We start from the raw sequence: 53,873 nt of genomic DNA, 5'->3' as shown, positions 1-53,873 counted from the left end.
GGGGGCCGCCCCCTATGAAAAAAATGTGGCGCCGGGGGGGGCGGGGGGGGGGGCCCCCCGCGCCACCGCCAGACCATACAGCGGCGCGATGCAGTAAGGGAGGGTCGCAGCGCGTGCTATCCGTCGCGATACGCCTGCTCCAGCTGCGCGACATCGAGCTTGACCATTTTCATCATCGCCTGCATCACGCGACTCGCTTTCGCGCGGTCCTGATCGCGCAGCATCTCGCCGAGCGCGTCGGGCACGATCTGCCACGACACGCCGAAGCGGTCCTGCAACCAGCCGCATTGCCACGGCGAGCCGCCGCCGTCGATCAGCTTCGACCAGTAGCGGTCGATCTCCTCCTGCGAGCCGCAGTGCACGAACAGCGAGATCGCCGGCGTGAAGGGAAATTGCGGGCCGCCGTTCAAGGCCATGAACTCCTGGCCTTCGATCTCGAACGTGACAGCCAGTACGCCGCCTGCCGGTCCGGGGCCGGCGTCCGTGTAATGCAGCGTGGTCGCGATGCGCGAATCCGCAAACACCGACGTATAGAAGCGGGCCGCTTCTTCCGCATTGCCGTCGAACCACAGGCACGGCGCGATCCTTTGCATGATGGCTCTGCTCCTGCAAGGCGGGCGGGCCTCGCCGTTATTCTCCGTTGCTGGCTATTCGCACTTCATCGTGGCCATCGCCTGCTGGATTTCCTCCGTGCTCAGATCGCGCTTGTGCGTGGCGAGCGACCAGTGATGGCCGAACGGGTCCTTCACCTGGCCGTAGCGGTCGCCCCAGAACATATCGGAGACGGGCAGCAGGACGGTCGCGCCGGCATCGACGGCCTGTTTGAAACTGGCGTCCACGTCCGCTACGTAGTGGTGAATCGTGACCGGCGTGCCCTTTAGCGTATTCGGACCGAACGCCTGATGGTCGGGCCATTCGTCGGTCAGCATCAGCATGGAATCGCCGATCTTCAGGCAGGCGTGCATCACCTTGCCGCCCGGCCCGGGCAGGCGGTACTGCTCGACGGCGTTGAAGGCCTTCGTGTAGAACGCGATGGCCTCCGCGGCGTTGGCGCAGATCAGATACGGAGTGAGCGAGTGCATCCCGTCGGGGATCGGTTTGACGGCGGCGCTAGTCATGTCGGTGACTCCTTGAAGTAACAGGTTCGTGACTTGAAAGACCGGCTGCGTGAGCCAGGCGTTCAACATTACGACGAGTCCGTTACCGTTGGATCGACACTCCCGAAAAAATATTTTTGGAGGGAGTTGCGGAAGTACTGGGGGGCATGAGGGCGTGGCGCGGAACTGCGGGGGGCGAGCGTGTGTGCGCGGAGGGGCAAAAGCGCGAAGTGCACAACGCGAAGTGCGAAGTGTGGGTACAGAGTGCGAAGGGCGAAGGGCGAAGGGCGAGCGGCGATGCGGACGCGAAAACAGCCGCCGCCGCATCCGCCAGCCCCCAGCCCGCTTCAACCCGCCGGGTTGTCCTCGTCCGGCGGCGCGGACGGCGGCGCCGACACCCCGTCCGGCGCGCCCAGAATGCTGATCTGGAACGTCCGAGTAGCCGCCAGCGATTGCAGCGACGCGTCCTCGGGAATGTGCTCGTACAGCGGCAAGATCACCGAGCCGCCGATCACCGCGCGACGGCTGTCGTCGGCGGGCCGCAGGCCCCACACGTCCTGATAGACGACGGGGACCGCGACGCCGTCGCGGGTCGTGTTGCCGATGTACAGCATCACATGGCCGCCGATGTAGATCAGCGTGCGCAGCGGTTCGCCATGCCGCGCGAGATAGTCGAGCCGCTGCGCGGGCGTGGATGTGGACAGGTCGATCAGGCGCCCGGCGCTCATCTGCGTCGACGAATGACGCGGCAGCCACACGCCGAACACCGCGAAAATGCTTTGCAGCTCCGACGAGCAGTCGTTGTAGAGCCCGCTATTGCCCCAGCCATAGGGGCGGCCGATCAGCGCTTTCATCAGCATCGCCAGATGGCGCGGCGTGGCGGCGAGCGGCATCGGCGCGATCTGCGTGTCGCTCAGCGTGGCGGTGCGGATGAGCGCGCGGCCGTCGGGATCGCGGGCGGGGACGAGAACCGTGCGCAGCGCGCGGGTGTCGTCCACGGTGCCCGGCGTGTTTGTGACGGCGACGCCAGCCGATGCCGCTTGCCGCGCGCCGTTTGTCCCTGCGACGGACTGCTGCGGCAACGCGGATGGCGACGCAGGCAACAGCGGCAGCATCGTGCCCACCGGCGCGTCGAAGCGGAACGCGCCACTGCTGTCGCGCACCGGCACCGAGGCCACCGTCACGGCGCCCAGCGATTTGCCAGCAGCCGCGCGCCATGCGTCGACGAAGCGGTCGTCGGCCAGCGCGACGCCATCGCTGCGCACCCAGCCCTGGACGTCGGGCGTCTGCACGTATTGCCATGCGCCGTCGTCGCTGCCGCCGAGCACATACAACGGCGTGCCCGGACGCACGGCCGAGATTTGCAGGTTATCGAACGGATAGCCTTCGCCCGCCAGATGATGGTCGTAGAACGATGGGTCGGTGGTCGGCAGTTCGCGCACCATCAGGTTGCCGGTGGCGATCGCGCGGCGTTCAGGCCGATAGACCGGCGTCCGCGTAAACTGCTCGACGTTCATGTTGCGCGCGATCGCGTCGATCCATGCCTTGTCGTGCGGGCGGAAATTCTCGCCGTAGCCGAGCGCCGCGCCTTGCTTGCCGGTGTTGTCGAACCTGTCGATGCGGCGCTGCTGCAACGCGGCGATATCCGCGCCTTGCTCACGATAAACACGCTGCGTCACGTAGGCGGAATTCCACGGCGACGGCGCTTTTGCGCCGGTGCCGAAGTAGCGCGCGAAGAGCGCGTCGAAGTGTTCACGCTGTTCCTCGGGACTGAGGAACGGCTGGTCGTAAGCGGGGCTGCCGGGTTGGAGCCAGTGATCGACGTTCTGGTCGTAATGTTCGAGCGGGAATAGCGTGACGGTATCGATGAACGCGTGCGCTTGTCTACGCACATCGCGCGCCGGCGGCGGGCCGCTGCAGGCGGCGAGGATTGCCGCGGCGGCGCACAGCGCGGCGGCGCGGCGGGCGCCCGGCCATGAAACGGCAAGGCGGCGGAACAGGACGGCGACAGACATAGAGTTCGGCAGAGTGGTCCAAGGGCACGATGATACGGCGTCCGTGAGCCGTGCGACGCGTCCGGCTGTGTTGTGCCGGCGCCGCATTATGCACGCCGATACACAGCGCTTACATGTTCTCATGCCGGTTCGGATCGTTCATCCCACGCACTGCAAGCGCGTGCGATTGCAACCGGTGGGCGTTTCGATACACTGGTCCGTCACCCCAAACCTCGCTTCGCAACCTTCATGCGCGGCGTCCCAACCAGCAAGGAGCACGACATGCAAACCAGCGCACGCAATCAATTCGCCGGCGAAGTGGCAGACGTCAAACACGGCGCAGTGAACGACGAAGTCACGCTGCGCACCCAGGACGGCCTCGAGATCGTCGCGGTCATCACGCACGGCAGCGCGACATCGCTGGGTCTTGCTGCCGGCAAGAAAGCGTTTGCGCTGGTCAAGGCGTCGTCGGTGATCGTGATGGTCGATGTCGCGCAGAGCCAGGTGTCGGCGCGCAACTGCATCGCCGGTACCGTGTCGGCGGTGACGAAGGGCGCGGTGAATTCGGAAGTGATCATCGGCGCTGGCGGCGCGCAGGTCGCGGCGATCATCACCAATGAGAGCGTCGATCGCCTCGGCCTCGCGAGCGGCAAGGCGGCAACGGCGATCTTCAAGGCGTCGAGCGTGATCATCGGCGTCGATCAGTAACAGAGGGACTGTCCGGTCCGCTGGCTTCAGCCGCGCCGATGGGTCTTCAGCGTGGCTGAAGCCAGCCGGCGCGAAGGGGCAGGCCTGCGCGACCGCGGCCGCGCGCCGTGAAGGAAGCGGGCACTTGCTTTACACTGCACGCCTTGCTGTTCCTCTTTCCGCTCACTTCACGGACGCTGTCATGTTCGAAGTCTCCTCTGCCTCGCAACTGCCCAAAGCCGCGCATTACGAAGAACTGGTCGCCCAGGCGCGCTCGCTCCTCGCCGGCGAAACCGACTGGATCGCCAACGCAGCGAATTTTTCCGCTTTCGTGTTTCATTCGCTGAGCGATCTCAACTGGGCCGGCTTCTACTTTCACGACGGCCGCGAACTGGTCGTCGGACCGTTCCAGGGCAAGCCCGCGTGTGTGCGCATCCCGCTCGGCAAAGGTGTATGCGGGACGGCCGCACAGACCCGGCAGACGCAGGTCGTGCGCGACGTGCATGAGTTCCTCGGTCATATTGCGTGCGATTCGGCGTCCCAATCGGAAATCGTCGTGCCGCTCGTCGCGCCGGACGGCACGCTGATCGGCGTGTGGGATGTCGACAGCCCGGTCGTCGCGCGCTTCGATGCGCAAGACGCGAAGGGGATGGAGGCGTTGTGCGCGGTGTTCATCGAAGCGGCGTTGCCGAGCGGTGCGGTACCTGCGGCTTGACCTTCAGTCGCCGCAGCGCGTCGCCGCGATGAACGGCATGCTTGCCGCTTTTCTCGGACTCCACCTCGTAACGCGACTCGGATTTCGACGCATCGACGGTTCTACGGTCCACGGTCGTATGCGTCGAAATGACACCCACGACCTTACCTTGCGTGACGCCTTGCGGCGTGTTCCAACTGACGCGGTCGTGCGGTTGAAATGCGCAGTCATCTGGTACTCCCTATTCGTCGCGCAAGCGGGGTGTTGCGGGTGCAAGGGAAAGCAAGCCATGTGCCTTCGCATAGAACATGGGGACAGGAACGCATCCTGCTGACTCGCGTCGGGAGAACCCATCCCGCAACGAAACCGAGTCACGATGAACGATCGCCTTTCCCGACTATTGCATCTGCAACCGTCACTGCTCGTCACGCTCACCCATGACGCGCTTCATATCGCGCTAGCCGTATTGATCCTCGTGGTCGGCTGGTGGTTGTCGAATCGTGTCGGCGCGATGTTCGCCAAAACGCTGGCCCGCACGCATGCGGACCCGACGCTCGCGTCGATGCTCGCCGCCATGGGCACGTGGGCGGTGCGCGTGCTCGTCTTCATCGCGGGGCTCGGCGAGGTCGGCATTGCGACCGCCAGTGTGCTCGCGGTGCTTGGCGCTGCCGGCCTCGCGATCGGGCTCGCGTTGCAAGGCACTTTGCAGAATATCGCGGCCGGCATGATGCTATTGCTGCTGCGGCCGTTTCGGCCGTAAAGTCAGACGGGACCGGCTGAACTCAACCGACGCCGGCGAGACAAAGCCCGCCGGGTAGTCGACATCCGTCGCTCAATCCATCCGCGGATGAGCGAGAAAGAATCGCAGCATCTCCGCCGTCGCATCGGGGCCCGCCGGGTCGGTGTACGAGCCGCGCTGACTGCCGCCGGCCCACGCGTGGCCCGCGCCGTGGATCAACCAGTGCTCCGCTTCGACGCCATTGGCCGCGACGCGCCGTTGCAGCGTAGCGCCGCGTCCGTTGCTCGACGCGTGAGCCGCCGTGGCCGGCACGCTGACGGTCGTAGTGCCGGCATCGAAGGACGCGACGAGGCCGGTCGCATTCGACGGATGGACCGTCTTGTCCGCATCGCCATGGAACACGATCAGCGGACGTTGCGGCGCGGCGCGCGCGGGCTTGCGCTGCGGCTTGCCGCCCTTCATCGCGGCGAGGGCCGAGGGCAGGTCCTTCGCGCATCCGTGCGCGAGGCCCGAATGCACGCAAGCGGCCGCGTACAGCTCGGGCGACGTGTTCAGCATCACATCCGCCATCGCGCCGCCCGCCGACAGGCCGGCCACGTAGACGCGCGCGGCATCGATGCGATAGTGCGTCATCACCTCCCGCGTGATGCCCGCAATCATCGACGGTTCGCCAAGGCCGCGCTGCTGATCGCCTGGCTTGAACCAGTTCCAGCATTTCGAATGATTGGCCGTTTGCGGCTGATTCGGGTACACGACGATGAAGCCGTGACGCTCGGCCATCTCGTTCATGCGCGTGCCGGCCGCGAAGTCGTCGGCGTTTTGCGTGCAGCCGTGCAACATCACGATCAGCGGCAACGGCTCGTTGTTGTAAACCGCCGGCACGTATAGCTTGTATTGACGCTGGCCCGCACTGTTGCTGAAGGTGTGCGTGCTGAAGGCGCCGGGTGTCGCGGCGTCGAAGGTGTGTGGGGCAGGGGTGTGCGGCTTCGGGCGCGCGGGGGTCTGCGTTTGTGCGTATGCCTGCGCCTGTGCCTCAGCCTCCGCTTGAACCCGGGACCATGCTTGCGTCCAATTGCTGCCCGCGCGCGGAGTATGCGGCGTGCGCGCATGGCCCGCTTCTGCGTTGACCCCAGCGAGCGCGCGTTGAACCGCGGCGGTCGCTTCGGTGGGGCCCTTCGTGTGCAGCAGATCGAAGGCGTCTTTCATCGACCTCAGAAAATCTTCGTTCATGTTCATGATGGTTTGCGGTGAGTTGCCTGGCGGCATGTGTGGGCGGGTGACGAGCCGCAGGCCGCGTCACGCGATGAGTCGAACGAAACGGCTAGCTGATGCGTCCCGCGAGCGCCGCCTTGACCGCGGGCGAGGCGTGAAACGCGCCGAGCACCACGACCGATGCAATGGTCGCCGCCGCGAGTTCCGGCGGCACGTCGGCGGCGATGCTGGCGAGGCCGAGGACGTGGATGTCGAGTTGTTCGTGCGCGGCTTGGGCGGCTTCGAGATCTTGTCGGGAGAAGTGCTGCAAGCCGAGCACCATCGCGCGGCGTGTCACCGTTTCCGTGACCACCTGCGCGTGCACTGCGAGCTGGTTGCGAATCGCCGTGCGAATCATGTCGGTGCGGTTCGAGTAAAAGCCTTCTTCGACCAGCAGGTCGATCTGGCCGAGGTCGACCGGACCGAGGTTGATAGTGATTTTTTCGGTGTCACCCCCTTTGGGGCGGGAACTGTCGATGAGGCTGAGTTTGGGCATTTGCACTCCGAGAGGGCATCCGGGGAACATCCCATTAACATCCAGTGGGATGGTTAAGCTTTTTACGCGCGTTGGGCAGTGGAGTCAATTGAGAAATTGAGGGTCGGGAGGGGCGTGTGGGGAGTGCCGCAGCTTCGGGCGCCGATATCGCACAACGCCGCGAGCGACCGATTGGCGCGGCGGCGGGCAAACCGACTGCTCCGTTGCGGCGCAGTCGGCATATTCAGGCGAGGTTGGCTTTAATGGACAGCCATCGCGGAACGGGTCAAGCAGTGAGGTTAGTTCCTCAAGGATCAGTCCGGCGATTCCGCATCATCTGACAGAAGGTCTGATAGATCCACTGGTCCCATACGACCGTGAAGAGCGTGACCGGGAGCGATTCTGGGGCTCCCTGCATTTTACTGTCTGCTCAATTTTCCAATTGCACTAACGTCGTTGCTGCCTCGTCAGATCCTCTGGCGTCGCAGTGTGGGAGTATCGTATGTAATCCTCAAGGAAACCTTTCAGGCCTGCCAGTTGTGAGCTCTCACGTGCCATGGCAGTCGGACTGATCGAGTCAACCAGTTTCCTGCCAGCTGCTGCGCCCGCCGCACCTGCAGGAAACCGCGACCGATATTCACTGCGCGAGTAAAGCGTACAGCGCTGACCCGCTCCTGCTGCAAGATCAAACGGCATTGAACCTCTAGCGGTCCGTCGTTGTAACGGCTTAAACCTGGCAGATCGCCGGGAGGCCATGCTTTTGGGATACCCACACGCCAACGAAAAAGCCGACCCTCGCAGGTCGGCTTTTTTCGCTTTTCGCTTTCCGATCAACTCGAAACAAGCGTCAATCAAGCTACATCAAAACAATATCGTACTGCTCCTGACTCAAATTCGACTCCACCTGCAACGACACCGGCTTGCCAATAAAATCAATCAGCATCGCCAGATGCTGCGACTCTTCCTCGAGGAACAGATCGATGACCTGCTGCGACGCCACCACGCGAAACTCGCGCGGATTGAACTGCCGCGACTCGCGCAGAATTTCCCGCAGCACGTCATAGCAAACCGTACGCGGCGTCTTCACTTGCCCCTTGCCCTGGCAAACCGGGCACGGTTCGCACAGCACATGCGCCAACGACTCGCGCGTGCGCTTGCGCGTCATCTCCACCAGCCCGAGCTGCGAGAATCCATTCACGGTTACGCGCGTTCGATCGCGCGACAATGCCTTCTTCAACTCGCCGAGCACCTGGTCGCGATGCTCGGTGTTTTCCATATCGATGAAGTCGATGATGATCACGCCGCCCAGATTGCGCAGCCGCAATTGCCGGGCAATCGTATGCGCGGCTTCGAGGTTGGTCTTGAAGATCGTATCGTCGAAGTTGCGCGCGCCGACATAACCGCCTGTGTTCACGTCGATCGTGGTCATCGCTTCGGTCTGGTCGATCACCAGATAGCCGCCCGACTTCAGGTCCACTCGCCGCGACAACGCGCGTTGAATCTCGCTTTCGATGTTGTACAGATCGAACAACGGCCGCTCGCCGGTGTAGTGATGCAGCTTCGACGACACCGCCGGCGTGAACTCCGCCGCGAAGTCGGCAAGCATCTGATAGGTCTCGCGCGAGTCGACCTGAATGCGCGACGTTTCATCGTTGACGAAGTCGCGCAGCACGCGTTGCGCGAGATTCAGGTCCTGATAGAGCAGGCTGGTGGGCGGCATGCGCTGGCCTTGCGACAGAATCGTCGCCCACGTCTTGCGCAGATACGCGACGTCGCCCGCCAGCTCTTCGCTGGTCGCATCTTCGGCGATCGTGCGCACGATGTAGCCGCCTTTTTCATCGGCGGGCAGCACGGCGGTCAGACGCGCGCGCACCGCTTCGCGCTCGGCCTCGCTCTCGATCTTCTGCGAGATGCCGATGTGCGGTTCCTGCGGCAGATACACGAGCGTGCGCCCGGCAATGCTCACTTGCGTGGACAGCCGCGCGCCCTTGGTGCCGATCGGATCCTTGACGACCTGCACCATCAGCGTCTGACCTTCGAAGACGATCTTTTCGATGGGCTGATGCGGCGTCTGATGTTGCGGCTCGCCGGCAATGCGCGGGTGCCAGATATCGGCTACGTGAAGGAACGCGGCGCGTTCGAGACCGATGTCGATGAAAGCGGATTGCATGCCCGGCAACACACGCACGACCTTGCCGAGATAAACATTCCCGACGCGCCCGCGCGACAGCGTTCGTTCGACGTGAAGTTCCTGGACGGCGCCCTGCTGGACGAGCGCGACGCGCGTTTCCTGCGGCGTGACATTGATCAGGATTTCTTCATTCATGATGTTATTTTAGAAGTCGATGCGCGCTGCACGCAGGAGGGCAGCGGTTTCAAAAAGTGGCAAACCCATGATACCTGAATAGGACCCGTCGATATGTTCGATAAACTCCGCGGCGCGGCCCTGCACGCCATATGCGCCCGCCTTGCCGAGCGGCTCGCCGCTCGCCGCATAACGGCGGATCGCATCTGCGTGCAGCGCAGCAAAACGCACCTTCGACACCGATAGCGCGGCGGGCAGCAGCGCGCCGTCGGCATCGATCACGGCGATGGCCGTCAGCACTTCGTGAGCGCGGCCCGCGAGGCGCGTGAGCATCGCGACGGCGTCGTCGGCATGGACGGGCTTGCCGAGAATCGCGTCGTCGATCGTGACGGTTGTATCCGCAACGAGGATCGGCCGCGCCGCATGACCGCCGGCCACGAGCCGGGCGCGCGCGGCATGCGCCTTGGCGATGCAAACGCGCTGCACGTAATCGCGCGCGTGTTCGCCGGGCAATTCGGCTTCGAGCGCTTCGGCATCTTCGTCGGGGCGCGGCAGCAGCAGTTCGAAACGCACGCCGAGCTGTTGCAGCAACTCCTGGCGACGCGGGCTTTGCGAAGCGAGGTAGACGAACGGATGCAGCGAAGCGGCGAGCGTGGGCATGAACGGGTCTCGGTGAAGCGGATTGCAGGAACGTGAATCCAGGAACGTGACACGGGCGCGCCGATCGGGTGTCGATCGAACGCGTCGCACACGTGCGTTAATCAGGCGCGTTGAAAATGGGATCGATGCAAAAAGGTCGACGTAAAAGTCGACCGGCATCGGCACCGGCGGCAAGACCGGAAACGCGCGGCAAGACGTGCAACAAAAAAGCTCGCGACCGGTCAGCCGCCTCGTCTGCTCACGCGCGGTGATAGGGGTGATTTTGCGTGATGGTCCACGCGCGGTAAAGCTGTTCGGCAAGCAGCACGCGAACCATCGCGTGCGGCAAGGTCAGGCTCGACACGCGCAACAGCATGTCGGCGCGCGCTTTCAGATCGGGATCGAGCCCATCGGCGCCGCCGATCAGAAAGGCCACGTCGCGGCCGTCCTGCTGCCAGCCGGGCAGCGCGCCGGCCAGCTGCATCGTGGTCCAGTCCTTGCCGCGTTCGTCGAGCGCGACGATGCGCGCATGCTTCGGCAACGCGGCTTCGATCTTCTGCCGCTCGGCGGCCATCACGCTTTCCGCCGGACGGCCGGAAGAACGCTGCTCGGGTTTGATCTCGCGCAGCTCGATGCGCAGCTCGGGCGGCATGCGCTTCGCGTATTCGTCGAAGCCGGTGGCGATCCAGTCCGGCATCTTGTGGCCGACGGCGAGGATGTGCAGTTTCATGACGAAGGTGATCGCGGATGCAGTGGCGGACTTCTACGCTATGCCGGCCAAAGCCCGCTTACTTGCGGCGGGCGGCCGTCTTGCGCGCCGGCTTCTTCACAGCCGCCGCTTCTTCGTCTTCGTCCTCGTCTTCAGACTCGCTGGCGCGCGCGCCGCCGAACGGATCAGGCGTGGACAGCTTGATGCGCACCGGCTTCTCACCCCAGATCTCCTCCAGGTTGTAGTACTGGCGCAGCGCCGGTTGCAGGATGTGGACGATCGCGTCGCCGCAATCGACCAGCACCCATTCGCCGATGTCCTCGCCTTCGGTGCTGACGATCTCGCCGCCAGCTTCCTTCACGCCTTCGCGCACGCTCGACGCGAGCGCCTTGGTTTGCCGGTTCGAGGTGCCGCTCGCGACGATCACGCGATCGAACAACGCGGTCAGGTGGCTGGTGTTGAACACCTTGATGTCTTGCGCCTTGACGTCTTCGAGAGCGTCGACGATCACGCGTTGTAGTTTGCGAATATCCATGGGGTTACCGGTGGTACAGATGATGTTGAAGAATATAGTCCCACACCGCAGTGGGGACATGGCTCGCGGCCTCGTCCTGCTGTTCGCCGCCGGTGAGGGCAAGCCGTTGACGCACGTGCTCGCGCAGATGCGCGCGAATGTCGGTGGCCGAAACGTTGAACGCAAGCGTCGTATCGATCAGCAAGTGGCCGCAGGGCGTGGCTTGCAGAACGTCGGCGCGGGCACGGCGCGCGTCGATTTCCTGTGCGACCGCCGGCGGAATCGACGCGAGGTCGAAGCCGGGCCGGGTGGCCGCGCAAATATGTGCGAAGTCGAACAGGCGCCGCCAGTCGCGCCATGTGTCGAGATGCACCAGTTGATCCGCGCCGATCAAAAGCGCGATCGATGCGTCCTCACCTTCGCGAGCACGCCAGTGTTGCAGCGTGTCGATCGTATAGGTGGGGCCGGCGTGATCGATTTCGTCGGTCGCGACGCGCACCGTCACGCCTGGCAGTGTGAGCGTGCTGGCCGCCGCGCGCGTCATCGCGAGCCGGTGCGCGGCCGGCGACACGTCCGCTTTCTGCCACGGCTGGCCCGCCGGCAGCAGCACCAGCTCAGTGAGCCGCAGCACGTCGGCGAAACGCCGCGCGAGCGCGAGGTGGCCGTCGTGGATCGGATCGAAAGTGCCGCCGAGCAGGCCGATCCGGCGAGGCAGGGCGACAAGGTGAGCGTTCGGCTTCAGGTGAAGGTCCTCAGTCGTAGCCACGTGATGGGCGCGTGCAGTGTGGCGCGGGCGAAATGCGCGTCACACCCACTCGCGCGGCACGAGAAAATCGCTGTAAAGACGCGCTTCCGGCGTGCCCGGTTCGGGATGCCAGTCGTAGCGCCAGTTCACCACGGGCGGCATCGATAGCAGGATCGATTCGGTGCGTCCGCCGCTCTGCAGTCCAAACAGTGTGCCACGGTCGAATACCAGATTGAACTCGACATAGCGGCCGCGCCGGTACGCCTGGAAGTCGCGCTCGGCTTCGCCGTACGGAATGTTGCGGCGCTTTTCGATGATCGGCAGGTACGCTTCGAGGAATGCGTCGCCGACGCTCCTGAGCATCGCGAACGATTGATCGAAGCCCGGCGCGCAGAAATCGTCGAAGAAAATCCCGCCGATGCCACGCGGTTCGTTGCGGTGCTTGAGGAAGAAATACTCGTCGCACCAGCGCTTGAAGCTCGGGTAGAGGTCCGCGCCATAAGGCTGCAGCGCGTCGCGGCAGGTGCGATGGAAATGCCGCGCGTCTTCCTCGTAGCCGTAATACGGCGTCAGATCCATGCCGCCCCCGAACCAGAACACCGGCTCTTCGCCCGGCTTGGTCGCGATCAGCAGACGCACGTTCATATGCACGGTCGGACAGTGCGGATTGTGCGGATGCAGCACGAGCGACACGCCCATCGCTTCGAAACCGCGCCCGGCTAGCTGCGGACGTGCCGCGCTCGCCGATCCGGGCAGCGCGTCGCCCGCGACATCCGAGAAGCCGATGCCGGCCCGCTCGAAAAACTTGCCGCCTTCGAGAATCCGCGTGCAACCGCCGCCGCGCAGCTTCTCGCCCGGCGCTCGCTGCCACGTGTCGGTCGCGAACGGCGTGCCGTCGAACGCGCCGAGCGTGTCCGCGATTTGCGTTTGCAGGCCTTGCAGCCAGCTGCGCACGGCTTGTGCGTCGTAGCTCGAATCGGTCATGAATGCGGATGCTGAGGGCGGCACGCTCGTCGTGCCGCGGGTTCTTCGTGAAGGTCACCGGCCGGGCCCTCGTCAGGGAGAAGCCTGGCAAGGCGCGGCCGTGCGATGTTTCGGATCGGGCGCCGGGCTCTCGCCCGCGCCGGCCCACCTGCTGCCGTGGACGCTGAAACTTACAGTGTAGCGCCCGCAGTGTAGCGCCGTGGGCGCCGCACGCGGGCGAGCAGGGTGGTGGCTGATTACTTGCCTTCGGTGCGGGCGTCGTGCTTGCGGTTCAACGCACGGTAGCCGATGTCGCGGCGATACTGCATGCCGTCGAACGAGATCTGGTTGATCGTTCCGTACGCGACCGATTGCGCGGTGCGCACCGAATCCGCCAGGCCGACCACGCACAGCACGCGGCCGCCCGAGGTGGTCAGCTTGCCGTCGGCAAGCGTGGTGCTGGCGTGGAACGTGACCGAATCCGCGGTTTCAGCGGGGATGTCGTTGATGCGGTCGCCCTTTCTCGGCGTGTCCGGATAGTTGTGCGCGGCGATCACCACGCCCAGCGCGGTGCGGCGGTCCCATTCCAGTTCGACCGTATCGAGCGTGCCGGCAATCGCCTGCTCGACCACCTTCGAATAGTCGCCCTTCAGACGCGCCATGATCGGCTGCGTTTCGGGGTCGCCCATGCGGCAGTTGAATTCGAGCGTTTTCGGGTTGCCTTGGGCGTCGATCATCAGACCGGCATACAGGAAGCCGGTATAGCGGATGCCTTCCTTCTCCATGCCGCGCACGGTCGGCAGGATGATTTCGCGCATCACGCGGGCATGCAATTGCGGCGTGACGATCGGCGCGGGCGAATACGCGCCCATGCCGCCGGTGTTCGGGCCCTGGTCGCCGTCGAGCAGACGCTTGTGGTCCTGGCTCGACGCGAGCGGCAACACATGCTTGCCGTCGACCATCACGATGAAGCTCGCTTCTTCGCCGGCGAGGAATTCCTCGATCACGACGCGCGCGCCGGCGTCGCCGAGCTTGTTGTCAGACAGCATCATGTCGACCGCGGCGTGCGCTTCTTCCAGCGTTTGCGCGACCACCACACCCTTGCCGGCGGCAAGGCCGTCGGCCTTGATGACGATCGGCGCACCCTTCGCGTCCAGATAGGCATGCGCGGCGGCGACGTCGGCGAAGGTTTCGTATTCGGCGGTCGGGATCGCGTGGCGCTTCATGAACGCCTTCGCGAAGTCCTTCGAGCTTTCGAGCTGGGCGGCTTCTTTGGTCGGCCCGAAAATCTTCAGGCCGCGCGAGCGGAACAGATTGACGATGCCCGCCGCGAGCGGCGCTTCCGGCCCGACCAGCGTGAAGGCGATCTGTTCCTGCTCGACGAAATCGGCGAGCGCGGCCGGCTCGGTGATGTCGATGTTGCGCAGACGCTCGTCCTGCGCGGTGCCGCCGTTGCCCGGCGCGACGTAGACGAGCTGAACCCGCGGCGATTGCGCGAGCTTCCATGCGAGTGCATGTTCGCGACCGCCGGAACCGACGACGAGTAACTTCATGTGAATCCCCGAGACTTAAAAACCATAAACGGCTGAAGCAGCAAGCTCAGCCGTGCAATAAACAGCGAGATTCGCGCCGGGCATGTTGGCGCCAGCGAAGCTGGCAAGCCGAACGCGCGTGAACCCGAGTGACGGTGGCGTGACGGTGCGCAAACGCGCACCGAAGTCCAGACGCCCGCTTCGCGATGACACAACGACACAGCGACACAGCGACACAACGACGCGAGGGCCAGCCGGCAGCGCGGTGCGGTTCAATGGGAACTCGCGCGCCGCGCGTGGCCGGTGCACGCTCATTCGTCGGCGATCGCGGCGTTTGTATAGACTTCCTGCACGTCGTCCAGATTTTCCAGCGCGTCGAGCAGTTTCTGCATTTTCACGGCGTCGTCGCCGGTGAACTCGACTTCCGTCTGAGGTTTCATCGTCACCTCGGCCACTTCGGCCTTGAAGCCCGCGGCTTCGAGCGCGGCCTTCACCTTCGGGAAATCGTTCGGCGGGCACAGCACTTCGATGCTGCCGTCTTCGTTCGTGACGACGTCGTCGGCGCCGGCTTCGAGCGCGGCTTCCATCAGCTTGTCTTCTGGCGTGCCGGGCGCGAACAGGAACTGGCCGACGTGATCGAACATGAACGACACCGAGCCGTCCGTGCCCATGTTGCCGCCGTTCTTCGAGAACGCGTGACGCACTTCCGCGACCGTGCGGGTGCGGTTGTCGGTCATCGTGTCCACGATCACCGCCGCGCCGCCGATGCCGTAGCCTTCGTAGCGGATTTCTTCGTAGCTCGCGCCGTCCACACCGCCCACGCCGCGCTGGATCGCGCGGTTGACGTTGTCTTTCGGCATGTTGGCGTCGTACGCCTTTTCGACGGCGAGCCGCAAACGCGGGTTCGAGTCGATGTCGCCGCCGCCCATGCGCGCCGCGACCTGAATTTCCTTGATGAGCCGCGTCCAGACCTTGCCGCGCTTGGCATCGGCCGCTGCTTTCTTATGCTTGATGTTGGCCCATTTCGAATGACCCGCCATACCTTTCTCCGTCGCGCGCGCCAGCGGGGCGCACGCATAGTGCAATTGTCGTTGCGATGTCGGGCGCTTGCGTTGCGCGCCTCGATGTCAAACCGTGGTGTGAGACCGCCGGCGGCGGCCCGTCCGAACTAGCCGCCGTGTCGACCGGCTTCAGCCTGCTCACGCTGCGCCGGGCCCGGCGCAGCGGGGCCGGAGGTCGGCGACGCGGTGGGGGCGGGGCGGCTGGCATGCGGCAAACCCGGCGCCGGCTCTGCAAGCTTCGCGTACGGGCGCGATGCGCCAGATGGCGGTACAGACGGTGCAGGCATAGACGCGGATAGGGCCGCTTCTGGAGCGGATTCGGATTTTATCACGCCGCCGGGGTGCGGCAGGGGGCGACGTGGCCGGAAACTACGCGCAAAGCGCGCGGACACGGGGGTGAGGCGGCGTTGCGCAGCCGCCCCGGCATTTTTCCAGGCCGTGCTCAGGCGGCTTGCAGCCCGCCCTCAGTTCTTGGTGCCGAACAGCCGGTCGCCGGCGTCGCCCAGACCCGGCACGATATACGCGTGCTCGTTCAGGTGCGAATCGAGCGACGCGACGTACAGCTTCACGTCCGGATGCGCGTCCTGGAACACCTGCACGCCTTCGGGCGCGGCGACCAGCGCGAGGAACATGATGTTCTCGGCGGCGACGTTGCGGCGCTTGAGCACGTCGACCGCATGCACGGCCGAGTAGCCGGTCGCGACCATCGGATCGCACAGGATGAACACGCGGTCCTCCAGATCCGGCAGCCGCACCAGATATTCGACCGGCCGGTGATCTTCGGCCCGGTACACGCCGATGTGGCCCACCCGCGCCGACGGCACCAGCTCCAGCAGGCCGTCCGACATGCCGATCCCGGCGCGCAGCACCGGCACGATCGCGAGCTTCTTGCCGGCGATCACCGGCGCGTCGATCGCGACGAGCGGCGTGGTGATGCGGCGCGTGGTCATCGGCAGGTTGCGGGTGATCTCGTAGCCCATCAGCAGCGTGATTTCGCGCAGCAGTTCGCGGAACGTGCGTGTCGAGGTGTCCCGATCGCGCATGTGCGACAGCTTGTGCTGGATCAGCGGGTGATCGAGGATGAAAAGATTGGGAAAACGGCTGTCCTGGGTCATGGCGGGGGCGCGGAGGGCGCAAGAGGGATCGGTTCGGAATCGTTCGGCGCGCGCCGCCCGGTCCGCAAAGCGGCGGGCCGGCGGACACGCCACGGCGCAAGTTTACCGAAAGAGTGCCGCCCGAAGATACCGGAGATTGCAGCGGGTGGGCGCAGTCCGGCACCGATTCTTCTAGAATCAGGGGGAACTTTCAACGCCATGGCGCCGACGCGCCACGACTACGTCACGAGGGCATACACATGGACATTGGAATCGCAGGACGCACCGCGCTGGTTTGCGCGGCCAGCAAGGGTTTGGGGCGCGGCTGCGCGGAAGCGCTGGCCGCCGAGGGCGTCAACCTGACGATCGTCGCGCGCACCGCCGAAACGCTCGAGGCGACCGCCGCCGAAATCCGCCAGCAAAGCGGCGTGGAAGTGAAGACCGTGGCGTGCGACATCACCACGCCCGAAGGCCGCGCCGCGGCGCTCGCCGCCTGTCCGCAGCCGGACATCCTGGTCAACAACGCGGGCGGCCCGCCGCCGGGCGACTTCCGCAACTTCACGCACGAGGACTGGATTCGCGCGCTCGAAAGCAACATGCTTACGCCGATCGAGCTGATCCGCGCGACCATCGACTCGATGAGCGCGCGCGGCTATGGCCGTATCGTCAACATCACGAGCTCGGCGGTGAAGGCGCCGATCGACGTGCTGGGCCTGTCGAACGGCGCGCGCTCGGGGCTCACCGGTTTTGTCGCGGGGCTCGCGCGCAAGGTCGCGCCGACCGGCGTGACGATCAACAATCTGCTGCCGGGGCTGTTCGACACCGACCGCATCGCGGTGACGTTCGAGGCGCAGGCCAAGGCGCAGAACATTTCCATCGACGAGGCGCGCAAGCAGCGCATGAAGACGATCCCCGCCGGCCGCTTCGGCAACCGGGACGAATTCGGCCGGGCGTGCGCGTTCCTGTGCAGCGTGCATGCCGGCTACATCACCGGGCAGAACTGGCTGATCGATGGCGGCGCGTATCCCGGCACGTTCTGAGCGGACGGCTGCCGAAGCGCCCAACGCCGCACGAGCAGCCGCCCCGGTTTCGCAATGAAACGATCAGCACGACACAACAACGACAATCACAACGGTTTCAGGAGTCTTACGTCATGACCACCCGCATCGCGCTGATCGCGCACGATCACAAGAAGGACGACATCGTCAAACTGGCCGGCGAATACGTCGATACGCTCAGGCGCTGCGAGATCGTCGCGACCGGCACGACCGGCGGGCGCATCAGCGATGCGCACGGCCTCACGGTCGAGCGGATGCTGTCGGGCCCGCACGGCGGCGACCTGCAGATCGGCGCGCAGCTCGCGGAAGGGCGGGTGGACATGGTGATCTTCCTGCGCGACCCGATGACGCCGCAGCCGCACGAACCGGACATCAACGCGCTGGTGCGCGCGTGCGACGTGCACAACATTCCGTGCGCGACCAACATCTCGACCGCGCGCATGGTGCTCGACGTGCTGACGTTGCGCCTCAATCAACAAGTCTGACGGCGCGCTCGCGGCAACCTGAAAAAATTCGAACAACACCCGCCTCAAGGAGACGTGATGGCCAAAGCAATCCGATTCGAAAAAACCGGCGGCCCGGAGGTGATGAAATGGGTCGACGTCGAAGTGGGCGAGCCCGGCGCGGGCGAGATTCGCATCCGGCAGACGGCGGTCGGGCTGAACTACATCGACGTGTATTTCCGCACGGGCCTCTATCCGCTGCCGTTGCCGGGCGGCCTCGGCATGGAAGCTGCCGGCGAGGTCAGCGCGGTCGGCGCGGGCGTCACGGGGCTGAAGACGGGCGACCGCGTCGCCTACGTCGCGCGCCCGCCTGGCGCGTACGCGCAGGAGCGTGTGCTGCCGGCGGCGCAGGTCGTCAAGCTGCCCGATGCATTGAGCGACGAGCAGGCCGCGTCGGTGATGCTGCAAGGCCTCACCGCGCAGTATCTGCTGCGCCGCACGTATCCGGTGAAGGCCGGCGACACGATCCTGATCCAGGCGGCGGCGGGCGGCGTCGGGCTGCTGGTGTGCCAGTGGGCCAAGGCGCTCGGCGCGACCGTGATCGGCACGGTCGGCTCCGATGAAAAAGCCGCGATCGCGAAAGCGCACGGCTGCGATCACCCGATCGTCTACACGCGCGAGAATTTCACGAAGCGTGTGCGCGAGATCACCAACGGCGCGGGCGTGCCGGTGGTGTACGACTCGATCGGTAAAGACACGTTTACGGGCTCGCTCGATTGCCTCGCGCCGCTCGGCATGTTCGTGAGCTTCGGCAATGCATCGGGGCCGCTGCCGCCGATCGATTCGTCGGAATTCGCCGGACGAGGTTCGCTGTTCTTCACGCGCCCGACGCTGTTCACCTATATCGCGAAGCGCAGCGATTACGATGCGATGTCGGCGGAACTGTTCGACGTGCTGGTGTCGGGCAAGGTCAAGACGAGCATCAATCAGCGTTATGCGCTGGCGGATGTCGGGCAGGCCCACGCGGCGCTACAAGGCCGCCGCACCACGGGCTCGACGGTGCTGCTGCCATGAACGGATAGCAGCGCGCCGCCGCTTTGATGCGGCAGATACGGCCGCGAGCGCCGCGCCACAAATGAAACGGCACGTGCACGACCTGTGCGCGACAAGCAAGGCCGTTCCATCTCTCGATGGAACGGCCTTGTCCGTTTACACGATCTTTATACCCGCGCCCCCACCTTTGACCCGTCCTTTACGCGCCAAGGCATACCGTTGCACCTATCCAAAGTCCGTGAATGGGGAAGAAAAATGGATGTGCTGTATGTCGGGGGGCTGGTGCTGTTTGCCGCGCTGACCTTTGCATTGATTAGCGGCTGCGAGAAGCTGATGCAGTTTCGCCGTGGCCAGGGAGCGCGCTCATGAACTGGATCCTCTGGTTGTCAGGCTCGGCCACCGCGCTGCTGTTTATTTACCTGGTCTATGCGCTGTTGCGCGCGGAGGACATTGAATGAACTCGAACAATGTCCTGCAGGCGGGCCTGTTCATCATCGTGCTGCTGGCTGCCGCCGTGCCGCTGGCGCGCTATCTGGCCGCGGTGATGGACGGCAGCTCGCGCGTCGTCCGTCTGGGCGGCCCGCTCGAACGTCTGCTGTATCGGATCGCGGGCGTCGACCCGTCGACGGAAATGGGCTGGAAGCATTACGCGATCGCGACGATCGCGTTCAACGTGCTCGGCGTGGGTTTTCTTTACGTGCTGTTGCGCGTGCAAGGCTGGCTGCCGGGCAACCCGCAGCAGTTCGCCGCGATGACGGTCGACGGTGCGTTCAATACGGCGGTCAGCTTCGTGACCAACACGAACTGGCAGGACTACACGCCCGAGCAAACTGTTGGCTATCTGACGCAGATGCTCGGCCTGACCGTGCAGAACTTCCTGTCCGCGGCCACCGGCATCGTGGTGGTGATCGCGCTGATGCGCGGCTTCGCGCGCCACACCGCGCAAACCATCGGCAACTTCTGGGTCGACATCACGCGCGTGACACTGTACGTGTTGCTGCCGATGTCGATGATCCTCGCGGCGCTGCTGATGAGCCAGGGCGTGATCCAGAACTTCAAGTCCTATCAGGACGTGCCGACGCTGCAAACCACCACCTACGCCGCACCGAAGCTCGATGCGCAAGGCAATCCGGTGAAGGACGCGAAGGGCAATCCGGTCACGGTCGATACGCCGGTGAAGACGCAAACCATCGCGATGGGTCCGGTTGCGTCGCAGGAAGCGATCAAGATGCTCGGCACCAATGGCGGCGGTTTCTTCAATGGCAACTCGGCGCATCCGTTCGAAAACCCCACGCCGTTCTCGAACTTCGTTCAGGTGTTGTCGATCCTCGTCATTCCGGCGGCGCTCGCGCTGTTGTTCGGGCGGATGATCGGCGACCGCAAGCAGGGCGTGGCCGTGCTCGCGGCGATGACGATCGCGTTCGGCGTCTGCGTGTTCGGCGAGATCAGCGCGGAGCAGGGCGGCAATCCGGCGCTCACCGCATTGCACGTCGATCAGTCGGCGACCGCGTTGCAGTCGGGCGGCAATGCGGAGGGCAAGGAAACGCGCTTCGGCATTGCGCAGTCGGGCATCTTCACGGTCGCGACCACGGCGGCTTCGTGCGGCGCGGTAGCCAATACGCACGACTCGCTGACGCCGCTCGGCGGCCTCTATCCGATGCTGCTGATACAGCTCGGCGAAGTGATCTTCGGCGGCGTGGGTTCCGGCATGTACGGGATGCTCGTATTCGCTTTGCTGGCGGTGTTCGTCGCGGGCCTGATGATCGGCCGCACGCCGGAATACGTCGGCAAGAAGATCGAGGCGTACGAGATGAAGATGGTGTCGATCGTCGTGCTGCTCACGCCGCTGCTGGTGCTGGTCGGCACGTCGATCGCAGTGTTGAGCGACGCGGGCAAGGCCGGCATTCTGAACCCCGGCGCGCACGGCTTCTCCGAAATCCTCTACGCGTTCAGCTCGGCCGCCAACAACAACGGCAGCGCGTTTGCGGGTCTGACGGTCAGCACGCCGTTCTACAACTGGCTCACCGCGATCGCGATGTGGTTCGGCCGCTTCGGCACGATCATTCCGGTGCTGGCGATTGCCGGCTCGCTCGCCGCGAAGAAGCGCATCGGCGTGACCGGCGGCACGCTGCCCACGCACGGCCCGCTGTTCGTCGTGCTGCTGCTCGGCACGGTGCTGCTGGTCGGCGCGCTCACTTATGTGCCTGCGCTCGCGCTCGGCCCTGGTGTCGAACATCTGATGATGATGGGCGCCCATTGAGGCGGCCCATGCGAACCAACGGCTATCAAGCGCAATCGGGATATTCGAGGATTCAATGACTGAACATAATGCAACCCGGTCCATGTTCGACCCGGCGCTGCTGCGCCCGGCGATCGTGGACTCCTTCAAGAAGCTCACGCCGCGCACGCAGTTCCGCAATCCGGTGATGTTCTGCGTGTACGTCGGCAGCATTCTGACGACCATTCTGTGGATCGCCGCGCTCGGCGGCCAGGCCGAGGCGCCCGCGGGCTTCATTCTCGCGGTCACGCTGTGGCTCTGGTTCACGGTGCTGTTCGCGAACTTCGCGGAGGCGCTTGCCGAGGGCCGCTCGAAAGCGCAGGCGGCCTCGCTGCGCAGCGCGAAGCGCGACGTGATGGCCAAGAAGCTCAACGAGCCGCATCCGAAGTCGCCGATCCGCATCACGACGGCGACCGATCTGCGCCGGGGCGACGTCGTGCTGGTCGAAACCGGCGACGTGATTCCGGCCGACGGCGAAGTGATCGACGGCGTCGCGTCGGTCGACGAATCGGCGATCACGGGCGAATCCGCGCCGGTGATCCGCGAGTCGGGCGGCGATTTTTCGTCGGTGACGGGTGGCACGCGCGTGCTGTCGGATTGGATCGTCGTGCGCGTCACGGCGAATCCGGGCGAAGCGTTTCTCGACCGCATGATCGCGATGGTCGAAGGCGCGAAGCGTCAGAAGACGCCGAACGAAATCGCCCTGACCATCCTGCTGGTCGCGTTGACGATCGTGATGCTGCTCGCCACCGCGACGCTGCTGCCATTCTCGATGTTTTCGGTTGAAGCCGCCAAGGCCGGTCACGTGGTGACGATCACCGCGCTGGTCGCGCTGCTGGTGTGCCTGATTCCGACCACCATCGGCGGGCTGCTGTCGGCGATCGGCGTGGCCGGCATGAGCCGCATGATGCAGGCGAACGTGATCGCCACCTCGGGCCGCGCGGTCGAAGCCGCCGGCGATGTCGACGTGCTGCTGCTCGACAAGACCGGCACGATCACGCTCGGCAACCGTCAGGCGTCGCAATTCATGCCCGCGCCGGGCCTGACCGAAGAAGCGCTCGCGGACGCCGCGCAACTGTCGTCGCTCGCCGACGAAACGCCGGAAGGCCGCAGCATCGTCGTGCTCGCGAAGCAGCGTTTCAACATCCGCCAACGCGATATGGCGTCGCTGCATGCGGTGTTCCTCGGCTTCACCGCGCAGACGCGGATGAGCGGTGTCGATCTGCATCCCACGGGGACTTCCTCCGGGGCGCCGGGCCGTGAAATCCGCAAGGGCGCGGCCGATGCGGTGAAGCAATACGTCGAAGCCAACGGCGGCCGTTTCCCGAGCGAAGTCAACAATGCCGTGACGGAAGTTGCGCGGCGCGGCAGCACGCCGCTGGTGGTCGCGGAAAAGGGCGAACACGGCGCGCGCGTGCTCGGCGTGATCGAGTTGAAGGACGTGGTGAAGGGCGGCATCAAGGAACGTTTCGCCGAGCTGCGCAAGATGGGCATCAAGACCATCATGGTGACGGGTGACAACCGTCTGACGGCAGCAGCGATTGCCGCCGAGGCCGGCGTCGACGACTTCCTCGCCGAAGCGACGCCGGAAGCGAAGCTCGCGACCATCCGCGCGCACCAGGCCGAAGGGCGCCTCGTGGCGATGACCGGCGACGGCACCAACGACGCTCCGGCGCTCGCGCAGGCCGACGTCGCGGTGGCGATGAACTCCGGCACGCAGGCCGCGAAAGAGGCGGGCAACATGGTCGACCTCGATTCGAATCCGACCAAGCTGATCGAGATCGTCGAGATCGGCAAGCAGATGCTGATGACGCGCGGCTCGCTCACCACGTTCTCGATCGCCAACGATGTCGCCAAGTACTTCGCGATCGTTCCGGCCGCGTTCGCCACCACCTACCCGGCGCTGAACGCGCTGAACGTGATGCATCTGGCGACGCCCGCGTCGGCGATCATGTCGGCGGTGATCTTCAACGCGCTCGTGATCGTGCTGCTGATTCCGCTCGCGCTCAAGGGCGTGCGTTATCGCGCGCTGGGCGCAGCGATTCTGTTGCGCCGCAATCTGCTGATTTACGGTCTCGGCGGGATCATCGTGCCGTTCATCGGCATCAAGCTGATCGATATGGTGCTGGCCGCGTTCGGCTGGGTTTGAGCCGCATCGGCCTAAGAGGAATCAATCATCATGAAAAATCTGTTCCGTCCGTTGCTCGTGATCTTCGCGGTGCTCACCGCGCTCACGGGCCTCGCTTACCCCGCGGTGATGACCGCTATCGGGCAGGCCGCTTTCGCCGATCAGGCCAACGGCAGCCTGCTTGAGCAGAACGGCAAGCTGGTCGGCTCGCAGCTGATCGGCCAGCAGTTCGATGCGCCGCAGTACTTCTGGGGCCGTCTGTCGGCGACCAGCCCGATGCCGTATAACGCACAGGGTTCGAGCGGCTCGAACCTCGGGCCGACCAATCCGGCGCTGCTCGACGAAGTCAACGGGCGTCTCGCCGCGTTGAAAGCTGCCGGCACCGATATGTCGAAGCCGGTGCCGGTCGATCTGGTGACGTCGTCGGGCAGCGGGCTCGACCCCGAGATCAGTCCGGCGGCGGCCGCCTATCAGATCGCGCGCGTCGCGCAGAAGCGCGGGCTCGCGCCGAACGACGTGCAGGCGCTGGTCGACCGTTTTACGACCGGCCGCCAGTTCGGCATTCTGGGTGAGCCGCGCGTAAACGTGCTGAAGCTGAACCTCGCGCTCGACGAGATGAAGCAGGGCTAGGTAGCGCGGGGCAGCGCAGCCGCGCGCCGCAGCGTGCCCAAGGCGGCGTCCGCGAGACGCCGCCTTTGCCTTTGCTACGCCGCGCCGCCATTTGCAGGCCGGCCGCGGCCGTGCCACCATGCCGACACCGCCGCGCGTACGACGATGACAACCACTACAAGCACCAAGCATGAACCGCCCCGATCCTGACGAACTGCTCGACAAGCTGCAACGCGACGAAGAGAAGCGTCTGCGCGGCAGGCTGAAGATTTTCTTCGGCGCATCGGCCGGCGTGGGCAAGACCTATGCGATGTTGCAGGCCGCCCGCCGCCGCCACGACGAAGGCGCGGACGTGGTGATCGGCATCGCCGAAACGCATGGCCGCGGCGAGACCGCCGCGCTGCTCGAAGGCCTCGAAGTCCTGCCGCTCGCACATATCGAATATCGCGGCCGCAAGCTCGGCGAGTTCGATCTGGATGCCGCGCTCGCGCGCAAGCCGCAACTGATCCTCGTCGACGAGCTCGCGCATTCGAACGTGCAGGGCGCGCGCCATCTGAAGCGCTGGCAGGACGTTCACGAACTGCTCGACGCGGGCATCGACGTGTACACGACGGTCAACGTCCAGCACCTCGAAAGCCTGAACGACGTGGTCGGCCAGATCACCGGGATTCGCGTGTGGGAGACGGTCCCGGATCGCGTGTTCGATCGCGCCGATGAAGTCACGCTGGTCGACCTGCCCGCCGAAGAACTGCTCGACCGGATGCGCGACGGCAAGGTGTACATGCCGCAGCAGGCCGAGCGCGCGGTGCGCAACTTTTTTCGCAAGGGCAACCTGATTGCGCTGCGCGAGCTCGCGCTGCGCCGCACGGCGGATCGCGTCGATGCGCAGATGCGGGAATATCGCGCCGACCGTTCGATTCAGCGTATCTGGCAGGCGCGCGAGCGTTTGCTGGTGTGCGTGGGTCCCGGCCCGGAAGCGCCAGCGCTGGTGCGCGCGGCCGCGCGCCTCGCCGCCAGCCTGAAGGCCGACTGGCTGGCGGTCTACGTGGAAACGCCCGCGCTGCAGCGCTTGCCCGACGCGCGCCGCGAACGCACGCTGAACGCGTTGAAGCTCGCCGCCGAACTCGGCGCCGAAACCGCGACGCTCGCGGGCGCCGATGCGCTCACCGCGCTGATCGGCTATGCGCAGGCCCGCAACGTGTCGAAGCTGGTGGCCGGCGCGCCGTCGCGTACCGGGGTGAGGCGCTGGCTGCGCCGGCCGCTCGGCGAGCGGATCGCGGAGCAGGCGGGCGAGCTCGATCTCACGCTGATTCGCGCGTCGTCCGAACACACGGGCGGCGCAGAGCGGCGCTTGCTCAACACCACCGCGAACGCCTGGCGCGAGGCGCTGAGCGCGGCGCGCGAACGCCGTTCGCCGCCGCGCGCGTATGCGCTCGCGCTGGCGATCTGCGCGGCCATCACGCTGCTGTCGAGCCAACTGATCGACCGCATAGACCTGACCAACCTCGTGATGCTGTATCTGCTCGGCGTGATCTTCACGGCAGTGAAGCTGGGACGCGGGCCGGGCGTGGTGCTGTCGTTCCTCAGCGTGGCCGCGTTCGATTTCTTCTTCGTGCCGCCGCGCATGTCGCTGTCGGTGTCCGATACGCAGTACCTGCTGACCTTCTTCGGCATGCTGCTGACGTCGCTGGTGATCAGCCATCTCACGTCGAGCCTGCGCCGCGAGGCGAGCGTCGCGCGGCGCCGCGAACAGCGCACCGGCGCGATGTACGCGATGGCGCGCGAACTCGCAGCGGCGCTGACCACCGAGCAGATCGTCGGGATCGGCACTCGGCACGTGAGCGAAGTGTTCGGCGCGCGCGTCGCGATCCTGCTGCCGGACAGCGCCGATCAGGTCAAACAGAAGATCGAGGACCCCGACGCGGCGATCACGCTCGAAGGCGAGCTGCTCGACCTCGACGTGGGCCAGTGGGTCTACGATCAGCAGAAGCCCGCTGGCCATGGCACGGATACGTTGCCGGCCGCGGGCGCGCTGTATCTGCCGCTGAAGGCGCCGATGCGCACGCGCGGCGTGCTCGCGGTCGTGCTGCGCGACGAGCGCGAGCTGGACGTGCCCGAACAGCAACGCATGCTCGACGCGTTCGCCGCGCAGATCGCGCTGGCGCTGGAACGGGTGCATTACGTCGACATCGCGCGCGACGCGCTCGTCAACATGGAATCGGAGCGCTTGCGCAACTCGCTGTTGTCGGCGATCTCGCACGATCTGCGCACGCCGTTGACGACGATCGTCGGCTTCTCGTCGATGCTGGCGCAGGGGCGCAAGGCGCACGACGAAGCGCACGCGCAAGCGCAGCCCGGCGACGACCTGGTCGACGCGATTCACGAAGAGGCGCTGCGCATGACGGATATCGTCACGAATCTGCTCGACATGGCGCGCTTGCAGGCGGGCAGCCTGCAACTGAACCGGCAGTGGACGCTGCTCGAAGAAACGGTGGGCGCCGCGCTGCGTGCTTGCCGGCGCGTGCTGGCGAAGCATCCGGTGCGGGTCGCGCTGCCCGCCGACCTGCCGCTGCTGCAACTGGATGCCGTGCTGATGGAGCGGCTCTTCTCGAACCTGTTCGAGAACGCGGCCAAGTACACCGCGCCGGACACGCCGTTGACGATCGGCGCGCAACGCATCGACGCGGACGACAAGCCGCTCGTGCGCGTCACCGTCGACGACGACGGCCCTGGTCTGCCCGCCGGCATGGAAGCGCGCGTGTTCGAGAAGTTCACGCGCGGCGAGAAGGAATCGGCCAAGCCGGGCATCGGCCTGGGCCTCGCGATCTGCCGCGCGATCGTCGAGGCGCACGGCGGTACAATCGGCGCGCTCAATCGCGTGTCTGCGGATGGCCGTGTCGAAGGCGCGCGCTTCTGGTTCACGCTGCCGGTGGACACGCCGCCCGACGCGCCGGATGGTCTGGAACACGAGGAGGCCGATCCGCTGGCGCAGGCGGGGCTCGAAGCCGAACCGCACGCCGGCCTTCCCACCCACCCTCGAGCCGCCCCCGGCGCCGCCGCCACCCTCAACCCGCTGCCCAAGCCCGCCCATGAGTGACCCGAGCCTCACCGTCGTCCTGATTGAAGATGAAAAGCAGATTCGCCGCTTCGTGCGAACCGCGCTGGAAGGCGAGGGCATCGTCGTGCACGACGCCGAAACCGGCAAGCAGGGTCTCGTCGAAGCCGCGACGCGCAAGCCCGACCTGGTGATCGTCGATCTCGGCTTGCCCGACACCGACGGCCTCGACGTCATCCGGGAACTGCGCGGCTGGAGCCAACTGCCGGTGATCGTGTTGTCGGCGCGCACCCAGGAGAGCGAGAAAGTCGCCGCGCTCGACGCCGGCGCTGACGATTACCTGACCAAGCCGTTCGGCGTGTCCGAATTGCTGGCGCGCATCCGCGCGCAGATGCGGCGGCGCAATCACGGCGGCGCGAACGAGTCGCCGCAGGTGCGCTTCGGCGCGGTCATGGTCGATCTGGCATTGCGCCAGGTGACGCGCGACGGCGCCGCGATCCACCTGACGCCCATCGAATACCGGCTGCTCGCGACGCTCGTGCGCCATGCCGGCCGCGTGCTGACGCACCGGCAGTTGCTGCGCGACGTGTGGGGACCGTCGCATGTCGAGAGCCATCACTATCTGCGCATCTACATGGCGCATCTGCGCGGCAAGCTGGAGCGCGATCCGGCGCAACCGGAACACATCATTACGGAAACCGGCGTCGGCTATCGCCTCGTGGGCGCGGTGTGACGCAGCCGCGAAGCAACGAATGAGGCGCTTCGATATAATTACGCTTCGTAAGGACGACCTTGCGCTTTTGCTACGAACGGGGACGGCCCCATTTCATCATGGAGCTGTCTCATGTCCTGGTTTCTTCTATTGATCGCCGGTTTGCTCGAAGTCGCGTGGGCGGCCGGCCTCAAGTCCTCCGAAGGTTTCACTCGCCTGTGGCCGTCCGTGTTCACGGTCGTGACCGCGCTTGGCAGCTTCGCGCTGCTCGCTGTCGCGATGCGCCAGTTGCCGCTCGGCACGGCCTACGCCGTGTGGACCGGGATCGGCGCGGTCGGCGCGTTCATCTTCGGCATCGTCATGATGGGCGAGGCGTTGAGCGTCGCGCGAGTTGCCAGCGCGGCGCTCATCGTGATCGGTTTGATCGGGCTGAAGCTGTCGTCCGGGCATTGAACCGCGCGCGTCGCGCGCTGGCTTCGAGGCCCCATGCAGTTCGATAAGCCCCGCTTAGCCCGAGCCATTGGGCAAGCCAAAGCGGCCTCGCCCCGCGCTTCATCCTGGCCGCCGATTCTTCGCCGCTCTACGTTCTGCGAATTATCGTGGCTATAATGAAACGGAATCCAACCTGACATTGCCCGCGGCCTCTATGGCGCGGCCGGCTTGGCGCGGGTCTGACGACTTCGGTCCGGGACTTCTCCGGGTTCCAGGCTCTATCGGCCGCCGAAGCGCCCGGCACGCGCAGCGCGCCTGGAGGCGGCCATGCTTGAATCACTTTCGCTTGCTGCTGGCCTTTCGTGGGGCAGCGGCCTGCGCCTCTATCTGACGGTCCTGCTGGCCGGCGTGTTCGAGCGTCTCGGCCTGATCCATCTTCCGGATACGCTGTCCGCGCTTTCGTCGTCCTGGGTGATCGGCGCGGCGGCCGTACTGACGGTCACCGAATTCCTCGCGGACAAAATCCCCGCGTTCGATTCGTTGTGGGACGCGATCCATACCTTCATCCGCATTCCGGCCGGCGCCGTGCTGGCGGCCGGCGCGCTCGGCCATGCCGATCCGGCGCTGCTGACCATCGCCGCGCTGGCGGGCGGCACGCTGGCGGGCACCGCGCATCTGGCGAAGGCGGGCACGCGCGCGCTGATCAATCTGTCGCCGGAACCGGTGTCGAATGTCATCACCTCGACCGCGGAAGACGGCCTCGTGTTCGGCGGGATGCTGCTCGCGCTGTTCGTGCCGCTCGTTTTTCTGGTATTGATGGTGGGTTTCCTGATGCTGGCCGGCTGGGCGTTGCCCCGGCTCTGGCGCGGCGTGCAGGGCGGGTTTCGCGGCATGGCCATGCACATGGTGTCGCGTTTTGCCAGGAGCAGGCACGATTGAGCGATACGGTACGGGGTTCCACGGCGCGCGTCAGGTCAACGCCGGCGCGCCGGCTCGGCGGCAGGGATCTGCTGCGTCAGGCTATCCGCATGACGGCGCGCGACTGGCGCGCGGGCGAATTGACGATGCTGTTGCTGGCTCTGGTGCTGGCCGTGGCGGCGTTGTCGAGCGTCGGCTTCCTCGCCGACCGCCTGCATCAGGGGCTCGAGCGCGACGCGCGGCGGATGATCGCCGCCGATTTCATCGTGCGCGCCGATCATCCGGTCAATCCGCAATTCGCCGCGCAGGCCAGGGCACTCGGTTTGAACACGGCCAGCACGGCGATCTTCCCCAGCATGATCAATTCGACCGGCGCGCAACCGGTCTCGCGGCTCGCCGCGATCAAGGCGGTGTCGCCCGGCTATCCGCTGCGCGGCGCGGTGCGGATCGCGCCGGCGCCCGGCGCGCCGGACCATCCCGCGCAGTCGATTCCGGCACCGGGCACGGTCTGGGTCGATCAGGCGCTGCTCGACGCGTTGAAGCTGCACGTGGGCGATACCGTGAAAGTCGGCAATCGCAGCTTCACGGTCGGCGCGCTGATTACGCGTGAACTGGACCGCGGCTTTTCCTTCATCAACTTTTCGCCGCGCTTGATGCTGCGCGCCGACGAAGTCCAATCGACCGGCCTCATCACCTTCGGCAGCCGCGTGACCTATCGGCTGCTGGTGGCGGGCGCGGATGCGTCGGTGGCCCGTTTCGCGCAGTTCGCGCACGACAAGGTGGACGGCGGGAAGATGCGCGGCGTCGCGCTCGAATCGTTGCAGGAGGGCCAGCCGCAAGTGCGCCAGACGCTCGATCGCGCGGGTCATTTCCTCACGCTCGTGTCGCTGCTGACCGCGTTGCTCGCGGCCGTGGCGATTGCGATGGCCGCGCACCGGTACATGCGCCGGCATCTGGACGGCTGCGCGGCGATGCGCTGCCTCGGCGTCAGCCAGGCGGCGCTGCGCGCGCTGTTCACGCTGGAGTTCGCCGGGCTCGGTTTGATCGGCGGCGCGCTCGGTGTCGCGCTCGGTTTTCTCGGGCATCTCGCGTTGCTGACGTGGCTCGGCAGTCTGATCGACGTCGCGCTGCCTTATCCGAGCGCGTGGCCCGCGCTCGAAGGCATCGCGGCCGGCCTCGTGCTGTTGCTGGGTTTCGCGCTGCCGCCGTTGCTGCCGCTCACGCGCGTGCCGCCGGTGCGCGTGCTGCGCCGCGAATGGGGCGAAGCGGGGCGCACCGCCTGGGCTGCCTACGCGCTCGGCATCGTGCTGTTCGCCGCGCTGCTGATCGTCGCGGCGGGCGAGTTGAAGCTCGGCGGGATCGTCGCGGGCGGCTTCGCGGGCGGCTTGCTGGTGTTCGCGTGCATCGCGCGGCTCGCATTGTGGGGCGCGGCGCGTATCGTGCGCAGCGAGCGCGTGAACGCGGGCATCGGCTGGCGTTATGCGCTGGCGTCGCTCGAACGGCGCAGCAGTGCGAGCGCGTTGCAGATCACCGCGCTCGGCATCGGCCTGATGTGTCTGCTGCTGATCGCGATGACGCGCAACGACCTCGTGCAAGGCTGGCGCAAATCGACGCCGCCCGATGCGCCGAACGAATTCATCATCGACATCCAGCCCGACCAGCGTGACGCCGTCACGCACTACCTGGACGCGCACGGCGTGCCCGGCACGGCGCTCTCGCCGATGGTGCGCGGGCGGCTCACGGCGATCAATGGCAAACCGGTCAATCCGGACTCGTTCAAGGGCGACGACGCGAAGCGTCTGGTGGACCGGGAATTCAACCTGTCCTACACGACCGAGCTGCCCGACGACAACCGGATCGCCGCCGGCACGTGGTACGGCGACACGAAGACGCCGCAGATTTCGATCGAGCAGGGACTCGCCAAGCTGATCAACGTGAAGCCCGGCGACGTGCTGCGCTTCGATGTGACCGGCCTGCAGATCGACGCGCCGGTGACGAGCGTGCGCAAGCTCGACTGGGGGACGTTCAAGGTCAACTTCTTCGTGCTGATGCCGCCCGCCGCGTTGCAGGATTTCCCGGCGACGTTCATCACGAGCTTTCATTTGCCGCAGGACAGGCAGTCCGCCATCGACGGCCTGATCGGCGCCTACCCGAACCTCACGGCGATCGACACCGGTCCGATCCTCGCGCAGATTCAGCGCGTGTTGCAGCAGGTGATCGGCGCGGTGCAGTTCCTGTTCGCGTTCACGCTCGCGGCGGGCGTGCTGGTGCTGTACGCGGCGCTCGCCGGCACGCGCGACGAGCGTATGCGAGAATCCGCGCTGCTGCGCGCGCTCGGCGCGTCGCATCGGCAGGTGCGCACGGTGCAGATTGCCGAGTTCGTCGCGGTGGGCGCGTTGGCCGGCTTGATGGCGGCGATCGGCGCGCAGGTGATCGGCTGGGTGCTGGCGACCCGCGTGTTCGAGTTTTATCTGAGCTTCGATCCGTGGCTGCTGCCGGCGGGCGTTGCCGCAGGCATTGCGTGTGCCGGCGTCGGCGGCTGGCTGAGCCTGCGGCATGTGCTGTCGCGGCCCGCGTTGCAATCGCTGCGGGACGCGTGATTTTTATTTCTGGTTGATGAGCAGGTTATGAGCGATTTGAACGACGAAGTGTCCACGGCGCAGCTGACGGCCTTCGAGCTGGTGGGCGGCGAAGCGCGGGTGCGTGAACTGGTCGACCGGTTTTACGACCTGATGGATCTGGAAGCGGATTTCGCCGGGATTCGGGCTTTGCATCCGGCGTCGCTCGACGGCTCACGCGACAAGTTTTTCTGGTTCCTGTGCGGCTGGATGGGCGGCCCCGACCACTACATCAGCCGGTTCGGCCATCCGCGCCTGCGCGCGCGGCACCTGCCGTTTGCGATTGCGTCGAGCGAGCGGGATCAGTGGCTCAGATGCATGGCGTGGGCGATGGAGGATATCGGACTGGCAGAGCCGCTGCGTGAACGTCTGCTCGGTTCGTTCTTCGAAACTGCCGACTGGATGGTAAACCGACATTAGTTAGTAGAAAACGTGTTTTAAATCAATCGGATGTCTTTCATCTGCTTGAACCACGCAGCAGGGAAGAGAGATAGCGCTTGTGGATAACTGGCGGCCGCAGGCGCGACGAAAAACAGCACGCTGGGATTATTCCGTCGCCTTGGTGGCGCACGGCATACCCGACAGAATTTTTGCGAGTTTGGAGACAAGTGGACGCAATGAGTCGCCTTCAACGCTGCTGATTCCGGCTTACGAGTTGTTTGCGGATAGGCCAGCGGGCTACGGCACCTTCCTTGGCAACGGCCGGGGCGGTGACATCGACTTGATGTTGCGTTTGTGAGCGACTCCGTCCACGGAAGCCTTTCCATGTTGGGGTACGCTGAAACGTGAGACTTGTCCTAACCACAAACGACTTCGTTTATGCCGGCCGTCCTCGCCCGGGTTTTCGTTGATACTGGGGGACGACATGGCGCCAGCGCAGCCGTTTCACCATTATCTTCGCTGGCTGCTACTGGAACGCGGCAAGGCGCTCGATCCCAAGACTTGGGAGAACTATGGGCGACACTTGTGGGACTTTGCCAGCTTTCTTCATGCCAATCAGGTCATTGGGAACCGCCCCTTTCGTTCAGCAGGCGAGAGCGTTGTGCGCGTCTATCGAGACTGGCAAGCCCACGATCTGAGGCTTGACCCTGGCACCATTAATCGTCGGCTGAGAATTGTTGCAGGCTTCTATCGCTGGTTCGGAGACTATCTGCTGGATCTCCTACCGTTCCGCCGCTCGATCCGACCATCGATTTCGCATTCAAGTCAGCTGTTCAGACGGAGATATGGCGGATTTCTAACGAATCCCGGGCAAGCCTCATTTAGATTTCTGACGATGAAGGCGTGGTCGACGATGGCATTCGCAAAAGCTTCTGACGAAGCCGGAAATATGAAGGTGGCGACGGTCGGTCACGAGTCGCACTCACCCGCCAGGTGCTGACCGGATACGACACTGCGTTGCAAGGGTACGCTTGCCGCCGAAATCACTCGGAGTAATCGACCGGGATTTCTTGCGTCGAGCCCTGGTAGAGAATCATCACAAGCGGAATGCCTGGCTCGGCCGTCGCATCGGTCCGACGCGCCGCGACCTCGCCAGCGACTTCGCTTGTATACTCCGCGACGATTTCGCCGAAGCTGTTACGCTGGATGGCAACTTTTTGCCCAACCTTGATCTTGTCGTTCAACTTGACCAGAAGCTCCACGAATCCGCCATGTGTCGACAGGATTGCGTGGCCGCTATTGCCGATGAAGATGCCGGTGTCCCGCCCGGTGCGTCCCATCGGGCCGGGAACGACTCCATAGTGCTTAAGCACATTCATCGTGCCTTCCACGAACAATGGAATCATTACGGGATCGAGGATACGGGCGGCACCAATCTCAGGCGTGATCGCAGGAATCCCAACGTTGATGAGGGCGTTCGCAAGCAGCGTCGGGTAGGCGGCGTTGTCGAAGATCTGACTGATGGGGAATAACTCCGCCATCGCCCGTGCCTCCGGCAATTCCAGCCGGGCCAGATTGAATGAGGTTACGTCCATCCCGCTCGTGCCGGTATGAAAATCGAGCGCGTAGTCGGCGTTCGGCCTGAGGAGCCTGGTGAACAACAGCCCGGCATGCCGGCTGGGTGCGCTGGGGCCGTTTTCGTTCCCCGGCCATTCGCGGTTGATGTCGATGAGATCAATACCTCTTCCGGAATTGGGCCATCTGCGCTCCATGGCTTCGAGCGCAGGACGGGAGACGTCGAGCACCGCCAGCACTGTGCCCGACATCCGGGTCGGATCGAGCTGGTTCATAACGGTCTGTATGGTGTGTACCGGACTGATCTCATCACCATGTACACCGCTGATGAGGGCGATGCGCTTACCAGGCTTCATGCCTCTGACGACAATAACCGACACATACCAGGACTGCCCTGTCGGCATCTGCACGCCCTGGAAAAAGAACATGTGCTTCACGCCGCGCTGCAGATCGTTGACGTCGAGCGCACTGATGACCTTCTTCCCGTGGATCACGTCCCCGGTGTAGACAATACCCTTGGGTGTCCCCGTTGCTTCGCCGGCAGCCGCCGCATTCGTTTCCTGGGCGTTCGCGGTGGCGACTTGTGTTGCCAGAGCGGATGATGCGCTGACCAGCGCGATCGCCGTCTTCATGAAGTCGCGGCGATCAACACTGTTTTTCGGCTCGTTGTGCATGGCGAAGGTCCTTATGTGCTGCACGGAAATATGTCTGTGGTGTTTCGCCGGCGTGCGCAGAAACGCGTTGCCTTTCCTAACCGGATCGAATTCAATCGCACAGACGCTTACCGCCCGCCCCCTATCACCGGACGGCAACACGAGCAGGATACCAGTCAGCACGGCACGATCGTATAACGGTTCGCCCGGGATACCGTGGCCGCCGGGGTTTGGGCTGTGGTAGTAACGGCTGGATCAGTGTCTACACTTCGCCATTGAGTTTCGGTTTAGCCAGGACCTCTTCGCCGACGAAACAACGAAGATGCTAGCAGAGCACGATTCGAGTTAGCGGCCCCTTCGACTCAGTTTGCTAACGTTTCGGGGCCGGTTGACAGCTTGGCCATCGCAAAGCAGCCTTTCATGCGCTTGATGCGAAAGTCTCTTATGGGGTCGGTTTCGACCGGTCGCATTAGGCGGCAATCGGCCAACTGCCGTCACCCGCTTCGGGGAGCGGTCATTCGAGCGGCTGGTTCGCTTCGACACCCGCTGTCGCACAGCTACCACCAGGCCGTCGCGGCCGAGTCACATCCTTTCATGTACGCTTTCTCTATATTGCTTCTATCTGACAGTAGTTCGGCACGGCACCACGTGCGACGCGCGACAGTTAATGCAAGAGACACTTCGAATGGAGCCGAACATGTCTCAGACACGAAGGCGGTCTGTGCTCGAATCGTTGAGCCGAGACACCGGAGAGGGACATGACACCGGATTGGAAGGGAATGCGCCAAAACATGTATTCACCACATCGGCCGCCAGAGTGGCCTGATGGAGTTCGCGGCATATCGATGGAGGGGACTGCATTCGTTGGGGTCCACACGGCAACTGGCGAATTGTATTGGGACGGCAAGAAAGTAGTTATTCAAAAGCCGGTCACCTTGGGCACACTCGAACGCTGTCTTGTCGCTGCGGCCGCAGTGGGCACATTCGGCGTGTTCGTGCTCGAACACGGCCGTTCTATCGGATGGTGGTTGAGCCCGCAGCGCAACTGAGTCGAGGCACCGGTGTTTCGCGACGCTCGCGAACCCGCGCATGATTCAGACTTGAGCGAACCGTGTGTTTCAGGGCTCCCCGAACCGACACCGCTGTACGAGGTTAGGGATCAGCGTCGGTGAGCAGCAAGTTGGGAACGCGTGCTCGTCCGGCCGCCAGACCGCCGGCTCAGCTCGGCCACAAACCACCATTCGCCGACTCCTGATCATCGCCGTGCGAACGTCAGCGCAGCTCTCGATACTGTTGAAAAAGTCGCTGTCTGTCTCTGTCGCAAGGTTTTTAGGGGTCCTCTCACCCTTGACCAGTGTTCGCGAGCGGCTTGTAGGCCGATCTGAGAGGTCGATTTTCTTGCGAGCGAATTGGAAAAGCAACGCAGCGACTTTTTCAACAGTATCGGCCAGTTAGAGTCACTCGAATCGGATTCGTGAGCGTCAGCTAACGGGCCGACATGAGCCATAAAATAGTCGTGGTCTCAGCCTTGCGGCGATCGCACTTAAAAACGGGTCATCGTGCGGTCGCACATCGCGCGTCCACGACAGGGCCTCTTCAATGCCCCGTCGGAATGACCGGGTCACCCTTCAATGCGCTGCAACGTCGTGAGGTGGGGCAAGACCGCCTCAAGAAACTTGCCCAAAACCATTCCCCGAGCTCCAAGAACGCCCATTTTCTTTGTGTTGGCCGCCATGAGTTCGACTATCTGGCCCAGAACATCGTCAGTATTGTTCAATTGTCAGACCCGCTCAGAATGTCTGCCAGTCCGATGCGCCGGTATCGGCCGCGATGACGGTTTCCCTGTTTGCGGTAGTAACTGGCGTCGTCTCGGCCGACGTTGCACGAGGGGGCGTGCGAACTGCCGGTGGCGGCCGACGCGGTTCGCTCCGCGACGCAACTGTCGGCGACGCGGATGGCCCCCTATCGGCAATCGTGAAGACAGCCACGGCCTCACGCAACCCCTGCGCCTGCTGGGCCATCGACTGCGCCGCTGCCGCCGCTTCTTCCACGAGGGCGGCGTTCTGCTGGGTCACCTGGTCCATCTGGGTGACGGCCTGATTGACCTGCTCGATGCCAGTGCGCTGTTCTTCCGAGGCCGAGGAGATTTCGCCCACAATGTCGGCAACACGCCTCACCGACTGGACGACTTCGCTGATCGTGCTGCCTGCTTCCCCGACGAGCCTTGAGCCTTCGTCCACCCGATTCACCGACTCGCCGATCAGGTCCTTGATTTCTTTGGCCGCGCTTGCACTGCGTTGGGCGAGCGTGCGGACCTCGCCGGCCACGACGGCAAAGCCCCGCCCCTGTTCACCGGCGCGAGCCGCCTCGACCGCTGCGTTAAGTGCAAGAATATTCGTCTGGAATGCGATGCCCTCGATAACGGCGATGATCTCTGACATTTTGGCCGAGCTGCCCGAGATCCCGTGCATCGTCTCCACCACACGTCGGACCACGTCGCCGCCACGCTGTGCGATTTCCGACGCCGTGCTGGCCAGCGTCGTTGCCTGCCGTGCGTTGTCCGCGTTATGACGGACGGTGCTGGTCAGCTCTTCCATGCTTGAGGCGGTTTCCTCCAGCGACGCCGCCTGCTCTTCGGTGCGCTGGGACAGATCGGTGTTGCCTTGGGCGATTTCGCCGGCAGCGACCGAGATTGACTCGCTGGAGGTCTGGATACCCCGTACGATCGTCGTCAGCTGGTCCTTCATGACGCCCAGCGAGAACAACAGGCTGCTGCGATCGCCCGCCTTCAACTGGACCGCCGTGCGCAGGTTCCCGGCTGCGATATCGCTGGCGAGTGCCGCAGCGTCGCGTGGCTCACCGCCAAGCTGCCTTGCGAGGCCGCGCGCGATGAGCAACGCCAACGCCAGCGCAATTGCCGATGCAGCGACGATCAGTCCGATCACAAGGGCAACAGCATGCGAATACGCCTGGCCTGCCGCCGTGCCTTCGCGGACCGACCCCGCCACATTTACGTCAACGATGGTGGCGATGTCCTTTTCAATTGCGGAGCGAATCGTGGTCGCCGGACCTTTCAACAGTGACATGGCGTCCGCCCCCTTGCTCTCTTTCGCCAGGGCATGGATCTGTTGATCGATCTGCATGTATTGCGGCATCAGCATCTGGATGTCCGCGAACGCCGCCTTTTCCTCCGGCTCCGAGATGAGTTTCTCGTATTCGGCGACCGCGCGACTATAGCTCGCAATACGGGCCTCGCTTTGCGACTCGGCATCCTGGATTTCAGCGGGGGTCTGTGCAGTGGCAAGGCGGTATTCGGCAAGACGGATGTCGCGCAGGCCAGCCTGCATCTGCAGGCTGCTGCGCACGGAAGGTAACCAGTTGTCGCGCAGTTGTAATACGTGATTGTTTTCGGCACCGATCTCGAAGAGGCTGAACCCACCCAGTCCGATCATAAGGACGGTCACGACAGAGAAACCCAGCATCAGCTGGGTCAGCACCCTAAGATTTTTCAGAAACGGCACGGCAAATTCCCCCCGATATTCGAGATCTCATGGACAGCTTGGATATTGCGTTATGAATGCAAATTCATAATATGAATAACGACCCCATGCTTGCCGTTCTTTAGCGAGATATGGATTTATTTCCCGTTAACCGTTCGCCCTCTTTTCCTAATCGTTATGCGATTCCGCGCTCTGATCCGGCTCCGTCATAGCCCCTCTTCTTCGTGGGTGGCACCGGTCAGTCCGAATCTTGAGGGCACCCGCTCAGGCACGCACGACGGTAACATCGGCGGCAACAAGTACCGGCTGATTGGCTGCGGCAGCTCGACTGTGTCGGTAATAGGCGCAGCGCGCACAACAACAACGAGGGGTGTCTCATGTGGATCTGCCTGAACAACGCTTTCCTTTCCATCGTCGCCTACCCGGCCGATGCCGCCACGCTGCCGGTGCGTGCGCGCCGCGCCGGCGATATCGAGGCGGTGTTCGGTGCCGACGTCGAGGTGGTGACGCTGCCGGGTCGCGATTACCAGTTCCGCGCGTTCCTCCCGCGCCAGATCGTCGCCGACACCATCGCGCAGAACGTGCTCGATATTTCCTATCCTAACTTCAAGAACAGCGTCACGGACGACGCGCTGCACGGCGCTTACGCGAAGGTGTGGGCGTATGTATTCTCCACATCGGCCCCCAGAGCTCTGCCGGCGCCGCCGGCAGCCGACGCGCAAACGCTCCAGAGGTGCGTGAGCTGAAACAGGCCAATGCGCAATTGCAGCGCGAACTGCAGAGCAAGGACAAGGCACTAGCGGAGGCAGCCGCGTTGCTGGTGCTTTCAAAAAAGTATCAGGTGCTGTTCGGGGGCGAGGACGAATGACTTCCCCTGAAGAGCGCGCGACATTGAAGGAACTGATCGGCGAGGCGACCACAGCCGGGGCTCGCCAGGCACGCGCGTGTGCCATGCTGGGGCTGAGCGCGCGCACCGTGCAGCGCTGGCAAGGCGGCGGTCCTGAGGCGGTGGCTGGGCGCACCTTACGCCGCCATGAGCCCGCCCACAAGCTGTCGGCGAACTGCTGGCGGTGGCCAACTCTGCCGAATTCGGTCATCTGCCACCGAGCCAGATCGTGCCGCGCCTGGCCGACCAGCGCCGCTACATCGCCTCGGAATCGACGTTTTACCGGGTGCTGCGCGAAGAGAAACAGCTCGCCCACCGGCGCAGTGAACGACCGGGCCGCGCCCGCAGCAAGCCACGCGCGGTATGTGCCGACGCACCCAATCAGCTGTTTAGCTGGGACATCACCTACTTGCCGACGACGGTTCGTGGGCAGTATTTCTATCTCTATCTGTTCATGGACGTGTTTAGTCGGATGGTCGTCGGCTGGCAGGTCTACGCCGAAGAGAGCAGCCCCCAGGCCAGCGAGTGCCCGGCACTGGATGCGATTCTGAAATGGGCGGAGCGCCGTGAAGACTTTCCATCGGCTGCGTCGAGCGTGCGTGCCTAAGGCTGACTGACCTGTTTTCCTGAATTCGAATTCTGTGGGTCGTCGACGAGGTGTCTGCTGCAAGTCAACGGATGCGTCTGCATCGGTTTGGGGCGCCGATCCCGCCTCGCATGCTGGCTTGTTCCGCCCCGGGTAAGCCACTTAAGGGTTTCATCAGATTAATTGGCTATTCTTGCAGCAACGCATCGCTGCACGTGGCCGACGGCAGATCATCGGATGCCCTGCCGTCCCGTGCGGATTGGACGCCCGGGGTACGGCAAATCCCCACGTTCAGGGGGCGAAGTGCCGCAACGGAATTCTCGCGCCCCGCGCAGTGAAGTAGGTGGTGAAGGGTTTACACGGATAGAACTACCACAAGATATTGCCGTAACCGGTGTAGACCGCTTTTGAACCCGAAGGGTGAATCGCATCGATGAAAACGCTAACGTTTGCGCAGAAACTTTGGCTGCCGCTGTACCTCAGTCTCGTCTGTCTGACCGCCATCACCGGCTTCGACGCATGGTCGCTGCGTGACGTACGCATTGAAGAGCGCAAGAACGACCAGGCGAACAACGCGGACAACGTCGTCAGCCTCGTCAGCCAGTACGCGGAGCTTGAACGGCGCGGAGCGCTCACGCGCGAAACCGCGCTGCGGGAGGCGCTGGAGCGCATCAAGGGCTTGCGCTTCGGCAAGGATGGTTACTACACCGTCATGACCGACGAACCGAAGATGCTGATGCACCCTTTCAGGCCGGAACTGGTTGGAAAAGTACTCGGCGATTTCAGGGATGCGAATGGCACCCCGCTATACCGCGATGCGGTCAACGTCGCCAAGGCTAATGAGAGTGGTTTTATCCGGTACGTGTGGCCACGCCCCGGTAAAGAGCAACCCGCGCCAAAGCTCACGCGCGTGGCGACGTTCAAACCGTGGGGCTGGATTTTTCTCAACGGCGTATATACCGACGACATCGACCGGGCTTTTTACGATTCACTCTTGCGCTCGGGCTGCATCCTGGTGATCGCCGCGCTGCTGCTCTCGGCTGTGATCGTCCTGCTCAATCGGGCGCTGCGACGCTCGCTGGGCGGCGACCCGGAGCTAGCATCTGAGGTAGCGCGTCGTATCGCGGGCGGCGATCTGAGCATGCCAGTCGATACACGTAACGCCAGCAGGCGCAGCGTGTTGTACGTGATCGAAGAGATGCGCAACCAGCTGGCGCACGTGGTCGCGGCGATAAAAGGCTCAACGGAACTGATCAGGACCGCCACACAGCAGATCGCCGTCGGGAACGGTGATCTTTCGCAACGCACCGAGGAGCAGGCCGCGTCGCTACAGGAGACTGCATCCAGCATGGAGCAGATAACCTCGATGGTGACGAACAATGCGGACAACGCGGTGCGCGCCAACGAGCTTGCGAGCAGCGCCTCGGTCATCGCCGACCGGGGCGGCGAGGTGGTCGGGAAGGTGGTCGAAACGATGCACGATATCTCGAACTCGTCGGCGAAGATCGCCGAGATCGTCGGCGTCATCGAGGGCATCGCGTTCCAGACGAACATACTCGCGCTCAACGCGGCTGTCGAAGCGGCTCGCGCTGGCGAACAGGGCAGGGGTTTTGCCGTCGTCGCGAGTGAGGTGCGCAGCCTGGCGCTTCGCGCCGCAGCAGCGGCCAAGGATGTAAAGGTGCTGGTTCAGGATTCAGTTAGCCGGGTGGACGGGGCTCGGCGCTGGTGTCTGACGCTGGTGCGGCCATTCGCGAGATCGTCGGTGCCGTGAAGCGCGTTGACGCGATCATCCATGAGATCGCTGCGGCGTCCAATGAACAAAGCACCGGCATCCAGGAAGTCGGCAAGGCGATTTCACAGATGGACGCGGTGACCCAGCAGAACGCGGCGCTTGTCGAGCAGGCCGCCGCCGCAGCCCAATCCCTCAGCGAGCAGGCCGACGGACTGGCACAGGTCGTCGCGACCTTCCGCCTGCCAGACCCAGGCCATAGCCCGGAAATCGGTACGCCCTCTGTGGCGTTGACGGAGACAGCTGATGTCGCGCTCGCCTGAACGCCTGCTGGGATGGCTCGCGGTACTAGCCGGCTGCTTCCTGTTCACCTGGCTTGTTGCGACGCATTGGTAGAACCTGCCGTGTAGCTTTGGCGCCATCCACCGTGATGTAGCGAGGTGATTCAAGGCGCTCATTTGAGATTGCGGATGCTGGAAGGAGAAGCAGATGAGTACCATGGAAACCGAGATCGGCCAACTTGAAAAGGCGGTGAACACGCTGGTCCGCCGCCCGCGATTGATCCGCCAGGAATACTGGGCATCCGAAATCGAAGATGTGCTTGAACGTCCGGGCATTACCGCGCGGGATCGACAGCGCCTGTCAGCGCTTCTTGATTTACTCGGGATGGTCGCGAATGAACGCCCGGTCCATGCTTCGGCTCAGGCAAACACGCCCGGGAACGCGAATTGCACTGCTTCTGAACTGTCGCCATCCCATGAACACCCGCACGCATGAACAGGAGCACAGCATGCGTCGTCGTTGCGCTTCCGACGCTTGCCCGGCGGGTGACGACTATGTCCGCCAGGGCAGCCATGGCGGGCACGATCAAGCCCCCGTCATCCTTGCCGGAGGAACGGACGTGACGCACGTGCACGCAGGCGGCGAACGGACACATGTGCCGCAAGTGCCTGGGATCGTAGGGGCGCTCCGAGACCTGTACATTGACTCGAGCGCCGCTGCGCAGCTCGGTGGCTATGGGCTTGAGGTTTCTGAGCTGCAGTGGCGTGCACTGGCTGAGCGCACCGAAACGGCCAGGCTTGTCCTGCATCGTGAGCCTATCGGCGACGCGGACACGGAAGCGGCGCTCCATCGTCTTTTGGTAATTTGCGACTACATCATCGAGCTTTACATCGCGGGACGGGAATGCCCGTCGGCGGTCTGGCGCGAGGCGGGCAAGCTGGGTCGCGAAGCCTACGGCTACATCGACCGAGGTGTCAACCCGAAACGGGGATCAGACGTATGAATGCTCCGCCGGCAAGGGGACCGGGTCGACGCTGCATCAAGGCGGGCGGTCCGGTTGACCGGAACAGATATGCATGGTTTTCTGGCCGCAGGTGCATCCGATGAGCGCCGACGGTGTCGTCAAGGCGGCCTTGTTGCTGGTTGCGCTCGGCGAGGAGGAAGCGACCGAGGCATTCCGTCATCTCAGCCCGCGAGAAGTGCAAAAACTGAGCGCCGCAATGGCTGCGTTGAAAAACGTCGAGCGCAGCGCCGTCGATGATGCTGTGTGCGCCTTTATCGAGCAGGCGCAAACACATACGACGCTGACACTCGAGTCGGACCAGTACATCCGGTCCGTCCTCAACCGGGCGCTGGGAGAAGACAAGGCCGGTGCCGTTGTTGATCGCATTCTCGTCGGCGGCGATATCAGCGGTATCGAAGGTCTGAAGTGGATGGATGCACCGATTGTTGCGGAGCTCATCAAGAATGAGCATCCGCAAATCATCGCCACGGTGCTGGTGCATCTGGATCCCAACCAGGCATCCGCCGTGCTCGGATGCTTCACCGAACGCGCACGCAACGACGTGCTGTTGCGGATCGCGACGCTTGACGGCATCCAGCCGGCCGCATTGCGTGAACTCGATGATGCGCTAACCGAAGTGCTTGCGGGTAGCGTCAACATGCAACGCCGCGTGATGGGCGGACCACGCGCGGCCGCCGAGATCATAAATAACCTGTCGAGCCAGCACGAAGACTCGGTGATCGGCACCGTACGCGACTACAACGACGACCTCGCGCAAAAGATCGTCGACGAGATGTTCACGTTTGAAAAGCTGCTTGCGCTGGACGACCGGTCGATCCGCCTGCTGCTAAAGGAGATTGACTCGCAGACGCTCCTCGTTGCCCTGAAGGTCGGGCCACCCGAACTGCTTCAAAAAATCCTGACCAACATGTCGCAGCGCGCGGCGGAACTGTTTGCTGAAGACATTGAAGCACGCGGTCCGGTGCGCCTGTCGGAGGTGGAAATGCAGCAGCGCACGATATTGCAGATCGCCCGCAAGCTCGCCGACAGCGGCGAGATTGCGCTGGGCGACAAGCCCGGCGATGCCTATGTCTGAGAAAGCGCGTCTCTGTTCGCCACCCCATGCGCGGTGCCTGCCCATCGTCCAGATGTATTCGCGTTACGAAGGACGTACAGGAGCGCTTCGCCCTCGTCAGGGCCGATGGCCAGCAGTCGCAATCTGCATCGCGTGATGTCCGATAAGACCACGTCCGTCAGCATGCCACCACCGATCGAAACCGCGCGTACGGCGGACGTTTTCCGCCAGATACCGCCACGGCTGTCACTGGCCATTGTGGTCGTGTGTGGCGGACTGGTCGTGCTGATCGCCATCCTTATCGGGGAACAGCACGCGACCAGAGCAGTCAAGCGCCATGAGCAGCTGATCGGCGATGACCTCGTTGCCTCAGTCGACGGCATTCTGGACAGCGTCATTTCGCGACGTCGGACCGAGCTTGCCGCGCTTGCCGGCCAGTCCTGTGAAAAAGCAGAACGCCCTCTGGCCGAGCTGGAAACACATCTTCGCTATGTCCGTGCCGTCGCGTTGGTCGCAAACGGGCGGCTGTACTGCTCGTCCGCGCTTGGACCGATTGACCTCCCGTTGCATGCTTATCTCAGCCCGTCCTTTTATGGCGACCGGATAGGTCTGCTTGCACAGACCCCGTTCCAGCCCGGCGTACCGGTACTTACCATGTTTAGCCCGGCAGGCCAAGGCGCTGGCGTGTTGTACCTTGTCGAAGGCGACTATCTTGCCGACGTGCTCGCACACGGCGCAAGATTAGGCGCCGAGTCGGCAGCGCTATCAATGCCGGGGTTTGGTGTATTGAATGATCGAGGCGGCTTCCTGTCTGCCTCTGCATTTCGGAAGGCGTACACGACGCGCGTTGCATCGGGTACCTGGCCGTTCGCCGTTCTGGTTTCCTCGTCTAAACGATTCCTCGCCGTCACGCGCTGGAAGTACCGGCTAGCCTACGGTGCGGTTGGACTGTTGCTTGCCGCATTGATCGCAGTCGCGTACCTGATGGCGTTCGCACCGCGCCGACTTCTCCTGAACGCCGTTCATCACGCGCTGCGCCGTGGGCAGTTTCACGTCGTCTATCAGCCGATCGTAGCGGTCGCAAGCCGCACTATCGTTGGAGTGGAGGCGCTGATACGATGGGATCACCCCAGATGGGGGTCGATCAGCCCCGCCGTCTTTATGGCTGAAGTCGAATCCAGTGACATGCTGGGTCCGGTAACGGCGTTCGTGCTGCGCACCTCAGTCGCAGAGATGAGCCTTAGCCCTCCGGCCATTCCGTTGCGCATAGCTGTCAACGTCGCGGCAAGGGACCTTGAACGGAAGGGGTTCGTTGCCGAGGTCGAGGCTCTGAACGAGCAGCTGCCAGCGGGTAGCAGCCTTGTTCTCGAATTGACCGAACGCTTTCTGCTGAGCGAAAGCGCGCGCACCGCAGCCGTTTTCCAGGCACTTAAGGCCAAGGGCATCAAGTTCGCGATCGACGATTTCGGCACACAGCACAGTAACCTGGATGCGCTCAGCCGGTTTCCATTTGACTACGTGAAGATCGACCGGCAGTTCGTGAGCCAGGTCGATACGGGCGGAGCTGACCTGATCAACGGTGTTGTTTCAGTCGCCAGGCACTTCGGTTTGCAGGTGATTGCTGAAGGCGTCGAGACCGAGACACAACACCGGGCTTTACTGACGGCCGGCGTGCCATTTGCGCAAGGGTACCTATACCAGAGGCCTGTACGGGCTGGCGAGCTGGTGCAGGCAGCGACTGCGGTAAATCGGTGAACTGCTGCCAGGTTCCGCCTGGAACCGGCCAACGGCAACTTTTGAGTCGTCGGCTGCGGACAATGAAAGAACAGGCTATCCAAGGGCGCATCTTCAAAAACCTGGCCGACGTTCGTGCTGCCGCCATCGCGTTCAAGGATCGATACAATCGCGACTGGCGTCTTGAAAAGCTGGGCTTCAAATCACCCCTCCAAGCCCGTCAGGAGAGGCTAACGAAGCGGCCTGAGTTGCAAAAGCGTGTCCAAACAACCGGAGCCGGTACAAGCGTCAAGCAACACGCCGTCGAGGACAATTGTCGCTGCCCATGGTGCCGTCGCCATGGTGTCCAGGCAATCGTCCTGATGAAGCCTGAACACCGAGCCGCGAAAATGGCATCAAAACAGCCATCGACTTGCCAGCGCCGAAACGCGCGATAGATGCGTGTGCAATGAATTTCCACACGGCCCTGCCGATCCTTCTCGATCGGCAGTTCCTTCCACTGGCAGCGCAGATAGAGCAACCGCAAAATGTGGTTGAAGATCGATCGCATGGCAGCTCAGTTTCGGCGGGGGCCGCGACGCTCCATGCTCAGATGCGGCCAGACAAATAGCTGGCTTTTCGCCATCTCGATCCACCAAAGCAACGGGATTTTGGCCGACTCCGCGATGCATGCGAAACCCATGCCCGTGTGGCGGTCAGCCAATTCCGGCACGCTCGAAAAAAACCCGCAACCAGTTGGTGCTTTGATGGGCGAGCGTTCGTGCAGCCGCACGATGCTGCCGGCGAAGTCGGTTACTTGGGCGGCGGCAGCGAAGGATCGGGCTTGGCCGAATCCCGCAACAGTTGGTCCGTCATCGCGGCCCCGGATTGATACGTGCCGCGCTGGTCCGTGCTCGCGCGAGCACCGAGGCTGCCGGGCGGCAAGGGCGTGGGAGGCGGCAACGAGGGATCGAGCTTCGCCGATTCCCGGACCAGTTCGTCCGTTTCCGGTGTCGAGCCTTGAGTCGTTATCGCGCGACGGTCCAGACCGTTTCGTCCACGCTGGGCGCGCTGCGCCGGAACCACCTTCGGCGCACCCGAGTCCTGCACGTTCACCGACGCGACTGCCGTCGATGGCGCCTGCTTCGGTTGTTCCTGCGGTTTCGGTTGCCCGGTGACTTGTGCGGCGGCCGGAATGGATGCGGATGCGGCCGTCATGGGCGCAGGTGCGGGAGCCGGAGCGGGAACCACCGGCTGCTGCGCGATGGCAGTACTTTTCGTGATTGCGCCGAATGGCTTTGACTGGCCGATGCTGCCTTCCGTCACGTGATTCTCGCTGACGTGCGAATCGACGACGGGAGGGCGTGCGGATTCATCGATGGCGGCCGCCGTGACTTCTGCCATTGCGCGGCGGTCCGCCTGAAGGAGTATCAGGTACGTGGTCCCTACTGCACCGAGCAGAAGCCCTCCAATAATCATCAAAATCTTCCGGGTCTTCATCATACTTACTGAGGATTTGTCGCGCTAACGGTTGCGGGGCGAGAACAGGTCGATATGGGTTATGTCGCCAGCGAGTAGAACTGCTAGGCGGGGGCGAACGCCGTTGTCTTTCATCTGCCCTTTCACAATCATGTGCATGAGTTCGATGCCACCAAGCAGGATGCAGGCGCAGCGAAAATTCTTGCACCCGAGCAGGGTCGGGTGCGCCGCTTGATCGCGCAGCGGTCCTGTTCGATGGACCGATCTTGGTGCCGGCGGGCTGCTATAGATCCTGGCTTACGAGTGCGCGGGCCTTCGCGTGGCGCGCGCTGCTCGACACGAAGATATCCGTGCCCAACTCGTGCAGCAGGTCACGCAGTGTTTCCGTCTGCGCCATGCGGCGTCGTGCTTGTCCAACCCGGTGATCGCGTCGGGCGCACGAGGCTCCATTTCAGAAGGCACCGCCCATGCGCCGCGGCCCGGCCTTCAGCGCCGCGCGAGCTAGCAGCATCAGATGATAGTAGAGGCGCAGGCTGAAACCGTGTTTGTATGCGAACGGATGCCCGAGCGCGATGCGAAAGCCGCTGAGCGGCGCACCGTTCTTCGCATGGACCGAGACCACGATCGGCACGATTCGCCGCAGTGCCGTCCTGCGCGCGGGTTCCAGCGCCGGATCGAGCTTCAGTCCGGCCAGGAACGCATACGCGCTGACCGACGCGGCCGCCATCGAACCGCGCGTGTTCGCCGAGACCGACACCGCTGTCTTGCGATAGTACGAAACGTATTCGTTCAGGTAGTAGACCTGCTTCGCTGCAAGGCAGAGCTTCACACCGAATACAAAGTCGCAGCTCATGCCGTACTGCTCTTCGTAGCTGATCTGCTTGACGAGGCGTGCGTCGGCAAGCCAGCCGTTGTTGGGGAACATCTGGATCAGGCCTGTGCGGCCCGGCGGTATCTGCAGTCCCTCGGCTTGCTTCGTGCGATAAAAATCGGCGTTTAGACGATCGCTGGCCGCGCGATCCACGTGGCCCTTTGCATCGACTTCGTACTGGTCGGCGAATACGACGTCGAGATCCGGATACGTCTGCCACGGCATCAGCAGGCGCTCGATGCCGTTGTCGACGAGGTAATCGTCATCGTGGATCAACAGGATCCTGTCGCCGCTCGCCCGTGCGAACAGGCTCGCAACATTGCGCGCCTGGCCGAGCGACGGTTCGTTCTTCAAGTAGCGAACGCGTGAGTCGTGCTGATACCGTTCGGCAATCAAGCGCCGTGTGCGTTCGTCTTTCGAATCGTCGCCGATCACGATCTCGATGTTTGCGTACGTTTGTGCAAGACATGAATCGATGCACTGCACGATCAGTTCAGGACGATTGCACGTCGGCAGACAGATGGAGACTTTCAGGTGTGTCGTCATGGGCTCGCCAAAACGCCTGAAGAGCCGGGCATCTGATGCCTGCCGGCGCAGGATCAACGCTCGACCGATAGCCATTGACGGCCGTTCCACAAGAAAATAGACGAGGGTTGCGACGGGGAAGACGAGCAGAGCCGCCAAGGCCAGCGCAATCCATGCCGCGCCCGGGGAGGGCATCAGATGGATCAGTGATAGCAGGAGCACCGTATGCGTCAGATAGAGGCTATATGAAATCGAACCCAGAAAGACGATCGGCCGCCATGCCAGTATCGATGTGATCCGCCCGGATACAAGAGACGTACAAATGATACCGGAAGCGCCCAAGGCGACGCCCCAATCGAAGAGGAAATCGGCGAGGCCGCCCGGCGCGAAGTTTAGGATCACCCGAGAGAAGAAGTAAAACCCGAGCGACGCCATGAGGACCACGGCCCTCCGGATTGGTGTTCCGAGCCATTGTTGCCAGCGAGCGCGATGGACAGCAAGCACTGCGCCGACGACGAATATGCCAGTGAAGTGGGCTGTGAGCTCCCATTCCACCTTCAGATTGGCGTTGTACGGGTTCTTCCCTTCGAGAAACAGTAACAAATACCCGCTGGCGGAAATGATCATCGCTGCCGCGATGGAATGGCTCGCACGCAGGCGTAGGACGAAGAACACAATCACCGGGAAAAACAGCGAAATACGCATCTCGTAGATCAGCGTCCAGATCACCGGTATGACGTGGTCCGCTCGATATTTTCCCAAAAAGACCACATGGCTGACCACATCCGACACCGAGAAACTTCCGTCCCAGGAACGGTTGGCCCAAACCCCCGCCCAGGGAACGGGACCCTCGTAGACGAGCGCCATCAATGTATAGGCGAGGGAAAAGACGGCAACAAACGGCAGATATATGCGGCAAATCCGCTTCAGCATGTAATTCCTGTAGCCGGGCTTTCGGCTCGAAGTTAGCTGAAGCGTCAGCACGAATCCACTGATGATGAAGAAAAGTATGACCGCGTCGTGCCCAGTCAAAAGAAAACGGAGCGGGGTTCGCCACATCCAGCGCAGCGGATCGATGATCGTGAAGTGGTTCAAAACGACCGTGAGTGCCGCGATGCCCCGTAGAGCGTCGAGCTGCGTAAAGTGCCCTCCAACCGGCCTAGTAGTCGCGTCCATCCGACTTGCCTCCCCCTAGGAAAGAGCCGACCGAATCGACCCGCCTGTATTAGGACGCTAAACTGCCCGAAATTAAATCGAAAATAAAACCAATAATGTAACTGAATGCTTCAAAAAGTATAGGCCTTGGACATAGGAGGAGAACTGGAATCGCAGAGCGTCGTGGCTTGAGCATATCGCCGGGGGGCGACGCATGCTGCGTCGTACTTCGGACTTTAGACATCGGGCAAAAAAACAGGCGACAAGGTTCCGGTGGACTGTAGTTGTTGGACTTAATCAACACGCGAGTGTTGAAATGGAATTTTGTCCTCTCGCTCCCGGCTCTGGCTCCGGCCACCGTTCCGCGAAGGTTCGCAACGGGCGCCGAGGACTGAACCTCCGGGAGGGTCGTCGTGCTGATACCTTACGGCCGGGCAACGGTAAATCTCACCGCTGCCCGGATGTCACGCAGGCAAGGCTTACCTCTTCTAATAACGCGGCATAAAACGGACCGGCGCGCATGAATGGCAAACGTCATTTGAAGTTCCAATACCTCACAATTCTTTGCGGCCAAGATAAGCTGACCTGTATACGGCAACGTAACCGCCGAGCCGCGCAATTTTGATGAGATAACGGTGATATCGGTGAGCGTGGCTGGGTCGTTTTTTTACGAAGTGGGGTTTAACATTTCGATTTGCGCCCGTGCCAGCGCTAGTTCCGGTGGCGTATCAGGCATTGACCAGTTAATCATCGTGATCCGGAATGCTCGCCAGCTTGATGTAGAGACAGACACAAGATTGGCGAGCCGATCCGCCGTTCGCAGTCTCCACTCTTCTGCCTTGCAACCTTATTTCAAGGATGATGTGCGGCTTCAGGTCCAGCAGTTTGAAGTAGCGATGTGCGCCGGTCGCAGAAATCGCCGTCTCCGGCAACAGCGCGTACGCTCCAATGCGTGGAACTGTCGGCGGGCTCGGAGTGCAATCAGATTCACGTCATCCTGGCTTCCACCGATACATCATCACCTTGCCGCGCGCGTCTTCTTCGATGAACACCAGGTATTCGCCGTCGTTGCGCCGATACGCGCTGATGCCGTTTGGCACGTCGACGTAGCCGGACGCACGGCCCACTTCGGGGCCGGGCCGGATCACGCCGACTTCCTTGCCGGAATCCTTGTCGTACACATGCACGGCGCCCACGGGCTCCACGGCGAAGACATACTTGCCTTCCACCGTCAGTCCGATGATCGTCGCGACCGGCTTCGATTTTGTATTCCACGGCAGCGTGATTGCGTAGCGCTGCTCGGGTTTGCCTGTCGACCATTTGTCGTAACGCACCAGAACGCGGCCCACCTCCTTCCAAAAGCCGCGGTCAAGCGGAGTCTGTGGCGTATAACCCGTCACATAGAGCGTGTCGGTCACGGGTTCGTAGATTGCTCGACGAAGTGCGGTGAATGGCTGCGGCACCGGGTACGCAGTCATGTTCGAATACGAATAAACAGGGTTGCCGCTCGCATCGAGGCCGCCGAGGTGGAAACGGTAGACGCCCGCTGAATCGCGTGTGCGCCAGATATCGCCGGCGGTGTCGACCCACCAGCCCCAGCCGCCTGCCAGCTTCGCGCCGCTCGTGTTGGGCATGAATTCGTCGCTGTCGAACCTGCCGTCGCCGTTCGTGTCGCGCCAGATCCAGTCGCCACCCGGCGGCGCGTTCGGCACCTTCGCCACAGCCTGACCGCTGCCTGCGATGAAGCCTGAAGGAATCGCCACCTCGCCGTCATGCGGCGGATCGAAGCGGTAGATCTTCAGATGGTCCGCGTACATGTCGGTCAGGAACAGAAACGTACGGCCCTTCAACCTGCGTGCGATGGGCAGACCCGGCCACGGGTCGGTATGGAATACCGGGTCGTCCGGGTACCTGAACCGGTCCGATAGAAAGCCCGCATATTTCCATTCGTGCCCAGTTGGCTTCGACAGATCGAGTTCGAAGCGCTTGTTGCCCGTGTAGACGCTGTCAGGACGCGACGGATCCATCCATGCACCGTCGACGAACAACAGGCCCTGCACCTGCCACTGTCGACGCCTGTCGGGCGCATAGCTTTCGAGCGTCGCGCCGAGCGTTGCGCCGGCCGAGTCGTAACGCGGTCCAATGCCGTTGGCCGATACATACACATTGCCGCGAGCGTCGACACCCACACCCGTCAGTCCGTTGAAACGCTGCGGTCCGGGCCGCCCCAGGGCGCCGCTGAAAATCCCGCCACGTTCGCCGAGCGTGCCGCTCGCGGCGTAATGCCCATTCGTCTTGCTGAAGAACAGCACCTGCTGCCGCGGCCCGTTGTCCGCGATCAGCACGCGTCCCAGCTGATCGACTGCGATATCGACCGCGACCGTGTCCGCGGGCAGCGGCAGTTCGTCGTTCAGACGCTGGCCGCCCGATGTGTAATGCGCAACACCGGGCGCACGGTCGCCGCGCGTATCGGTCAGCGCCCACACAGTGCCGTCAGGCGCAAGAGCGATGCGGCCCGGTTCGTGCACGTCCCATGTGTTTTTTTTCATCATTGAATCGGCGTCATAGATCTGGATGCGATCGCGCGTGGTGTTCGTTACGTACAGCGTCGTATCGCTCGCCGCGAGACCACCGATATCCGCTACCGTGCCGGCCGGCACTTCGTTCACCATCAGAAAGCTCGCCGCAAGCCGCGCACGTGGGTCCCCTGAATTGGCGGCCAGCTGGAACGGCACACCGCGTTTCGTATCGCCGATGTCGCGGCGCGAAACGCCATACCACTGATTGCCCTTTTCCGGCCAGATACCCGGCGACACCAGATGGCCTCTTTCATTGCCGACCGCGACCGCGACAAACAAATACCTGTGATTCACCGCGACCGCGTTGCCGCCGCCGTTGCCCCAGCCATGCGTGCCACCGGAAGAACCGAGCATTTTGCCATGCTGAAACACGCTCGCTTCCGCGCCGCTCTCATCCCACGGCGCATTCGTGTAGACCTTACCGTCCGGCGCGACTGCCATCGCGGTAATGTTGATCTGCGTCCACGTGCCATCGCCGTAGCCGAAGGTGTTGCCAATCCACGACGTCTTCACATTCAATGCGGTTTCCGCGGACGCGGGGAAGATAGCAAGGCAGGCGAGAGTGCAGAGCATTCGGGCGAATCCGAGACGGGACAAAGTCTTTCTCCAGTCAGAGAGCCATTTTGGGGCCGACGGCTCGCAAGTGGTATATCCACGGGGTAGAGTGCTAGAGCGGCACGCAACGACAAGATCACGGACTTGAGTGCTGCCATCGGTACGGGCTGGCTGATACGGGCTGGCCCTTCACAAGTCGCCCTTCCGGGCAGAGCCATGTGGCCGATCACGATACGCGGAAAATCCGCCGCAACGAAAATCAAAAATAATTCGAATATGCGGCGCTTGATGCGGCCTTCTGGCCAGTGGTTATCCCGCGCAAAGTCATCAGCGACCCTAAAGCGCGCAGCGCGACTACGGCTCCGTGGTGTTCAGAAAGATCGTGCGACAGAGACTGCCAGGACACTCATGATGGAGATAAGCATATGAGCAGCATATAGAGCCTCACCAACGTCCCGGTACTCCCTGCCCAGTCGATATCGTCGAGCGTCAGGTGCCGGACCTCGCAGGCTCGCAATCCCATTCTCACCAGGATCAGCAGCATGGCATGGTTGCGCAGCTCGTGTGGACTGCTATCCAATGCTGCGCCGAGCACGCGCTCGGTTTCCTAGACAGTAAGATGGACCGGCAGTGATGCGTGTTCCATCGAGGCATCGAAGGAACCCATTTTGAATAACAAGGCCAAAGTCGCCATGAGAAAAGCGCGCGGATTACGGGCGTTTTGAACCACGGAAATCGCGCTATATCACGCACTTGGTAACTTGCCCGAGCCTCCGACTACCCACACTTTTCACTGACGAACCTTAAGGCTAAGCTGAACAAGCCACTAAATTGACGACGTGTCAGCGATTTGAACGTCGCCCAGTCATGAGGCCGAGCTTGAGCCCTTGCTTTTCGGCCCTTTCGGGCCTCTCATCGTGTCGAGAAACTCGTCGCGCTGAGTGCGTTTGCGGTGGGTCTCGAAACCCGCTCCTTGATCGGCTGCCATCGCCAGCGTCTGGAATGCGCGAATGGCGTGGGCGGTCCTCAAGTACGGCGACGACTTCAAGCACGAGCCAGCCGCCGCGTGAGCTCCACCGATGTGTTTATCAACCCTTCAGCAACGAGAAGCAACGGTACCATCAGCGACTAAACGATCACTTTGCACTGCCAGCGGTGATGTGAAGCGGGTTGGACCCGCGCGAGGTTTACCTGATAAGGCTAGAGTGATTTCATTCCCGGTCAGCGAACGAGGCCCCCGCGCGCGTCTTTCATCAGGGTCCGGGCCGTCGGCCCAACATGACCGGTTGTAGTACAGCAGTCCTTCACCTTCTCACATGACGCCGGCAAGGCAACATTGCAACACAAGAAAACCGCATTTGAGCTTGCACTCGATGGGGAAGCCCTTCTATGAGGAGTCGTTTGTCAAGGTGGATCGCAATTTGGTCAGTGTGGGTGAGGCCGTCCTGTCAGCGAGGGGCTGAGTAGAGAGGAAAGCAGGTGTGTTCGTAGGATGCCTGCACTGTGGATCTGAAGCCGTTAAT

Annotated in this window: 51 protein-coding genes and 5 pseudogenes; 30 read left to right on the top strand and 26 right to left on the bottom strand. The window is 63.4% G+C overall.

Going from position 1 to position 53,873, the window contains the following annotated elements:
• Nucleotides 1-116: 116 nt before the first annotated feature.
• From PQR02_RS27590 to PQR02_RS27580, 3 genes are all read right to left on the bottom strand, one after another.
• Nucleotides 117-593, bottom strand: coding sequence for a VOC family protein (locus tag PQR02_RS27590; protein WP_408238833.1), 477 nt, complete (start codon nucleotides 591-593; stop codon nucleotides 117-119).
• Nucleotides 594-647: 54 nt separating this feature from the next.
• Nucleotides 648-1,118: a VOC family protein gene (locus tag PQR02_RS27585; protein WP_408238830.1), complete on the bottom strand. Its 471-nt coding sequence runs from the start codon at nucleotides 1,116-1,118 to the stop codon at nucleotides 648-650.
• A gap of 326 nt (nucleotides 1,119-1,444) precedes the next feature.
• Nucleotides 1,445-3,112, bottom strand: coding sequence for an SH3 domain-containing protein (locus PQR02_RS27580; RefSeq protein WP_408238827.1), 1,668 nt, complete (start codon nucleotides 3,110-3,112; stop codon nucleotides 1,445-1,447).
• A gap of 261 nt (nucleotides 3,113-3,373) precedes the next feature.
• Between PQR02_RS27580 and PQR02_RS27575 the strand changes: the two genes are divergently transcribed.
• Nucleotides 3,374-3,799, top strand: coding sequence for a TOBE domain-containing protein (locus PQR02_RS27575; RefSeq protein WP_408238824.1), 426 nt, complete (start codon nucleotides 3,374-3,376; stop codon nucleotides 3,797-3,799).
• 181 nt (nucleotides 3,800-3,980) lie between these two features.
• Complete coding sequence (gene msrC, locus PQR02_RS27570) at nucleotides 3,981-4,493, top strand: free L-methionine (R)-S-oxide reductase MsrC (RefSeq protein ID WP_408238821.1); 513 nt, start codon at nucleotides 3,981-3,983, stop codon at nucleotides 4,491-4,493.
• On the opposite strand, the pseudogene PQR02_RS27565 reads toward msrC, so the two are convergent.
• Nucleotides 4,450-4,668, bottom strand: a pseudogene (locus tag PQR02_RS27565) (hypervirulence associated TUDOR domain-containing protein); the annotation flags it as partial. The gene msrC and the pseudogene PQR02_RS27565 overlap by 44 nt on opposite strands.
• 180 nt (nucleotides 4,669-4,848) lie before the next feature.
• Between PQR02_RS27565 and PQR02_RS27560 the strand changes: the two are divergent.
• Nucleotides 4,849-5,232 carry a mechanosensitive ion channel family protein gene (locus PQR02_RS27560; RefSeq protein ID WP_408238818.1) on the top strand — a complete coding sequence of 128 codons (384 nt, stop codon included), beginning with the start codon at nucleotides 4,849-4,851 and terminating at the stop codon, nucleotides 5,230-5,232.
• A 72-nt stretch (nucleotides 5,233-5,304) separates the two neighbouring features.
• Here PQR02_RS27560 and PQR02_RS27555 read toward each other — a convergent pair whose 3' ends face one another.
• The 11 genes from PQR02_RS27555 to upp form a co-directional block, all read right to left on the bottom strand.
• On the bottom strand, nucleotides 5,305-6,447 hold the full coding sequence (locus PQR02_RS27555; RefSeq protein ID WP_408238815.1) for an extracellular catalytic domain type 1 short-chain-length polyhydroxyalkanoate depolymerase: 1,143 nt from the start codon (nucleotides 6,445-6,447) through the stop codon (nucleotides 5,305-5,307).
• An 85-nt stretch (nucleotides 6,448-6,532) separates the two neighbouring features.
• Nucleotides 6,533-6,958, bottom strand: a complete 426-nt coding sequence (locus PQR02_RS27550) for a ribbon-helix-helix domain-containing protein (RefSeq protein WP_408238812.1) — start codon at nucleotides 6,956-6,958, stop codon at nucleotides 6,533-6,535.
• 835 nt (nucleotides 6,959-7,793) lie between these two features.
• Nucleotides 7,794-9,263, bottom strand: a complete 1,470-nt coding sequence (gene rng, locus PQR02_RS27545; RefSeq protein WP_408238809.1) for a ribonuclease G — start codon at nucleotides 9,261-9,263, stop codon at nucleotides 7,794-7,796.
• A 9-nt stretch (nucleotides 9,264-9,272) separates the two neighbouring features.
• Entirely contained in the window at nucleotides 9,273-9,902 is a 630-nt protein-coding gene (locus PQR02_RS27540) for a Maf family protein (RefSeq protein WP_408238806.1), read from the bottom strand.
• A gap of 238 nt (nucleotides 9,903-10,140) precedes the next feature.
• Entirely contained in the window at nucleotides 10,141-10,611 is a 471-nt protein-coding gene (gene rlmH, locus PQR02_RS27535; RefSeq protein WP_408238803.1) for a 23S rRNA (pseudouridine(1915)-N(3))-methyltransferase RlmH, read from the bottom strand.
• 58 nt (nucleotides 10,612-10,669) lie between these two features.
• On the bottom strand, nucleotides 10,670-11,125 hold the full coding sequence (gene rsfS, locus PQR02_RS27530) for a ribosome silencing factor (protein ID WP_408238800.1): 456 nt from the start codon (nucleotides 11,123-11,125) through the stop codon (nucleotides 10,670-10,672).
• Between the two features lie 4 nt (nucleotides 11,126-11,129).
• Complete coding sequence (locus tag PQR02_RS27525; RefSeq protein WP_408238797.1) at nucleotides 11,130-11,870, bottom strand: nicotinate-nucleotide adenylyltransferase; 741 nt, start codon at nucleotides 11,868-11,870, stop codon at nucleotides 11,130-11,132.
• Between the two features lie 39 nt (nucleotides 11,871-11,909).
• The gene (gene hemF, locus PQR02_RS27520; protein ID WP_408238794.1) at nucleotides 11,910-12,833 is read right to left on the bottom strand and encodes an oxygen-dependent coproporphyrinogen oxidase; all 924 of its coding nucleotides are present in this window, start codon (nucleotides 12,831-12,833) and stop codon (nucleotides 11,910-11,912) included.
• Nucleotides 12,834-13,069: 236 nt separating this feature from the next.
• Nucleotides 13,070-14,365, bottom strand: coding sequence for a phosphoribosylamine--glycine ligase (purD, locus tag PQR02_RS27515; protein WP_408238791.1), 1,296 nt, complete (start codon nucleotides 14,363-14,365; stop codon nucleotides 13,070-13,072).
• Nucleotides 14,366-14,655: 290 nt separating this feature from the next.
• Complete coding sequence (locus tag PQR02_RS27510) at nucleotides 14,656-15,384, bottom strand: YebC/PmpR family DNA-binding transcriptional regulator (RefSeq protein WP_408238788.1); 729 nt, start codon at nucleotides 15,382-15,384, stop codon at nucleotides 14,656-14,658.
• A gap of 485 nt (nucleotides 15,385-15,869) precedes the next feature.
• The gene (upp, locus tag PQR02_RS27505; RefSeq protein WP_408238785.1) at nucleotides 15,870-16,520 is read right to left on the bottom strand and encodes a uracil phosphoribosyltransferase; all 651 of its coding nucleotides are present in this window, start codon (nucleotides 16,518-16,520) and stop codon (nucleotides 15,870-15,872) included.
• 239 nt (nucleotides 16,521-16,759) lie between these two features.
• Between upp and PQR02_RS27500 the strand changes: the two genes are divergently transcribed.
• The 16 genes from PQR02_RS27500 (at nucleotide 16,760) to PQR02_RS27425 (ending at nucleotide 33,184) form a co-directional block, all read left to right on the top strand.
• Nucleotides 16,760-17,539, top strand: a complete 780-nt coding sequence (locus tag PQR02_RS27500; RefSeq protein ID WP_408238782.1) for an SDR family oxidoreductase — start codon at nucleotides 16,760-16,762, stop codon at nucleotides 17,537-17,539.
• 113 nt (nucleotides 17,540-17,652) lie between these two features.
• Entirely contained in the window at nucleotides 17,653-18,042 is a 390-nt protein-coding gene (locus tag PQR02_RS27495) for a methylglyoxal synthase (RefSeq protein ID WP_408238779.1), read from the top strand.
• A gap of 57 nt (nucleotides 18,043-18,099) precedes the next feature.
• Nucleotides 18,100-19,074 carry a quinone oxidoreductase family protein gene (locus PQR02_RS27490; protein WP_408238776.1) on the top strand — a complete coding sequence of 325 codons (975 nt, stop codon included), beginning with the start codon at nucleotides 18,100-18,102 and terminating at the stop codon, nucleotides 19,072-19,074.
• A gap of 234 nt (nucleotides 19,075-19,308) precedes the next feature.
• Nucleotides 19,309-19,422 (top strand): potassium ABC transporter ATPase, encoded by a 114-nt coding sequence (locus PQR02_RS27485; protein ID WP_149673762.1) that lies wholly within the window; start codon nucleotides 19,309-19,311, stop codon nucleotides 19,420-19,422.
• Nucleotides 19,419-19,511, top strand: a complete 93-nt coding sequence (gene kdpF / locus PQR02_RS27480; RefSeq protein ID WP_149673761.1) for a K(+)-transporting ATPase subunit F — start codon at nucleotides 19,419-19,421, stop codon at nucleotides 19,509-19,511. Before PQR02_RS27485 ends, kdpF begins: the two co-directional genes overlap by 4 nt.
• Nucleotides 19,508-21,313 (top strand): potassium-transporting ATPase subunit KdpA, encoded by a 1,806-nt coding sequence (gene kdpA, locus PQR02_RS27475; protein WP_408238771.1) that lies wholly within the window; start codon nucleotides 19,508-19,510, stop codon nucleotides 21,311-21,313. Before kdpF ends, kdpA begins: the two co-directional genes overlap by 4 nt.
• 55 nt (nucleotides 21,314-21,368) lie before the next feature.
• Nucleotides 21,369-23,480 carry a potassium-transporting ATPase subunit KdpB gene (kdpB, locus tag PQR02_RS27470; protein WP_408238768.1) on the top strand — a complete coding sequence of 704 codons (2,112 nt, stop codon included), beginning with the start codon at nucleotides 21,369-21,371 and terminating at the stop codon, nucleotides 23,478-23,480.
• A gap of 30 nt (nucleotides 23,481-23,510) precedes the next feature.
• Nucleotides 23,511-24,089, top strand: a complete 579-nt coding sequence (kdpC, locus tag PQR02_RS27465) for a potassium-transporting ATPase subunit KdpC (RefSeq protein WP_408238765.1) — start codon at nucleotides 23,511-23,513, stop codon at nucleotides 24,087-24,089.
• A 169-nt stretch (nucleotides 24,090-24,258) separates the two neighbouring features.
• A complete protein-coding gene (locus PQR02_RS27460; protein WP_408238762.1) occupies nucleotides 24,259-27,165 on the top strand; it encodes a DUF4118 domain-containing protein in 2,907 nt (968 codons plus the stop codon).
• Complete coding sequence (gene kdpE / locus PQR02_RS27455; RefSeq protein WP_408238759.1) at nucleotides 27,158-27,856, top strand: two-component system response regulator KdpE; 699 nt, start codon at nucleotides 27,158-27,160, stop codon at nucleotides 27,854-27,856. Before PQR02_RS27460 ends, kdpE begins: the two co-directional genes overlap by 8 nt.
• Nucleotides 27,857-27,967: 111 nt before the next feature.
• Nucleotides 27,968-28,288: a quaternary ammonium compound efflux SMR transporter SugE gene (sugE, locus tag PQR02_RS27450; RefSeq protein ID WP_408238756.1), complete on the top strand. Its 321-nt coding sequence runs from the start codon at nucleotides 27,968-27,970 to the stop codon at nucleotides 28,286-28,288.
• A gap of 306 nt (nucleotides 28,289-28,594) precedes the next feature.
• Entirely contained in the window at nucleotides 28,595-29,206 is a 612-nt protein-coding gene (locus PQR02_RS27445) for a DUF4126 domain-containing protein (protein ID WP_408238753.1), read from the top strand.
• Nucleotides 29,203-31,785: an ABC transporter permease gene (locus tag PQR02_RS27440; protein WP_408238750.1), complete on the top strand. Its 2,583-nt coding sequence runs from the start codon at nucleotides 29,203-29,205 to the stop codon at nucleotides 31,783-31,785. The genes PQR02_RS27445 and PQR02_RS27440 overlap by 4 nt, the downstream gene beginning before the upstream one ends.
• 27 nt (nucleotides 31,786-31,812) lie before the next feature.
• Nucleotides 31,813-32,223: a group II truncated hemoglobin gene (locus PQR02_RS27435; RefSeq protein ID WP_408238747.1), complete on the top strand. Its 411-nt coding sequence runs from the start codon at nucleotides 31,813-31,815 to the stop codon at nucleotides 32,221-32,223.
• A 79-nt stretch (nucleotides 32,224-32,302) separates the two neighbouring features.
• Nucleotides 32,303-32,542 carry a hypothetical protein gene (locus PQR02_RS27430; protein ID WP_408238744.1) on the top strand — a complete coding sequence of 80 codons (240 nt, stop codon included), beginning with the start codon at nucleotides 32,303-32,305 and terminating at the stop codon, nucleotides 32,540-32,542.
• A 126-nt stretch (nucleotides 32,543-32,668) separates the two neighbouring features.
• Nucleotides 32,669-33,184, top strand: a complete 516-nt coding sequence (locus tag PQR02_RS27425) for a site-specific integrase (RefSeq protein ID WP_408238742.1) — start codon at nucleotides 32,669-32,671, stop codon at nucleotides 33,182-33,184.
• Nucleotides 33,185-33,227: 43 nt separating this feature from the next.
• On the opposite strand, the gene PQR02_RS27420 is transcribed toward PQR02_RS27425, so the two are convergent.
• Both PQR02_RS27420 and PQR02_RS27415 read right to left on the bottom strand, forming a co-directional pair.
• Entirely contained in the window at nucleotides 33,228-34,115 is an 888-nt protein-coding gene (locus PQR02_RS27420; protein ID WP_408238839.1) for a succinylglutamate desuccinylase/aspartoacylase family protein, read from the bottom strand.
• A 438-nt stretch (nucleotides 34,116-34,553) separates the two neighbouring features.
• Nucleotides 34,554-34,671: pseudogene (locus PQR02_RS27415) on the bottom strand (IS5/IS1182 family transposase); the annotation flags it as partial.
• 499 nt (nucleotides 34,672-35,170) lie between these two features.
• Between PQR02_RS27415 and PQR02_RS27410 the strand changes: the two are divergent.
• Entirely contained in the window at nucleotides 35,171-35,461 is a 291-nt protein-coding gene (locus PQR02_RS27410; RefSeq protein WP_408238739.1) for a hypothetical protein, read from the top strand.
• A 572-nt stretch (nucleotides 35,462-36,033) separates the two neighbouring features.
• Here the strand turns inward: PQR02_RS27410 and PQR02_RS27405 are convergent.
• Together PQR02_RS27405 and PQR02_RS27400 are read right to left on the bottom strand one after the other, a co-directional pair.
• The gene (locus tag PQR02_RS27405; RefSeq protein WP_408238736.1) at nucleotides 36,034-36,189 is read right to left on the bottom strand and encodes a hypothetical protein; all 156 of its coding nucleotides are present in this window, start codon (nucleotides 36,187-36,189) and stop codon (nucleotides 36,034-36,036) included.
• A gap of 13 nt (nucleotides 36,190-36,202) precedes the next feature.
• Complete coding sequence (locus PQR02_RS27400) at nucleotides 36,203-37,933, bottom strand: methyl-accepting chemotaxis protein (RefSeq protein WP_408238733.1); 1,731 nt, start codon at nucleotides 37,931-37,933, stop codon at nucleotides 36,203-36,205.
• Between the two features lie 356 nt (nucleotides 37,934-38,289).
• Between PQR02_RS27400 and PQR02_RS27395 the strand changes: the two genes are divergently transcribed.
• The 10 genes from PQR02_RS27395 to PQR02_RS27350 all read left to right on the top strand — a co-directional run bounded on the left by PQR02_RS27395 (nucleotide 38,290) and on the right by PQR02_RS27350 (nucleotide 45,644).
• Complete coding sequence (locus tag PQR02_RS27395) at nucleotides 38,290-38,658, top strand: hypothetical protein (RefSeq protein WP_408238730.1); 369 nt, start codon at nucleotides 38,290-38,292, stop codon at nucleotides 38,656-38,658.
• Nucleotides 38,646-38,780, top strand: coding sequence for a hypothetical protein (locus PQR02_RS27390; RefSeq protein ID WP_408238727.1), 135 nt, complete (start codon nucleotides 38,646-38,648; stop codon nucleotides 38,778-38,780). The genes PQR02_RS27395 and PQR02_RS27390 overlap by 13 nt, the downstream gene beginning before the upstream one ends.
• A 202-nt stretch (nucleotides 38,781-38,982) precedes the next feature.
• Nucleotides 38,983-39,405 (top strand): DDE-type integrase/transposase/recombinase, encoded by a 423-nt coding sequence (locus tag PQR02_RS27385; RefSeq protein WP_408238724.1) that lies wholly within the window; start codon nucleotides 38,983-38,985, stop codon nucleotides 39,403-39,405.
• Nucleotides 39,406-39,817: 412 nt separating this feature from the next.
• Nucleotides 39,818-41,155: a methyl-accepting chemotaxis protein gene (locus PQR02_RS27380; RefSeq protein WP_408238721.1), complete on the top strand. Its 1,338-nt coding sequence runs from the start codon at nucleotides 39,818-39,820 to the stop codon at nucleotides 41,153-41,155.
• Complete coding sequence (locus PQR02_RS27375) at nucleotides 41,152-41,436, top strand: hypothetical protein (protein ID WP_408238718.1); 285 nt, start codon at nucleotides 41,152-41,154, stop codon at nucleotides 41,434-41,436. The genes PQR02_RS27380 and PQR02_RS27375 overlap by 4 nt, the downstream gene beginning before the upstream one ends.
• A gap of 166 nt (nucleotides 41,437-41,602) precedes the next feature.
• On the top strand, nucleotides 41,603-41,890 hold the full coding sequence (locus PQR02_RS27370) for a hypothetical protein (RefSeq protein ID WP_408238715.1): 288 nt from the start codon (nucleotides 41,603-41,605) through the stop codon (nucleotides 41,888-41,890).
• Nucleotides 41,871-42,398 (top strand): hypothetical protein, encoded by a 528-nt coding sequence (locus PQR02_RS27365; protein ID WP_408238712.1) that lies wholly within the window; start codon nucleotides 41,871-41,873, stop codon nucleotides 42,396-42,398. Before PQR02_RS27370 ends, PQR02_RS27365 begins: the two co-directional genes overlap by 20 nt.
• A gap of 100 nt (nucleotides 42,399-42,498) precedes the next feature.
• Complete coding sequence (gene fliG, locus PQR02_RS27360; protein ID WP_408238709.1) at nucleotides 42,499-43,494, top strand: flagellar motor switch protein FliG; 996 nt, start codon at nucleotides 42,499-42,501, stop codon at nucleotides 43,492-43,494.
• A 135-nt stretch (nucleotides 43,495-43,629) separates the two neighbouring features.
• The gene (locus tag PQR02_RS27355) at nucleotides 43,630-45,228 is read left to right on the top strand and encodes an EAL domain-containing protein (RefSeq protein ID WP_408238706.1); all 1,599 of its coding nucleotides are present in this window, start codon (nucleotides 43,630-43,632) and stop codon (nucleotides 45,226-45,228) included.
• Between the two features lie 62 nt (nucleotides 45,229-45,290).
• Nucleotides 45,291-45,644, top strand: coding sequence for a hypothetical protein (locus PQR02_RS27350; RefSeq protein ID WP_408238703.1), 354 nt, complete (start codon nucleotides 45,291-45,293; stop codon nucleotides 45,642-45,644).
• A gap of 355 nt (nucleotides 45,645-45,999) precedes the next feature.
• On the opposite strand, the gene PQR02_RS27345 is transcribed toward PQR02_RS27350, so the two are convergent.
• The 7 genes and pseudogenes from PQR02_RS27345 to PQR02_RS27315 all read right to left on the bottom strand — a co-directional run bounded on the left by PQR02_RS27345 (nucleotide 46,000) and on the right by PQR02_RS27315 (nucleotide 52,945).
• Nucleotides 46,000-46,590, bottom strand: a complete 591-nt coding sequence (locus tag PQR02_RS27345; protein WP_408238700.1) for a hypothetical protein — start codon at nucleotides 46,588-46,590, stop codon at nucleotides 46,000-46,002.
• A 155-nt stretch (nucleotides 46,591-46,745) separates the two neighbouring features.
• Nucleotides 46,746-46,922: pseudogene (locus tag PQR02_RS27340) on the bottom strand (IS6 family transposase); the annotation flags it as partial.
• 194 nt (nucleotides 46,923-47,116) lie between these two features.
• Nucleotides 47,117-48,082 (bottom strand): glycosyltransferase family 2 protein, encoded by a 966-nt coding sequence (locus tag PQR02_RS27335; RefSeq protein WP_408238836.1) that lies wholly within the window; start codon nucleotides 48,080-48,082, stop codon nucleotides 47,117-47,119.
• A gap of 108 nt (nucleotides 48,083-48,190) precedes the next feature.
• Nucleotides 48,191-49,237 (bottom strand): annotated as a pseudogene (locus PQR02_RS27330) (acyltransferase family protein); the annotation flags it as partial.
• Nucleotides 49,238-50,079: 842 nt separating this feature from the next.
• Nucleotides 50,080-50,197, bottom strand: a pseudogene (locus tag PQR02_RS27325) (IS630 family transposase); the annotation flags it as partial.
• A gap of 11 nt (nucleotides 50,198-50,208) precedes the next feature.
• Nucleotides 50,209-52,392, bottom strand: coding sequence for an NHL repeat-containing protein (locus PQR02_RS27320; RefSeq protein ID WP_408238697.1), 2,184 nt, complete (start codon nucleotides 52,390-52,392; stop codon nucleotides 50,209-50,211).
• A 364-nt stretch (nucleotides 52,393-52,756) separates the two neighbouring features.
• Nucleotides 52,757-52,945, bottom strand: a complete 189-nt coding sequence (locus tag PQR02_RS27315) for a tyrosine-type recombinase/integrase (RefSeq protein WP_408238694.1) — start codon at nucleotides 52,943-52,945, stop codon at nucleotides 52,757-52,759.
• Between the last annotated feature and the right edge of the window lie 928 nt (nucleotides 52,946-53,873).

The organism is Paraburkholderia sediminicola, from assembly GCF_046026895.1.
In the GTDB taxonomy this organism is placed as follows: Bacteria; Pseudomonadota; Gammaproteobacteria; order Burkholderiales; family Burkholderiaceae; genus Paraburkholderia; species Paraburkholderia sediminicola_C.
Note: the sequence above shows the minus strand (reverse complement) of the source record. Positions and strands in the feature narration are given on the sequence as shown.

What these genes read in the sequence shown, in the direction of transcription:
- PQR02_RS27435 (WP_408238747.1), top strand. Translation starts at nt 31,813, where the DNA reads ATGAGCGATTTGAACGACGAAGTGTCCACGGCGCAGCTGACGGCCTTC.
- purD (WP_408238791.1), bottom strand. Translation starts at nt 14,365, where the DNA reads ATGAAGTTACTCGTCGTCGGTTCCGGCGGTCGCGAACATGCACTCGCA.
- PQR02_RS27425 (WP_408238742.1), top strand. Translation starts at nt 32,669, where the DNA reads ATGGCGCCAGCGCAGCCGTTTCACCATTATCTTCGCTGGCTGCTACTG.
- rlmH (WP_408238803.1), bottom strand. Translation starts at nt 10,611, where the DNA reads ATGAAACTGCACATCCTCGCCGTCGGCCACAAGATGCCGGACTGGATC.
- PQR02_RS27355 (WP_408238706.1), top strand. Translation starts at nt 43,630, where the DNA reads ATGTCCGATAAGACCACGTCCGTCAGCATGCCACCACCGATCGAAACC.
- PQR02_RS27550 (WP_408238812.1), bottom strand. Translation starts at nt 6,958, where the DNA reads ATGCCCAAACTCAGCCTCATCGACAGTTCCCGCCCCAAAGGGGGTGAC.
- kdpA (WP_408238771.1), top strand. Translation starts at nt 19,508, where the DNA reads ATGAACTCGAACAATGTCCTGCAGGCGGGCCTGTTCATCATCGTGCTG.
- PQR02_RS27500 (WP_408238782.1), top strand. Translation starts at nt 16,760, where the DNA reads ATGGACATTGGAATCGCAGGACGCACCGCGCTGGTTTGCGCGGCCAGC.
- PQR02_RS27460 (WP_408238762.1), top strand. Translation starts at nt 24,259, where the DNA reads ATGAACCGCCCCGATCCTGACGAACTGCTCGACAAGCTGCAACGCGAC.
- PQR02_RS27395 (WP_408238730.1), top strand. Translation starts at nt 38,290, where the DNA reads ATGTGGATCTGCCTGAACAACGCTTTCCTTTCCATCGTCGCCTACCCG.
- PQR02_RS27345 (WP_408238700.1), bottom strand. Translation starts at nt 46,590, where the DNA reads ATGGCAGAAGTCACGGCGGCCGCCATCGATGAATCCGCACGCCCTCCC.
- PQR02_RS27560 (WP_408238818.1), top strand. Translation starts at nt 4,849, where the DNA reads ATGAACGATCGCCTTTCCCGACTATTGCATCTGCAACCGTCACTGCTC.
- kdpE (WP_408238759.1), top strand. Translation starts at nt 27,158, where the DNA reads ATGAGTGACCCGAGCCTCACCGTCGTCCTGATTGAAGATGAAAAGCAG.
- PQR02_RS27335 (WP_408238836.1), bottom strand. Translation starts at nt 48,082, where the DNA reads ATGACGACACACCTGAAAGTCTCCATCTGTCTGCCGACGTGCAATCGT.
- PQR02_RS27495 (WP_408238779.1), top strand. Translation starts at nt 17,653, where the DNA reads ATGACCACCCGCATCGCGCTGATCGCGCACGATCACAAGAAGGACGAC.
- hemF (WP_408238794.1), bottom strand. Translation starts at nt 12,833, where the DNA reads ATGACCGATTCGAGCTACGACGCACAAGCCGTGCGCAGCTGGCTGCAA.
- PQR02_RS27490 (WP_408238776.1), top strand. Translation starts at nt 18,100, where the DNA reads ATGGCCAAAGCAATCCGATTCGAAAAAACCGGCGGCCCGGAGGTGATG.
- rng (WP_408238809.1), bottom strand. Translation starts at nt 9,263, where the DNA reads ATGAATGAAGAAATCCTGATCAATGTCACGCCGCAGGAAACGCGCGTC.
- kdpC (WP_408238765.1), top strand. Translation starts at nt 23,511, where the DNA reads ATGAAAAATCTGTTCCGTCCGTTGCTCGTGATCTTCGCGGTGCTCACC.
- msrC (WP_408238821.1), top strand. Translation starts at nt 3,981, where the DNA reads ATGTTCGAAGTCTCCTCTGCCTCGCAACTGCCCAAAGCCGCGCATTAC.
- PQR02_RS27365 (WP_408238712.1), top strand. Translation starts at nt 41,871, where the DNA reads ATGAACACCCGCACGCATGAACAGGAGCACAGCATGCGTCGTCGTTGC.
- PQR02_RS27510 (WP_408238788.1), bottom strand. Translation starts at nt 15,384, where the DNA reads ATGGCGGGTCATTCGAAATGGGCCAACATCAAGCATAAGAAAGCAGCG.
- PQR02_RS27555 (WP_408238815.1), bottom strand. Translation starts at nt 6,447, where the DNA reads ATGAACATGAACGAAGATTTTCTGAGGTCGATGAAAGACGCCTTCGAT.
- kdpF (WP_149673761.1), top strand. Translation starts at nt 19,419, where the DNA reads ATGAACTGGATCCTCTGGTTGTCAGGCTCGGCCACCGCGCTGCTGTTT.
- PQR02_RS27575 (WP_408238824.1), top strand. Translation starts at nt 3,374, where the DNA reads ATGCAAACCAGCGCACGCAATCAATTCGCCGGCGAAGTGGCAGACGTC.
- PQR02_RS27410 (WP_408238739.1), top strand. Translation starts at nt 35,171, where the DNA reads ATGACACCGGATTGGAAGGGAATGCGCCAAAACATGTATTCACCACAT.
- kdpB (WP_408238768.1), top strand. Translation starts at nt 21,369, where the DNA reads ATGACTGAACATAATGCAACCCGGTCCATGTTCGACCCGGCGCTGCTG.
- PQR02_RS27580 (WP_408238827.1), bottom strand. Translation starts at nt 3,112, where the DNA reads ATGTCTGTCGCCGTCCTGTTCCGCCGCCTTGCCGTTTCATGGCCGGGC.
- PQR02_RS27420 (WP_408238839.1), bottom strand. Translation starts at nt 34,115, where the DNA reads ATGAAGCCTGGTAAGCGCATCGCCCTCATCAGCGGTGTACATGGTGAT.
- PQR02_RS27350 (WP_408238703.1), top strand. Translation starts at nt 45,291, where the DNA reads ATGAAAGAACAGGCTATCCAAGGGCGCATCTTCAAAAACCTGGCCGAC.
- upp (WP_408238785.1), bottom strand. Translation starts at nt 16,520, where the DNA reads ATGACCCAGGACAGCCGTTTTCCCAATCTTTTCATCCTCGATCACCCG.
- PQR02_RS27540 (WP_408238806.1), bottom strand. Translation starts at nt 9,902, where the DNA reads ATGCCCACGCTCGCCGCTTCGCTGCATCCGTTCGTCTACCTCGCTTCG.
- PQR02_RS27585 (WP_408238830.1), bottom strand. Translation starts at nt 1,118, where the DNA reads ATGACTAGCGCCGCCGTCAAACCGATCCCCGACGGGATGCACTCGCTC.
- PQR02_RS27380 (WP_408238721.1), top strand. Translation starts at nt 39,818, where the DNA reads ATGAAAACGCTAACGTTTGCGCAGAAACTTTGGCTGCCGCTGTACCTC.
- sugE (WP_408238756.1), top strand. Translation starts at nt 27,968, where the DNA reads ATGTCCTGGTTTCTTCTATTGATCGCCGGTTTGCTCGAAGTCGCGTGG.
- PQR02_RS27590 (WP_408238833.1), bottom strand. Translation starts at nt 593, where the DNA reads ATGCAAAGGATCGCGCCGTGCCTGTGGTTCGACGGCAATGCGGAAGAA.
- rsfS (WP_408238800.1), bottom strand. Translation starts at nt 11,125, where the DNA reads ATGGATATTCGCAAACTACAACGCGTGATCGTCGACGCTCTCGAAGAC.
- PQR02_RS27370 (WP_408238715.1), top strand. Translation starts at nt 41,603, where the DNA reads ATGAGTACCATGGAAACCGAGATCGGCCAACTTGAAAAGGCGGTGAAC.
- fliG (WP_408238709.1), top strand. Translation starts at nt 42,499, where the DNA reads ATGAGCGCCGACGGTGTCGTCAAGGCGGCCTTGTTGCTGGTTGCGCTC.
- PQR02_RS27485 (WP_149673762.1), top strand. Translation starts at nt 19,309, where the DNA reads ATGGATGTGCTGTATGTCGGGGGGCTGGTGCTGTTTGCCGCGCTGACC.
- PQR02_RS27445 (WP_408238753.1), top strand. Translation starts at nt 28,595, where the DNA reads ATGCTTGAATCACTTTCGCTTGCTGCTGGCCTTTCGTGGGGCAGCGGC.